General features: G+C 51.8%; 36 protein-coding genes and 1 tRNA gene (1 of these 37 only partly in view). 10 read left to right on the forward strand and 27 right to left on the reverse strand.

Annotated features, from left to right (window positions below; all coding sequences use genetic code 11):
- Positions 1-154: 154 nt before the first annotated feature.
- From JJD41_RS06770 to psaA, 4 genes are all read right to left on the reverse strand, one after another.
- Positions 155-1,114 carry a GDSL-type esterase/lipase family protein gene (locus JJD41_RS06770; RefSeq protein WP_200665257.1) on the reverse strand — a complete coding sequence of 320 codons (960 nt, stop codon included), beginning with the start codon at positions 1,112-1,114 and terminating at the stop codon, positions 155-157.
- 72 nt (positions 1,115-1,186) lie between these two features.
- The gene (locus tag JJD41_RS06775) at positions 1,187-1,468 is read right to left on the reverse strand and encodes a hypothetical protein (protein WP_200665258.1); all 282 of its coding nucleotides are present in this window, start codon (positions 1,466-1,468) and stop codon (positions 1,187-1,189) included.
- Positions 1,469-1,883: 415 nt separating this feature from the next.
- Positions 1,884-4,112: a photosystem I core protein PsaB gene (psaB, locus tag JJD41_RS06780; RefSeq protein WP_200665259.1), complete on the reverse strand. Its 2,229-nt coding sequence runs from the start codon at positions 4,110-4,112 to the stop codon at positions 1,884-1,886.
- A 24-nt stretch (positions 4,113-4,136) separates the two neighbouring features.
- Positions 4,137-6,407, reverse strand: a complete 2,271-nt coding sequence (gene psaA, locus JJD41_RS06785; protein WP_200665260.1) for a photosystem I core protein PsaA — start codon at positions 6,405-6,407, stop codon at positions 4,137-4,139.
- 799 nt (positions 6,408-7,206) lie between these two features.
- Here psaA and JJD41_RS06790 point away from each other — a divergent pair.
- The 3 genes from JJD41_RS06790 (at position 7,207) to JJD41_RS06800 (ending at position 11,871) form a co-directional block, all read left to right on the forward strand.
- Positions 7,207-8,964, forward strand: a complete 1,758-nt coding sequence (locus JJD41_RS06790) for a hypothetical protein (protein WP_370583823.1) — start codon at positions 7,207-7,209, stop codon at positions 8,962-8,964.
- A 414-nt stretch (positions 8,965-9,378) separates the two neighbouring features.
- Complete coding sequence (locus tag JJD41_RS06795) at positions 9,379-10,785, forward strand: NupC/NupG family nucleoside CNT transporter (protein WP_200665262.1); 1,407 nt, start codon at positions 9,379-9,381, stop codon at positions 10,783-10,785.
- 99 nt (positions 10,786-10,884) lie between these two features.
- Positions 10,885-11,871: a hypothetical protein gene (locus JJD41_RS06800; protein ID WP_200665263.1), complete on the forward strand. Its 987-nt coding sequence runs from the start codon at positions 10,885-10,887 to the stop codon at positions 11,869-11,871.
- Positions 11,872-12,027: 156 nt separating this feature from the next.
- Here the strand turns inward: JJD41_RS06800 and JJD41_RS06805 are convergent, their stop codons facing one another.
- The 3 genes from JJD41_RS06805 to JJD41_RS06815 form a co-directional block, all read right to left on the reverse strand.
- A complete protein-coding gene (locus JJD41_RS06805) occupies positions 12,028-12,798 on the reverse strand; it encodes a circadian clock KaiB family protein (protein WP_200665264.1) in 771 nt (256 codons plus the stop codon).
- Positions 12,799-12,984: 186 nt separating this feature from the next.
- Positions 12,985-14,280 (reverse strand): type IV pilus twitching motility protein PilT, encoded by a 1,296-nt coding sequence (locus tag JJD41_RS06810; protein ID WP_168569348.1) that lies wholly within the window; start codon positions 14,278-14,280, stop codon positions 12,985-12,987.
- A gap of 450 nt (positions 14,281-14,730) precedes the next feature.
- On the reverse strand, positions 14,731-17,190 hold the full coding sequence (locus JJD41_RS06815) for a GH116 family glycosyl hydrolase (RefSeq protein WP_200665265.1): 2,460 nt from the start codon (positions 17,188-17,190) through the stop codon (positions 14,731-14,733).
- A 20-nt stretch (positions 17,191-17,210) separates the two neighbouring features.
- Between JJD41_RS06815 and JJD41_RS06820 the strand changes: the two genes are divergently transcribed.
- Positions 17,211-17,474, forward strand: coding sequence for a hypothetical protein (locus JJD41_RS06820; protein WP_200665266.1), 264 nt, complete (start codon positions 17,211-17,213; stop codon positions 17,472-17,474).
- 146 nt (positions 17,475-17,620) lie between these two features.
- Here JJD41_RS06820 and JJD41_RS06825 read toward each other — a convergent pair whose 3' ends face one another.
- From JJD41_RS06825 to JJD41_RS06835, 3 genes are all read right to left on the reverse strand, one after another.
- A complete protein-coding gene (locus tag JJD41_RS06825; protein WP_200665267.1) occupies positions 17,621-18,454 on the reverse strand; it encodes a hypothetical protein in 834 nt (277 codons plus the stop codon).
- A 267-nt stretch (positions 18,455-18,721) separates the two neighbouring features.
- Entirely contained in the window at positions 18,722-19,939 is a 1,218-nt protein-coding gene (locus JJD41_RS06830; RefSeq protein ID WP_200665268.1) for a DUF3747 domain-containing protein, read from the reverse strand.
- 710 nt (positions 19,940-20,649) lie between these two features.
- A complete protein-coding gene (locus tag JJD41_RS06835; protein WP_200665269.1) occupies positions 20,650-20,808 on the reverse strand; it encodes a hypothetical protein in 159 nt (52 codons plus the stop codon).
- A gap of 186 nt (positions 20,809-20,994) precedes the next feature.
- Here JJD41_RS06835 and infC point away from each other — a divergent pair, with 186 nt between their 5' ends.
- The 3 genes from infC to JJD41_RS06850 all read left to right on the forward strand — a co-directional run bounded on the left by infC (position 20,995) and on the right by JJD41_RS06850 (position 25,793).
- Positions 20,995-21,525, forward strand: a complete 531-nt coding sequence (gene infC, locus JJD41_RS06840; protein ID WP_168569352.1) for a translation initiation factor IF-3 — start codon at positions 20,995-20,997, stop codon at positions 21,523-21,525.
- Positions 21,526-22,176: 651 nt separating this feature from the next.
- On the forward strand, positions 22,177-25,218 hold the full coding sequence (locus tag JJD41_RS06845; protein ID WP_200665270.1) for a HEAT repeat domain-containing protein: 3,042 nt from the start codon (positions 22,177-22,179) through the stop codon (positions 25,216-25,218).
- 74 nt (positions 25,219-25,292) lie between these two features.
- On the forward strand, positions 25,293-25,793 hold the full coding sequence (locus JJD41_RS06850) for a Crp/Fnr family transcriptional regulator (RefSeq protein WP_200665271.1): 501 nt from the start codon (positions 25,293-25,295) through the stop codon (positions 25,791-25,793).
- Between the two features lie 296 nt (positions 25,794-26,089).
- On the opposite strand, the gene JJD41_RS06855 is transcribed toward JJD41_RS06850, so the two are convergent.
- The 3 genes from JJD41_RS06855 to hemW all read right to left on the reverse strand — a co-directional run bounded on the left by JJD41_RS06855 (position 26,090) and on the right by hemW (position 32,845).
- The gene (locus JJD41_RS06855) at positions 26,090-26,821 is read right to left on the reverse strand and encodes a rhomboid family intramembrane serine protease (RefSeq protein ID WP_200665272.1); all 732 of its coding nucleotides are present in this window, start codon (positions 26,819-26,821) and stop codon (positions 26,090-26,092) included.
- Between the two features lie 301 nt (positions 26,822-27,122).
- Positions 27,123-31,022, reverse strand: coding sequence for an FG-GAP-like repeat-containing protein (locus JJD41_RS25540; RefSeq protein WP_200665273.1), 3,900 nt, complete (start codon positions 31,020-31,022; stop codon positions 27,123-27,125).
- Between the two features lie 590 nt (positions 31,023-31,612).
- Positions 31,613-32,845, reverse strand: a complete 1,233-nt coding sequence (gene hemW, locus JJD41_RS06865; protein ID WP_200665274.1) for a radical SAM family heme chaperone HemW — start codon at positions 32,843-32,845, stop codon at positions 31,613-31,615.
- 168 nt (positions 32,846-33,013) lie between these two features.
- Here hemW and JJD41_RS06870 point away from each other — a divergent pair, with 168 nt between their 5' ends.
- The gene (locus JJD41_RS06870) at positions 33,014-34,093 is read left to right on the forward strand and encodes a PIN/TRAM domain-containing protein (protein WP_200665275.1); all 1,080 of its coding nucleotides are present in this window, start codon (positions 33,014-33,016) and stop codon (positions 34,091-34,093) included.
- A gap of 381 nt (positions 34,094-34,474) precedes the next feature.
- On the opposite strand, the gene JJD41_RS06875 is transcribed toward JJD41_RS06870, so the two are convergent.
- The 10 genes from JJD41_RS06875 to JJD41_RS06920 form a co-directional block, all read right to left on the reverse strand.
- Positions 34,475-35,713, reverse strand: coding sequence for a vWA domain-containing protein (locus JJD41_RS06875; RefSeq protein WP_200665276.1), 1,239 nt, complete (start codon positions 35,711-35,713; stop codon positions 34,475-34,477).
- A 145-nt stretch (positions 35,714-35,858) separates the two neighbouring features.
- Positions 35,859-36,680, reverse strand: coding sequence for a tetratricopeptide repeat protein (locus JJD41_RS06880; RefSeq protein WP_200665277.1), 822 nt, complete (start codon positions 36,678-36,680; stop codon positions 35,859-35,861).
- Between the two features lie 210 nt (positions 36,681-36,890).
- A tRNA-Gly gene (locus JJD41_RS06885) sits at positions 36,891-36,962 on the reverse strand.
- Between the two features lie 147 nt (positions 36,963-37,109).
- Positions 37,110-38,633, reverse strand: a complete 1,524-nt coding sequence (locus JJD41_RS06890; protein ID WP_200665278.1) for a pre-peptidase C-terminal domain-containing protein — start codon at positions 38,631-38,633, stop codon at positions 37,110-37,112.
- Positions 38,634-39,299: 666 nt separating this feature from the next.
- On the reverse strand, positions 39,300-45,470 hold the full coding sequence (locus JJD41_RS06895; RefSeq protein WP_200665279.1) for a hypothetical protein: 6,171 nt from the start codon (positions 45,468-45,470) through the stop codon (positions 39,300-39,302).
- 1,358 nt (positions 45,471-46,828) lie between these two features.
- Entirely contained in the window at positions 46,829-47,713 is an 885-nt protein-coding gene (locus JJD41_RS06900; protein WP_200665280.1) for an SDR family oxidoreductase, read from the reverse strand.
- Positions 47,714-48,314: 601 nt separating this feature from the next.
- Entirely contained in the window at positions 48,315-49,097 is a 783-nt protein-coding gene (gene xth, locus JJD41_RS06905) for an exodeoxyribonuclease III (RefSeq protein ID WP_200665281.1), read from the reverse strand.
- 127 nt (positions 49,098-49,224) lie between these two features.
- Complete coding sequence (locus tag JJD41_RS06910) at positions 49,225-50,862, reverse strand: acetolactate synthase large subunit (protein WP_200667124.1); 1,638 nt, start codon at positions 50,860-50,862, stop codon at positions 49,225-49,227.
- A 100-nt stretch (positions 50,863-50,962) separates the two neighbouring features.
- A complete protein-coding gene (locus JJD41_RS06915; RefSeq protein ID WP_200665282.1) occupies positions 50,963-52,327 on the reverse strand; it encodes an NAD-dependent succinate-semialdehyde dehydrogenase in 1,365 nt (454 codons plus the stop codon).
- A gap of 244 nt (positions 52,328-52,571) precedes the next feature.
- A complete protein-coding gene (locus JJD41_RS06920; protein WP_200665283.1) occupies positions 52,572-52,787 on the reverse strand; it encodes a hypothetical protein in 216 nt (71 codons plus the stop codon).
- On the opposite strand from JJD41_RS06920, the gene JJD41_RS06925 reads away from it, so the two are divergent.
- Complete coding sequence (locus JJD41_RS06925) at positions 52,786-54,945, forward strand: Tex family protein (protein ID WP_200665284.1); 2,160 nt, start codon at positions 52,786-52,788, stop codon at positions 54,943-54,945. The genes JJD41_RS06920 and JJD41_RS06925 overlap by 2 nt on opposite strands.
- A gap of 72 nt (positions 54,946-55,017) precedes the next feature.
- Here JJD41_RS06925 and JJD41_RS06930 read toward each other — a convergent pair whose 3' ends face one another.
- From JJD41_RS06930 to JJD41_RS06945, 4 genes are all read right to left on the reverse strand, one after another.
- Entirely contained in the window at positions 55,018-55,362 is a 345-nt protein-coding gene (locus JJD41_RS06930; RefSeq protein WP_200665285.1) for a carbon dioxide-concentrating mechanism protein CcmK, read from the reverse strand.
- Between the two features lie 152 nt (positions 55,363-55,514).
- Positions 55,515-55,829 (reverse strand): carbon dioxide-concentrating mechanism protein CcmK, encoded by a 315-nt coding sequence (locus JJD41_RS06935; RefSeq protein ID WP_200665286.1) that lies wholly within the window; start codon positions 55,827-55,829, stop codon positions 55,515-55,517.
- Between the two features lie 355 nt (positions 55,830-56,184).
- On the reverse strand, positions 56,185-56,376 hold the full coding sequence (locus tag JJD41_RS06940; RefSeq protein ID WP_200665287.1) for a hypothetical protein: 192 nt from the start codon (positions 56,374-56,376) through the stop codon (positions 56,185-56,187).
- Between the two features lie 102 nt (positions 56,377-56,478).
- Complete coding sequence (locus tag JJD41_RS06945) at positions 56,479-56,643, reverse strand: hypothetical protein (protein ID WP_200665288.1); 165 nt, start codon at positions 56,641-56,643, stop codon at positions 56,479-56,481.
- A gap of 916 nt (positions 56,644-57,559) precedes the next feature.
- On the opposite strand from JJD41_RS06945, the gene adhE reads away from it, so the two are divergent.
- Positions 57,560-57,671, forward strand: the 5' portion of a protein-coding gene (gene adhE / locus JJD41_RS06950; protein ID WP_200667126.1) for a bifunctional acetaldehyde-CoA/alcohol dehydrogenase. Its footprint extends 2,597 nt past the window's final position; 112 of the gene's 2,709 nt are visible here — the first part of the coding sequence; the start codon lies at positions 57,560-57,562; its stop codon lies beyond the right edge, outside the window.

Consider the following 57,671-nt stretch of genomic DNA (forward strand, 5'->3'; position numbering starts at 1 on the left):
CCGGAATCGATACTTTGTACGATCTAAAGCATTAAATTCGGCGAAGGTCAGTCCCGATCGCCACGTCCGCGATCGCCTCCTGGGAGGGAGAGGTAGGGAAAACCGCCCAAAAAGAGTTAGGTTCTTGCGAATTTCGGGGGGAAGCACCCCCATTTCAGGCAGAAATCACTTGTGGGATGTAAATGGTGCGATCGACTTCGAGGGCGTCGGGATAGATATCGTTCTTAATCGCGATCGTGTCGTAATAGTCCACATCTGCCGATCCCAGGGTTTTTTCGGCGATCTCTTCGAGGGTGTCGCCGGGTTGGATGCGATAGGGTACCCAGTTATAGCGCCGTCCGTGTAGGGTAAACTGTTCGGAGTTTTTGAGCCATTGTTGATAGCGATCGCTGCGATTTAACACGAGGCGAGATTCCGCTTGGGCGATCGCCTTTTGCCACACCAGATAGCCGTTGCGACTCAAATGGACGCCGTCGGTCGTCAGCGATCGTCGTAAAATATCCCCGGGTTCGGTAAAGCGGGAATTGAGTTCTAAATACATGGCGCCTTGCTTGCGGGCGATCGTCTCTAACTCCGCATTAATTTTGCGAATGCGCGTATTCGGGAGTGCCCCCAACCGCGTCGGTAAAATCGACTGCAACACCACTCGCGCCTCGGGATGAGCTTGACGAATTTCATCGACAATATATTCGAGATTTTTAAGAATGACCCAGTCCGGTTTTCCCTGTCTCAGGTCGTTGATCCCGCCCAATACGTAAATGGCATCCGGTCGCGTTGCCGAAAACGCCCACAAGCGTTTGAGCATTCCTGCCGTATTATCCCCAGAAATCCCTTGATTGAGCCACAAGCGCCCAGAAATGAGCAATTCTGGCGGAAACCACAGGGTCAGCGAATCCCCCAGCAGGACAACTAAGCGATTGGCCCCTTGTCCGTAGGCGATCGCCTTAGCTTCTCGATATAGGAGATCTTTCCAATCTTGATAGGTCGGTTGTCCCGTCGCCCCTTCCCAGACTTCCCGAAAACTATCCGGCGGAAGTAGGGTGTAAGTTCGTCCGGCGTTGAGTCCTTCGAGTCGTTGTTTGTAAAGTTGGATGCCAGAAGTCGGTCTGTACATAGATCGGCAAAACCCAGCGATCTGGAGATTGAGGAGCTTTCCATTGTGGGCGATCGGATCGCCAACACTGATTTAAAACTGAGAAAAATCGACGCTCACCGTCCCCTGGTGTCGGGTCACGGCGATCGCACCCCCATTTTCAATCAAATAGTGCCATTTCAAACCCCCATCGGGCAAATCGTAGCTACATTTTGGCGATCCGAGTTGCGTTTCGACTTCAGCCAACGAAGTCAACACTCCTCCATCTTTAAGCCGTTGTTTGAATTGATTCGCTACAGTTGCCGACAATTCCTCAATTCCTAAATAAATCGACCCTTCCGGACAAGAGGACAAGCGACGATCTAAAACCAGCATGGGTCGAGACGGATTTTCGCGAGCAACTTGGGAACCCTTCGATCGCGAATATTGAATGAATTGCGGTTGGGACAAGCCTAAAATTTTGGCGCTTTGAGAAACTCCAGACCCAAAACAAAAGGAACGATTGCACTCACTGCGTCTCCCAAGGGACAGAGGGAGGAAAGTTCCAAAGAGAACGAACCCTAATAGTCCATAAAATAACACCCGAGTCAGTCCCATGATGGCGATCCCAACAACACCTATCGATCCAATTTTAACTTCACTTCCCAATCCTATCTGAGTTGTGAAATGAATCGATAACGAGCATTCCCTGTGAATTCGATGGTCTCAATCCACTCATTATCTAAAATCGAAAAACCCCCCACCCAAACGGGCAGGGGGTTTTCAACAATTCAGTTAAAACCCGAAGGGTTTAACCGAACTTCCCGGAGGTCGAAGCAATCAAGAACGCCGCGTAAGTAAGGACGTAACCCACAGTGAAGTGAGCCAGACCCACCAAGCGCCCTTGAACGATGCTCATCGCCACGGGTTTGTCTTTCCAGCGCACCAAGTTCGCCAACGGCGTCCGTTCGTGCGCCCAGACCAAGGTTTCGATCAGTTCTTGCCAGTAACCGCGCCAGCTAATCAGGAACATGAAGCCCGTCGCCCAGACTAAGTGTCCGAACAGGAACATCCACGCCCATACCGACAGGTTATTGACTCCAAACGGGTTGTAACCGTTGATCAACTGCGACGAGTTCAGCCACAGATAATCGCGGAACCAGCCCATCAAATAGGTCGAAGACTGGTTGAATTGCGCCACGTTGCCTTGCCAGATGCACAGGTGTTTCCAGTGCCAGTAGAAGGTCAACCAGCCCAGGGTGTTGAGCATCCAGAACATCGCCAGATAGAACGCATCCCAGGCGCTGATGTCGCAGGTGCCTCCCCGTCCGGGGCCGTCGCAAGGGAAGCTGTAGCCGAAGTCTTTTTTATCCGGCATCAGCTTGGACCCTCGGGCGTCGAGGGCGCCTTTGACCAAGATCAGGGTCGTGGTGTGCAGACCCAAGGCGATCGCGTGGTGTACCAGGAAGTCTCCCGGTCCGATGGTCAGGAACAGCGAGTTGCTGTTGGAGTTGATCGCTTCCAACCAGCCCGGTAACCAGACGTTGCCGTAGTTCGGCCAGGCGGTACTCGCGATGCTGTCGGGGTTCGACAGCAGGGTATCGAAGCCGTAGAGTGCTTTCCCGTGGACTGCTTGAATCCATTGGGCAAATACGGGCTCGATCAGGATTTGTTTTTCCGGGGTGCCGAAGGCCACGACGACGTCGTTGTGGACGTACAAGCCGAGGGTGTGGAACCCGAGGAACAGGGATACCCAGCTCAGGTGCGAGATAATCGCTTCTTTGTGTTCTAAAACCCGGTACAAGACGTTGTTCTTGTTGGCTTCCGGGTCGTAGTCGCGCACGAGGAAGATTGCCCCGTGGGCAAAGGCTCCCACCATCAAGAATCCGGCGATGTACTGGTGATGGGTGTACAGGGCGGCTTGGGTGGTGAAGTCTTTGGCGATGAAGGCGTAGCTGGGCAGGGAGTACATGTGTTGCGCCACCAGGGAGGTGACCACCCCGAGACAGGCGAGGTGCCATCCGAGTTGGAAGTGCAACGAGTTGTTGTACGTGTCGTACATCCCTTTATGTCCGGCGCCGAGCAGTCCGCCGAAGGGGGTGCCTTCTGGGGGATTGTGGGCGTCCACGATCTCTTTCATGCTGTGACCGATGCCGAAGTTCGTCCGGTACATGTGTCCGGCGATGATGAACAAGACGGCGATCGCCAGATGGTGATGGGCGATGTCGGTCAGCCACAGGGCTTCGGTTTGGGGATGGAAGCCCCCGAGGAAGGTCAGGATCGCACTTCCGGCGCCTTGGCTGGTGCCGAACACGTGCTCGGCGGTGTCCGGGTTTTGGGCGTACACGCCCCAGTTTCCGGTGAAGAAGGGGGCCAATCCGGCGGGGTGCGGTTTGACGGAGAGGAAGTTATCCCACCCGACGTGTTGCCCGCGCGCTTCGGGGATGGCGACGTGGATCAGGTGTCCGGCCCAGGCGAGGGAGGAGACGCCGAATAGTCCCGCCAGGTGGTGGTTCAGCCGCGATTCGGCGTTTTTGAACCACGACAGGGAGGGGCGATATTTCGGCTGTAGGTGCAACCACCCGGCGAACAGCATGACGGCGGCGAGGACCATCAGGAAGATGGCACCTTGGTACAGGTCGCCGTTGCTTCTCATGCCGATCGTGTACCACCAGTGGTAAACGCCGGAGTAGGCGATGTCTACTGGGTTGCTCGCTCCCGCTTGGGTGAAGGCGTCTACGGCGGGCTGCCCGAATTGCGGATCCCAGATCGCGTGGGCGATCGGTCGCACGTTGAGCGGGTCTTTGACCCACTGCTCGAAGTTTCCTTGCCAGGCGACGTGGAAGAGGTTGCCACTGGTCCACAGGAAGATGATTGCCAGGTGGCCGAAGTGACTGGCGAAAATCTTTTGGTAAAGATTTTCTTCGGTCATGCCATCGTGGCTTTCAAAGTCGTGGGCGGTGGCGATTCCGTACCAAAGCCGACGGGTTGTCGGATCGGCTGCGAGGTCCTGGCTAAATTTTGGAAATTTAGTTGCCATAAGTCGTTATCTATCCTCCTCGCTCTATCCCGACACTGAAATGATCCGAGCCAGGAAGAATGCCCAGGTCGTCACGATCCCTCCGAGGAGGTAGTGAGCGACACCAACAGCACGTCCTTGGATGATGCTCAGAGCGCGAGGCTGAATGGCAGGAGCCACTTTAAGCTTGTTGTGCGCCCAGACAATAGACTCGATCAGTTCTTGCCAGTAGCCACGGCCACTGAACAGGAACATGAGGCTGAAGGCCCAGACAAAGTGCGCGGCCAAGAACATCAGACCGTAAGCAGACAGTGCCGAACCGTAGGATTGGATGACCTGAGAGGCTTGCGCCCACAGGAAGTCACGCAACCAGCCGTTAATGGTGATCGCACTTTGGGCGAAGTTTCCACCCGTAATGTGAGAAACAGTGCCGTCCGGAGCAACGGTACCCCATACGTCGGATTGCATCTTCCAGCTAAAGTGGAAAATCACGATCGACAGGGAGTTGTACATCCAGAACAGACCTAAGAACACGTGATCCCAACCGGAAACTTGGCAGGTGCCGCCGCGTCCGGGGCCGTCGCAAGGGAAGCGGAAGCCCAGTTCGCTCTTGTCGGGAATCAGACGAGAGTTGCGGGCAAACAGCACACCCTTGAGCAGGATGAGAACGGTAACGTGAATGGTGAAGGCATGAATGTGGTGGACCAAGAAATCTGCCGTCCCGAGGGTAATCGGCATCATGGCCACTTTGCCGCCAACGGCGACGACGTCGCCACCAAAGGCATAGCTGGCAGCTTCTACCGCGTTAGGAGCGGTGTTGCCCGGCGCTAAGGCGTGCAGGTTTTGCACCCATTGCGCGAAGATGGGCTGCAGTTGAATTCCGGTGTCCGAGAACATGTCTTGAGGACGACCGAAAGCGCGCATGGTGTCGTTATGGACGTACAAGCCGAAGCTGTGGAAGCCCAAGAACAGACAGACCCAGTTCAGGTGAGAGATGATGGCATCCCGGTGACGGATAACCCGGTCGAGCAGGTTATCGACGTTTTTAGCCGGATCGTAATCGCGAACCATGAAGATGGCAGCGTGGGCACCCGCCCCGACGATCAGGAAACCGCCAATCCACACGTGGTGCGTGAACAGAGACAGTTGAGTGGGATAGTCGGTGGCAATGTACGGATACGGAGGCATCGAGTACATGTGGTGAGCCACGATGATGCTCAAGGAACCCATCAAGGCTAAGTTGATGGCGAGCTGAGCGTGCCAGGAGGTGGTCAGGATTTCGTAGAGACCTTTGTGGCCTTGTCCGGTGAACGGACCTTTGTGGGCTTCGAGCATCTCTTTCATGCTGTGGCCGATGCCCCAGTTGGTCCGGTACATGTGTCCGGCAATGATGAACAGAACGGCGATCGCCACGTGATGGTGCGCCGTATCCGACAGCCAGAGACCGCCCGTGACCGGGTTCAATCCACCTTTGAAGGTCAGGAAGTCCGAGTAGGCTCCCCAGTTCAAGGTGAAGAAGGGCATGACACCTTTAAAGAATCCCCATTCCACACTGGGATACAAATCGGTCATCAAGCTCGGATTGAGGATGAATTCGTGCGGTAAGGGAATGTCCTTCGCCGCGACGCCTCGATCCAAGAGATTGTTGATCGGCAGGGAAACGTGGATTTGGTGTCCGGCCCAACCCAGGGACCCGAGCCCCAACAGTCCGGCGAGGTGGTGGTTCATCATCGACTCCACGTTCTGGAACCATTCCAGTTTGGGAGCGCGTTTGTGATAGTGGAACCACCCGGCGAACAGCATCAAACCCGCCATGACCAACGCACCGATGGCGGTGCAGTAGAGTTGGAACTCGTTGGTAATGCCGGAAGCCCGCCAGAGCTGGAACAGCCCGGAAGTTATTTGAATACCGTGAAATCCACCGCCAACATCGGCGTTTAAAATTTCTTGACCGAAAATCGGCCAGACAACCTGGGCGCTCGGCTTGATCCCGGTGGGATCGCCAAGCCATGCTTCATAGTTGGAGAACTTGGCACCGTGGAAATAGGCGCCGCTCAACCAAATGAAGATGACGGCCAGGTGACCGAAGTGCGCGCTAAAGATCTTGCGCGATACGTCTTCTAAATCGCTGGTATGGCTATCAAAATCGTGAGCGTTGGCGTGCAGGTTCCAAATCCAAGTGGTGGTTTTGGGACCGCGAGACAAGGAACGGTCGAAATGCCCGGGTTTGGACCACTTCTCGAAGGAAGTCGGTACGGGATCGTTTTCGACTGTCACTTTGACTTTTGCCTCTCGCTCGGGAGGACTGATCGTCATCGAGACTCTCCTCTCTCTAGACAAGTCAAGTAACTGTAGTTTACGAATTCACCCGAAGGCGGGTGAGTGAGGTGCAAAGATTTGCTTGCCTCCCGGCTGGGGGTCGTGCGATTCGATCGCCGTAGCACCCACTCTGGAGCGGCCAATCTCGGAGATTGACTCCGTTCGTGGACTTGGTGCGATCTCGCGCACAACATCGCTCGGGATCTCAGCCAGCTCTTTCTTTACCTTTTGTTGCAGATCTTAGAGACCTACAGGCTTTGTATCCTCTTTGAGACTGATGTTCTCTCCGTAGGATTACGTAAATTTGGCGGTTTGTTAAGCCGCCTCCAAGCTGGCTGTCAAGACAGAACCTTTGCTGGAATGCCCACCAATCCGCAGTATTCACAGGGGAAGTGCTTCTTCGGTGGGCTTCTGTTGGTGCATTATAGGGCTACCTTCCACTAAATTTCAGGTGCACTTAACAATAATTCAAATTCTTAAACCTTTGATATTCCGTTACCTTTAACCTTCAAATTCCTTGTCAAAAGTCAAGGGTTAGATCCATAACTTAATACATCTTAATCATTAGTCCGACTAATACTCGAACGCAACTCAGGGGGCTGTGAGAGGTAGCCCCTCTAGCTTAGAGTCGCTTGTATTTTTCTAAAAACCCAAGACCTGGGAATATAGTTGTGCAACGGCACGCGATCGCCGAGAGCGCGCCGTCGTGCCGTCAGCCGTGCATAGACTTTTCTTATGGAATCTGCTTGGAGATTTTAATCGTTAGATCACTTAGGAGTATTACTCAGTGTTTGGTATGAATTGGCGATCGCTCCGGTTGAGAGCGCTGCTCAAGTGCGGATTGGTCTTCGTATTAATCTTGGGTCTGTTCGGGTGCGGCGATCGCCTCGAAACCCCGACCCTTCCTGACGAAGCGCAAACCGTCACCCTCTCGTCAACCCCGAGGGTCAGCGAAGTTTCGCCCCCCACAGAAATCCAAAAACTGCGACAAGTTCTCGACCGCTACCAACCCCAAGTCGAGATCTTGTCCCCCCAACCGGAACAAATCCTCGAAACGACCACCGTTCCGGTCAAATTGCAGGTACGCGATTTACCCCTGTTCAAAAATGCCGACCTCGATCTCGGTCCCCACTTAAACGTCATTCTCGACAACCAAACCTACACCCAGGTCTACAACCCCGACGAACCCCTCATCTTAGAAGACCTCACCCCGGGAACCCACACCTTGCGCGTCTTTGCGGTGCGACCCTGGGAAGAAAGCTTTAAAAACGAAGGCGCCTACGCACAAACCACCTTCCACCTGTTCGCCAAAACCCAAGAACATTCCCCCAAACCCGACTTACCCCTACTCACCTACAACGCCCCCCGAGGCAGCTACGGCGCCGAACCGATTCTCGTAGACTTTTACCTGACTAATGCTCCCTTACATTGGGTCGCCCGCGAACAGCCCGACGACGAGATCGCCGATTGGCGGATTCGGGTGACCGTCAACGGGGAAAGTTTCACCGTCGATCGCTGGGATCCCCTGTATCTCAAAGGATTTAAACCGGGACAAAACTGGGTGCAACTCGAATTTCTCGACGAAACAGGCAATCCAGTCGAGAATCCCTTCAATAACACCGTAAGGGCGATCGCCTACCAACCGCGCGGTAAAGACCCCCTCTCGCGCCTGATACGCGGCGATCTGTCCGCACAAGAGGCGATCGCGATCGTCGATCCGACTTACAACCCGCCCGAACCCAAAGCGACCCCCATTCCCCAACCCCAATCCAAGAAAAAAGAACCTCTTCTACCCCTTCCCAAACCGGAAGAAATGCCCGTAGAAGTCGTTCCTGAAAGCGAACCGATCCCCATTCCCGAAGCCGTCGAACCCAGTCCCGCCAGCGAACCGACGGCGGAACCGACATTAGTTCCAGAAACTCCCGAAGCCGTCGAACCCGCCGAATCCGCCGAATCCAGTACGGAACCAGAACCCGAGATCGGTGAAACGGAAACCGAAGCTGTAGAAGCCCAAACGGAAACCACAGAAACCCCCGATACCCCGATCGCGCCCGAAGACCAAACCGAATCCGAAATCGAGCCGGAAGTGACGTCCTCGGACAGTAAAGAGTCCATTACTTCACGCTTTCAACACTTTTTCGATCGCTTCCGTCGTCCTGCGACTCCCGTTCCGTCCGTAGAACCGAGTTCTCCGCCAACGGTAGAATCGGCGCCCGCAGTTTCAGAACCGGACATCCCAGAAACGACGACCATTCCCCCGGTAGAACAGGAGACGGAAACACCGATCCAGGTCGAAAGCGAAACCCCTCAAGAAGCGGCAACAGAGAACACCTCCGAACCCGACACGAGTGAGGCGGAAACAGCCGAAACCGAGCCAAGCGAGCCGAGTGCGCCCGATGTCGAGCCTGTGGAATCCGGAACGGTTGACGCACAAGTAGCACAACCCGAATCGCAAGGGGTCGAATCGAGTCAAACGGCTGAACCCGAAACGGCGACCGCCGAGGAAGAAAGTGTCGAGACGGCGAAGGAGGTTGAAGCGAGGGATCCGTCTTAACTCGTGAGGGGTTGAATCTATAGTATTTTCCTCTGCTATGCAAGACATTTAGATCCCCCTAAATCTCCCTCGCCAGGTAGGGGTTTGGTAACCAAACCCCTACTTTCCTCGTTCCCCCCTTGGTAAGGGGGGATAGGGGGATCTGGCACTGTACCTCATCAGACGCCCGAGTGCTGTATCCCTACAAGAGGAGTGAACTTAAAGGCGATCGCCTCCCCTCCAAAATCTTTGGGCTGGAAAACGGCAGCGAGGGCGAGAATTCACTCGATTTTCACCGATCGCCTCAATTTTCTATAAGTTTAAAGTTTAGATTGCGATCGCCGTGCCAGAAACGCGATCGATTATCGGTTACTGTTTTGATTGAATCCGCGTATTTGAGACGATTCGACTTAAATTGAGGGAAATAGCCATCCCATGAACCTTACTTTAAATTTAATTTCTTTTTTAGGAATATTCGGCCTGTGCTTTATTGCCTGGTTGGGTTCGGAAGATCGCCGCACCGTGCCTTGGAAAGTCATTTTTTGGGGAGTCGGACTGCAACTGGCGATCGGATTATTTGTCTTCACCCTTCCCCAAGGACGAGATTTTATTGCCACCCTCAACGACGCCCTCAACGCCCTGATCGACGCTAGCGAAGCCGGGGCGCGATTTCTGTTCGGTCCGTTGATGGTTCCCGATCGCCTGTTGACCCCCGGACCGGGGGATGCGGGCCGTTGGATCGTGCGCGCCGTCGGTCAACCTTACGTTCCCGTTCCCGGCGATCGCCTCGGGGTCAACTTCCTCGACGTGGGCTATATTTTCGCCTTTAGAGCCTTACCTCAAGTCATCTTCTTTTCGGCGATCGTCGCCCTACTCTATCGCCTCAATATTATTCAACCGATCGTTAAAGTCTTTGCGATTGTCTTTCGCCGGATCTTGGGAATTAGCGGCGCCGAAGCCCTTTCCGGATCGGCGAATATTTTCGTCGGGATCGAATCGGCGATCGCCGTCAAACCCTTTCTCGCCGAAATGACCCGCAGCGAACTGTGCGCCATTCTCGCCAGTTGTTTCGGTTCGATCGCCTCTACCGTTCTCGGACTGTATGCGGGATTGCTACGCCCCACCTTTCCGACGATTACAGGTCACCTGATGTCCGCGTCCTTGCTGACGATTCCCGCCTGTTTCGTGATTGCTAAAATCTTAGTCCCGGAAAAAGAAGAACCCGTCACCCTCGGTCACATTCCCGAGGCCCCCACAGACGAAAACGAGAAAAAACCGGGAGTCATGGATAGTTTGATTGTCGGGGCTTTGGATGGGGTCAATATGGCGGTGGGGATTGCGGCGGTCATTATTGCCATTATCGGTTTAGTCGCCCTGCTCGATTCTTTATTTCAAGGCTTGAGTGGTTTACCCGGTCCGTTCGGCGCGGTCTTTAGTGTCGTCACCCTCGACAATATTTTTGGCGTGCTGTTCGTTCCCTTGACGTTTTTAACCGGAGTTTCTTTAGAGTGGAACGAATTGTGGCAGTCTTCCGTATTGATCGGACAACGGGTTTTACAGACCTCGATTCCGCCGTATTTGAAACTGGCGACTTTATCGGCGAATGAGGCGATCGACGATCGCGCCATGCTCATTGTCAGTTATGTCTTATGTGGTTTTGCCCATATTCCGTCTTACGGCATCTTTGTCGGAGGATTGGCAAGTTTGGTCCCCGAACGACGCAGCGATATTAGTTCCTTGGGATGGAAATCTCTATGGGCCGCGACCTTAGCCACGTTGATGACGGGCTGCATCGCAGGTGTGTATTATTTTGGCGACAGTGCCGCCGTTTTAGGAAAATAGCGCTTTTCGACCCGGGCGATCGCCCGCTTCTCTTACTTTTTTCGATCGCCCAATCCACCGTAGTATCGATCGATCGCACTTCCGAGGAGGTTAATATTGATGACGTTTAAACGGCTATGGCCGCTCGCCCTCGCCACGATCGCCGCAGGGGTCGTGGTCGTGTTCGGTTCCCATCGTTCCGACGCTCAGTTCGTTGCAGCGCAAGCGGTACACCCCCCCCATCTCGGCGCGATCGCGACCCGCATCGCTCAAGAAAATGGCCAGGAGGTTATCCCATCCCCCGAAACAGTTGAGGAGGCGTCACCGACTCCCGAACCTTCCCCGGAAACTCCAGAGGAAGACAACCCCGAAGCTTCCCCGACTCCGAACCCATCTCCCGCATCGGAGGAATCGCCGACGGTAGAGGATTCTCCCTCGCCAACAGCTTCTCCCACCGAGGAACCGGAAACTGAGAGTTCGCCAACTCCGACTGCTTCCCCGAGTCCAACCGCTTCCCCTACTCCCACTGAAGAGCCCGAACCTGAGAGTTCGCCGAGTCCGACGAGTTCGCCAACTCCGACTGCTTCCCCGAGTCCGACCGCTTCGCCAACTCCGACCGCTTCGCCAACGCCGCAAAGCACGCCGGAAAATCCAGTATTAATGCTCCCGTTGAACGAGCAAGCGTATCGCGATCGCGAGGAACGCTTTGAACTCGGGACGATCGCGGGTTACAAGATCGGCAGCGTCAACGGTTATCCCCTGGTCGAGTCCCCCGATGGCAACCTCGCTTATACGGTCGTCGTCCAGGAGAAACCTACAGCAGAACCGTTCGATCGCGCCCAATTGGCGGCGATCGCCGTTGACATGTTCGAGAATGGAGAAGGATTTAAACTCGGAGTACTGCTCGATTCTGCTCCCGAGGAACTGCTCGCCAATTGGACCGGACAATTAACCTTTAACAATCAAACCCAACCGATGCGCGGTTTTATTTTCGCCCGACAAAATTCGCAAGCAGTTTTCGTAGCTTTGATTTCGGCGACGGAAGGCGGGATGCCCGATCTCGATAGTGTTTTGGCGACGGTGATTCAAACCCTCAAACCCCTTTGACAGTTGGCAGGCGATCGCCCCGAAAATATCGAGCGTTTATTGTACAAAATAAGGAAAAATATCTTCAGGATCGGGGCAGACTCGATCCTTTTTCATTGGAAATTTTCAATGTCGGTGCAACCGGGTTAAACACCGGGTTAAACCTATTTTAATGTTTCAATAATAACCAAGTACGCGGGCGATCGTGTTGGGATCTTCTAAATTTCCCACGATCCGGCGTACCGGAAGCGGCCATAATTTAATTAAGGTCGGCGTCGCCGAAATTTGCGAAAACTCTGCCTGTTCTGGATGTTTGTGAATGTCGATCACTTTGAGGGTATAGGGAACGCCGAGGGATTCTTCTAAAACTTGATAGAGGGTTTGCAAGCTTTTTTCCGTGGCGGTGGTACGACCGGACACGAACAAGCGCAATACGTAACCCTCGCTTCCTTCGGGACGGGTCGGATCGGTTCTGGCGATCGCCGATAGATCGCTTTCGGGGAATTCCGGCGCCCGGGCGATCGGCGAATCGACCTGCAAGACTAAATCGTGATTTTCCCAGAGTTGGGGAAATCGTTCCCGATAACTCGCCACCACGATCGGATCGCAGAGTTCTTCCGGACAAGATCCTTGAGACCAAACCACCTCGTGGGTTTCAAAAATCAGATTCAACAGCGATCGATACCGCCAAACGGGAGAATAGGCGATCGCAGAACATTTGACCGCTTGAGTATTGGGATCGAGCCATCGGTCGAAAGTTGCGGTATAACAGGGAACTAAAAAATGAGGGGGTTCGACCAAACCCAACCATTCTTGTAGGGTGGCACATAAATTAACGTGCCACTGAGTTTTTTTACTCGGATCGATGCAGTAAACGAGATCTCCTCCTGGAGTAAATAATGCAATTCCTTTAAACAACGGAGGAGTGGGAGAAGTTTGGTAATTCAACAATTCCAAATGGGGATAAACACTAACGGCGATCGCGCGATCTCGATCGATAAATCAAATCGCATTCAAGCAATCAAATTTAAAAACAGGCAAAAGTTAGCCAAAAACCCGCTCGGTTTCTCCTCGAACTTGCGCCAATCCTTCAGAAACCTTGCTCGAACTTTTGCCTGTTTCGTGCACGCGGTTTTAAATTCGACCGCGTAGCATTTGAGCCATCTCATTCGGGGTCGGCGATTGTTCGAGGGCGATTTCTTCAGTAATCCGACCTTCTTGATAGAGTTCGTACAGAGAACGGTTCATCGTAATCATGCCTTCATACGTATCTTTCAACATGATTTGATGCATATCCTCATACTGCTCTTTCATGATATATTCTTTAATGACATCAGTATTGATCAGAATGTCATGGAAAGCCGCCCGTTTACCATCGGTGGTTTTACATAACAACTGAGCAATAATCGCGACGAGAATTTCCGAAATTGACGTGCGGATTGCAGGTTGTTCTTCGGCGGAAAACATATCGAGAATCCGGGTCAGGGTTTTAATAGCACTGTTCGTGTGCAAAGTTCCCATCACCAAGTGACCCGTAGAAGCCGCTTTAATAGCAATCCCGACCGTTTCTTTATCCCGAATTTCGCCGACGAGGATCATGTCCGGGTCTTGTCGTAGAGCGCCTTTAAGAGCGTTAAAGAATTTCAAAGTATGACGACCGACTTCGCGGTGCTTGATCAAAGAAACTCGACTTTTATGAACAAATTCCACCGGATCTTCAATGGTGATGATGTGATACGGGAAATTTTTGTTCATGTAGTCGATCATGGCCGCCATCGTGGTAGATTTCCCGGATCCGGTCGGCCCCGTGACTAAGATGAGCCCTTTGTGGTAGTGGCAAATCTTTTTAAAAACTTCGGGAAGTTTCAACTGTTCCATCGTCAGGATCTCCGCCGCAATCAAGCGCAAAACCATCGCCGGGCCGGCGAGGGAGTCGAAGGCGCTAATCCGGACGCGGACGAAGCCGAAGTCGAAGGCACCGTCAAAGTCGAGATTTTGTTGAAATTGTTGAATTTCTTCGTTGGACATGCACTCGCGCAGCCAACTCATGAAGGTAGGTAGATCGGTTTTCGGATATCCGGCTTCGGCAATGTCGCCACGTTTGCGGAACCGAGGCAGTTCGTTGACGCCGACGTGGATGTCGGAAATTCCTTCTTCGTGAGCTTGTTTGACCAAGTCGAGCAGTTTGGGGTGTCCCGGACTCGGACCGCCAGAACTTTTAGGCGCCGAGGAGGCGGGAGGGGCGCTCGGTTGTGGGGCGGGGGGTGCGGGAGGGGCGCTTTGGCGAGCTGCCGGGGGTGGCGGAATGTTTCCCGGCGCTGGGGGTTTGGGAGGGGGTGGAACCGCAGGACGACCCCCGGAATTTCCGGCGTTGGGACGTCCCGGTGGGGGTGGCGGGGGTGGAATGGACGGACGTTTGGATTGTGACATTTGACTTTCTTATGCGATCGGATAGCTATCAGATGCAACCAAATTTTTAGGGTTGGTTTTTGGGACACGGCGATTTGTGCGATCGCCTGTCGTGCGTTTTTGTGTTTAGACTCTTCCGAGAACCGAACCCGGCATAGCTCTCACGTTTTGCAGCGCCTCAAGCCAAAGGGGATCGACCCGCACGAGGATAAGGATTCTCTGATTTGAGTGTTGATGCTAGTTCGAAAAAGAGCGGTTGAAATTGGTTCGCTCTTTTTCGATCTCCCACGCTAAATCGTTGAGAGGGGCAAGCCGTCGAGCAGACTGGCTCGATTTGGCTTCTGCGAACATTTTACCCACCTATATCAAGACTCTAACTTTTGTCTTGAATTCGATCGCGATCGCCTTCGCCAAACGACGATCGCCCCTAAAGGCGGTTGAGAGCGGCCAGAACTTGTATTCCCTTCTCGTTTAACGGCGATCGAACTCGGTTAAAACGCCATAAATCGCCCAAATCGCCATCGCCCGCAAGTAATGGCTGGCACGGAAGGTTCCCACGGCGGTAATCGCTTCTGGGGTGCGAAATTGCAAGCCGTTCTCGTAAATTTGACCGATAACGGTTTCGCTCAACCGAAAGGCTTCTTCTTTCATCCCCATTTGTAACAGAAAGGCGGCCAGACCAAAATTAATCCCGGTCCAGACTTCCAGGGGATGGGTATCTTGGGGATTGACTGCGGACCCGTCCGGTCTGACCCCGTTCGCCGCGCCAAATTGGCCGTCGTGGAAGTTGAGAAAGCAAGAGCGATAGATGGTTTCTAAAGTGGTCCGAATCGATTCGACGGGAACGAGATCGTCAAGTCCGAGCAAGCGGGCGTAAAATTGACCGCACAGTTGGTCTGCCATGACCACATCGGAACCGCTTTCGCTGTCGAGGCGATAATATTCGCCGTTCCAGAGTGTTTCGCGATAGAGGGGACGGGCTTGCTCTAACCATTCCCGGTAGGTGGCGATCGCCGCCTGGATCCCGTCCGGTTCGCTCAGGGGCGATCGCCGCTCTTCGTAAATCGTGCCGCTAAAAATCCCATTATCGTAGGGATGCTTCAATAACAGTTCCCCGATCGCGATCGCCGCTTCCAACGCCGCCAACCACAACCCGCCACAATACGCACTAATCCCGCGCAAGCGCCAATCGTCAAAGGTCTGATCCGGGGCGCCGCTATTTTCCGGGATGCCGTCGCCGTCGCGGTCGAACTGTTTCAAATACCGCAAAGCGCGCACGACCGACGGCCAGCAATCCCATAAAAACTCGAAATCATCCGCTCCAGTTAACTGAAAATCGCGATAGACCTGCAAGACAAAATCGCAGGCTAAATCCTTCCACAAATTACAGTCTTGATAACTGGTGTAATTAGTTTTCACCCAGGGATGCTCGTTCGGGGCGCCGAGATCGTGAGGCGTCGCGTCGGCAATTTTGCGAACGGCGTCGGCTTGGTTGTAGCCAATTTTGCGCGGGGTCTCGTCTGCGGTGGGAATGGCCCGGGCAAATGCCAAGAGGATCGATTTTTCTAACTCCGGCCACAACATCAACAATCCGAACGAACCGTACAGCCGCACGTCCAAACTTTCGTACCAGCGATAATCGATACATTCGAGAACGGCAAATTGTCCGCGCGGGTTTTGTTCGTCTTGGGCGGTCCAGAGGGTGCCACCGTCGGCGAGGAGGTACAACTCGTTAAATAAGGCCATTTTAAAGGCCGGGGACAAGTCGGGGCGATCGCCGATCGCCTCTTGCCAAGCAACGATGTTTTCCCGCCACATGTCGTAATGCTTGAGGGCGGTGCGAACCATACTCCACGAGCCGCGACCGTGACGCCCGAAAAAATCGGTATAGCGGCGATAGTAGCAAATATCGGGAGAAAATTCGGTGATTGGCAAATCCCAGGCCAAGATAAACGGAATTTTCCTGGTTTTTCCCGGTCTGACCGTGAAGCGCACCGCGATCGCCACCCCGATCTGTTCGTCGGAACGGGCGGGCCGTTCGTCGGCGAAATCGTCGAGGGATCCGTCCCGAGAAAAATGTTCCCAGATCTCGCTACCGTCGCCAACGGGGTTCCAGCGTCCGTGATGGAAGATTTCGACTACGGGACTGGTCACGGTGGCGATCGCCCATTCTCCCTCGCCTTCTTGGGGTTCGTCTCCCACCATCGGCCCGCCCATCACGTAACCGACGCGGTGAAAATCTTCGATGTAGCGATTGAAATTTCCTTGACTTTCTCCCCAGCGCGATCGATAGTCGTAAACCGGACTGCCATCATCTCGCACTTTAATTTGGGGCGATTTAATCGCATTGGTGAACCAACCGACCGTATTTTGCCAGGTCAAGAGGATGCTGAGGGTAATCGGTTCGTCGGTCGGATTGTGGGCGGTCCATTCAAAAACGGAGATCGGATAGCTGCATTCTTGATATTTTCCCGGCCAAATCGGCGAAAACTGCTCGCAAGTTAACTGGCTGTCAAATACGCCCTCATAAACGAACCAACTGCGCGGATAGAGGGCGTGATAGGTTCCAGTCGATCGCTCCGGGGTACTTTGGGGATACCACTGCCATGCGGATAAGGTGCCATCTTCCGGCGGCGCGGTCGCTAAGGCGTAAGCTTGACGGCGATGGGCGCTTTCTTCGTAAACGGAAAATTGACAGGCGGGAAGGCACTGAAACAGGTGCTCGCCGCCGTCGAGATGCCAGAGGTTGAAGTCGCCACGAGGCGATCGCCCGATACATCCGGCGCCAAAGCCGCCGAGGGGCATTCCATGCCACGGGCCATCGTCGAGATTGCTGGCATAGCGAACGGTGTACGGTTTGTCCCATCCCAAGCCGAGGGGACGAGTCCAGGTATAAGACGGGATTGGGGGGCGATTGTCTCGATTGCTCATTTGGGGATTGTATCGCGATCTTGGCGTGCGATCGCGATCGCGCGCCGAGACTTTTTGCCGTTCAGGTTTCGAGGCGTTTTCGCAGCGATCGCCTCGTAGAACGATCGGAGTTGAAGGGCGGCGATCGATGGGACTCGATTGGGGTTGTAGGGTTTCCCACTTGGGGCTATTTTATGGCAATTAAAAACATGAAACGCGGCGATCGAGGAATTATTTTTGCGAGAGTTTTTCGCTTTCGCGATCGCCCACCCGACGATGTTTTTTTATTTTATTTTAAAAAGTAAATTTAAAGGTAAATTAATGAAGAAACTAGCAATCCATAAACTGCAGGACTCATACCGATTAGGTTTGGCCAAGTTCGCGTGAAACCTTCGCCAAAACCGACTCAGTTCTGGGATAATCCATTGCCGATCGAGCGACGAAGACGCAATTAATGCCGATCGCCAGTATGAGAGCGGCGATCGGCATCAATTTGTTTGACTGCGCGAATTAAATGTTTCAATAAAGGTTTAATTTTTTCTTGATTGTCCGATTCGAGTCGTTCGACTTTTCGATCTAAAGTTTGGAGGCGATCGTCGGTGAGGGGAGAAGCGAAGGCGTCGGCAGGAGTTTCTAAAGAATTCACGCGATCGCGCAAATCGTCTAAACCGTTGGCGAGGGTAGCCAGATCTCCTTGTAGCCGTTCGACTCCCAGGGTTTCTGGATGCGTGGGGTGGGATAAAACTTGTTCTCGGACGGCTTTAATTTCGCGATCGAAATTCGCTTGCATTTGGCTGAAATTCGCATCGGTTTGGTCGCGCAAGCGGACGATCGCCCGTCTGAGAATTGCCAATTCTTCCCGTAAACTTTCCGCTTTTAACGGATCGGTTTTGGCAATGCGAGCTTCTAATTCTGCTTGCATTTTAACGAGGGCTTCGCTAATGCGAACGGTCGTCCCTTCTAAATCGGCGACGCGCTCTTCTGGCGGTAATTTTTCCAAAGAAGTGTGCAGGGATTCGACGACGCGATGAATGTCGGCGATCGCGGCGCGATGCTGCTCGTTCATGTAATCTTCAAGACGATTGCGTTTGAGCATATTAACACCGATCGCCAACGTCAGAGGAGTTGCCGCAAACAACACCTGACCGGACAATCCCGCGACGATCGAACCGAGGGCGGAGCCGATTAGGGTGGCGTATTCTGCTAACTCGATGCGATCGCGCCCGTTGAGTTGTTCGATCCAAGGATTAGATCGATGGTGGCGGTCAATTTTTTGAATAGTCATGGGAAGCACAATCAAACAATTGGTCTCGAATCGATCGTAAGCGATCGCGTCGGGCGATCGCTACTGTTTTCATTTTTAGGCCATCGGAAAAATTCCGCAAAAATCCAGTCTTCTGCGACCCGATGCTCGCTCAAGTTCCCCTGAAAATCGCTGCTCTTTCATTAAAAGACTGGCCAACCGCATCGTTCGTTTCCGAATCGTCCCGGTTGACCAGTCGCAGAGGAGGAAATAAAGGCTCAAATTGTAAAAGGCTTTGCAAAAATCTCCCTAACGTTTGACACAATTAATCATGCGTAAGGTGGCTGCTGCCGCATAGTTACGTAACGCAGGATTGTTCGGATAAAAGCGACTGCCGCTTTCGTTATACGCCGAGGCGACGTTGCAATAAGACGACATTTGACTGACGAGGGAATCGGCCCAGTGACCGGACGTATCCGAAAACTGCATGGTGGAAGTGGTCGATTCGAGAGTAGAACTCTGACCGCGCAGACCCTTGCCATATTCCGCCGCGCGACGTAAAACCGCCATCATTTCCGCGCGAGTGACGGGTTCGGAGGGGCGGAAACTGCCATCGCGGTAGCCACTGACGATATTGTTGTTCTTCGCCCATTGAATTTTGGCCGCACTCCAGCGCGAGGCTTCCACATCGTAGAAGGGGCGAGTCGTCATGCTGCTGGGGATCGAGATATTGGCGCCCTCAATATTTTGCAGCGCTTCGAGGACGAGGGAGACGAGTTGTTCGCGGGTGACGGAATTGAGAGGACGGAAGGTATTGTCTTCGCGGAACCCGGCGACGAAGCCCATATTGACCGCTTCCTCGATTTCTCGGGCGTAGATATCGCCGCGAACGTCGGGGAAGGTGTATGTCGGCGTCGGCGTCGGCGTCGGCGTCGGCGTCGGTCTGCTTCCGGAGGATCCGATCGGTTGGGCGAGGGCAGTTAAGGATTGGTCGTTGGCGAAATAGACGTGACCGAGGGTTTGACCTTGATAGGTACGTTTGGCAAAGCGCCATCCAGGATACAGTTGGATTTTGGCAAAGCCAGTAGTGGTGCCATTGGTGCGTCCGATGACCATTTCTTTGCGATCGAAATCGTCCACGGCGACGAGGAGCATGTCACCGCCGCGTTGGACGACGCGCAGGGTGTAGCGAATACCTACGTCTTGACCGCCGACCCGGACGGAATAGCCGTTGGCGTCGGTGCCGCGACCGCAAATTCCGGTAAAGTCGAAGTTGATTAGGAGGGGATTGACGATCGTGGGGTTGCTGCCGCTTTCACTCCAGCACGAGCGCGCGTCGGAGATTTGCTCGATCACTAAGAGTTTGTGCGCTCTACCGCTCATAAAGGGTTGGGCGACGGCGATAAAGCGGTCTTGTTGGACTTCTCTTTGTCCGAACGTTGCCGCTACGGAGGGGGCAATGGGGGCGATCGCGGAAAGGGTGGCAGTCGCTAAAGCAGCAATTTTAAGACGAAGTGAAGTTTTCATAATCTTGGGTAGACCTGCTGTAGTGGATAAATGCTTCCTGGCATGTTTTTATTTTGGGGAACGATTGGCAGAAAACCCGAGAACGTTGTTAGGGTTTGACAACTGTCCTGTAGGGGACTTTACCAGGAGAAAAGCGAGAAAATCTAGCTTGATGGGTCACAAAGCTATTAAAAATCTATAAAAATCTATAAAGAGTATCGACTTTGGGGAAGACGGCGCGGGGGAGTGACACGCACTCGCACGGGTTTCGTACTCGTCCAGTTGTGCAACTGTCTGTTATGGCCAGAGGGGGCACGGGAGGATCGCGCGCGATCGCTTCCCTAGAAGATCCCTAGGGCGGGAAGCTGTAGATCGTTGCGAGTTTTTAATGAAGTTTCAATAAATGAAGTTTCAATAATTGTTGTCGATCGCCGCCCGCTTGCCAATAGGGGTGCAGCCGATCGCGATTCGCCCGAGGGAAAGTTTCTACTGGAGATAGCGTGTCACCGATAATGGCGTTGCGGTAAACTTGGGGTAAACTTAAAATCCTTCCGTTATGCGTTCGTCACTCTTTCGGCAACAATGCTAAAAATTTCAATAGCAGAAATAAACGAAGGTACCCGGTTTTTGACTTGTGGCCCTCAATCTGGCAAAGCGGGAGGGAAGGCTTGACTGTGACGAGTGACGTGAGTGCGCTCGGATCGAGTCATTCGGATATTGAGATTTAAGGATTAGAATTGTAGGGGAATGCGGGACGACCACCTGCACGGCAGGGGCGCTCGTTCCCCGAGGGCGATCGCGCGGTTCTGATTTTCAACAATGGCGTGCTGCGTTCCAATTCTCCCAAATCCTTTACGAACCGAACTTCCTAAACGGCTATTGGCACTCAAACATCGGTGCTTAAAACCATGAATCTATAAATCTACTGCCAGTCGGTGACGCCTCCTAAAGGCGTTGAGATTTTTTCCGTTACAAATTTTGACCGTTAATTGTGCAAAGGCGATCGACTCGACCTATGTACAATCAGTACAGACCCTAACCTGTTAACGAACAGCTTTCATAATCACTAAACGCCTGTGATTGACAAAAGACACTACAATCGGGACGTCCCCCAAATTAACGAAAGAATTCGGTTTCCCAAGATTCGCGCGATCGATACCGACGGAAGCCAAATGGGGATTATAACGCCGCAAGAGGCGCTACGAATTGCCCAAGAGAAAGAATTGGACTTGGTGTTGGTCAGCGATAAAGCCGATCCCCCCGTTTGCCGAATCATGGATTATGGCAAATACAAGTTCGAGCAAGAGAAAAAGAGGAAAGAGGCTAAGAGAAAGCAGCACGCGGCTGAAGTTAAAGAAGTGAAGATGCGCTACAAGATTGAGGAACACGATTACAACGTGCGCCTTTCTCAAGCGCAGCGCTTCCTCAAATCTGGGGATAAGGTGAAAGCCACGGTGATGTTCCGAGGTCGGGAGATTCAACATAGCGACTTGGCAGAAACGTTGCTCAATCGCATGGCGACTGACTTAAAAGAATTGGCCGAGGTTCAGCAAGGCCCCAAACGAGAGGGTCGCAGTATGATGATGTTGCTGTCTCCGAAGAAGTAAAGCCGTCTAAAGCCGGGTAACGCCGGAAGCGAAGGCGGACGATCGCGGTCGGGACTGGCGCCAGGAGCCGATCGCGATCGCCGCCGTTTCCGAGAATCGAGATTTCAGGGGTCGAGGGTTCGCGGCGATCTCCAACTTTTGTTGTGGGTGTCACTTTTCCGATGGCGATCTCCCGGTGGCGAGGGGCGGCTGGAGTCGCGATCTGCATCGGCGGGATCGGTCGTGAATATGCATTTGCCAACGGATAAGGTTATGGTGGAGTCAAGTGACCGGAGCCAGGAGGCGATCGGAAACGTAGAACTGAACTGGCAAAGCTTGTGGGAATCGCAGAACAAGAAAAAGTGTTAAGAACGGCTCGAACACGGCCAACGACTTATTAAACTCTTTAAAAGTCATCCGCTTACTCGGGTGTTGAATTTACCGCCAGATGCAGGTTACTCGAAATGGTGACCTCAAAAAGATCGGTAGTTGATCGGAACCAGGGAGATTGAGGGAGCGATAAAACCCCATCCTCAACAACGAGCGAGTCGTCCAGAGGAGCAATGTTTGAGGGCGGGGGATCCACGAACTCAGTGGGTGAGGGGGTCAATGTGATGAGCCTGATTTCGCATTCGATCGGGGACAATCTACACGAGGATAAACCATCGCTGCATGGAACTTAAAGATCGGCAGTCAACCAAGAGTCGAGTCGCTCAAGGCTTGCTCCAATGGGTCAATCTCCGCCCGGAAGAAGGAGAGCGAACGTGGCTGATGTTTGCGTTTTATACCTTAACTTCAGTCGGACTGCTCTGGTTGGAAGCGAGTACGGTCGGTTTGTTCCTCGACGAATACGGGGCCAGTTCCCTGCCGTGGATTTATATTGCCGGGGCGGCGATCGGCAGTAGTTTGGGTTTTTTGTACTCTTGGTTACAGAAAATTTTGCCGTTACGGCGGGCGATCGTGGCGATCGCCTGTTTGATGGCCGCCCCGTTACTCTTATTTCGCGTCGGATTAGCCGTGGCGGCGGTCGCCAGCATCACCGTTTTTCTGATGCGTTTGTGGATGGATGCGTCTTACGTCCTCAACGACCTCAATACCTCGATTACCGCCAACCAACTCTTTAACATCCGCGAAATCAAGCGTACTTACCCGATTATCAGTAGCGGGATTTTACTGGCCGACGTGATCAGTGGTTTTTCACTCCCCGCGCTGATCGAATTTGTCGGCTTAAAAAACGTCACCTTGATGTCCTGTGCGATGATGGGACTGGGGGCGTTTATTCTGTTTTATCTGAGTCAGTCTTACCAACAAGCTTTTCCGGACGCTCCCCGGCGACGCCTACAGGAAAACCAACAAGATTACACCAACAGGCGCTTGGCCGGACCGTTAAAACAATATGCGATTCCTTTATTTGCCTTTTTTATTCTGGCCGAAGCTTTATATTTATTAGTTGATTTTCAATTTTTAAGCGAACTGGAACAACAAGCCCCAGAAGGTCAAAGCTTGGCGATCGGAATTGCCAGCTTTCTCGGATTATTTAACGGGGTTTTGGGAATTTTTGAATTGGCGATGCAGTGGTTTGTCTCCAGTCGGTTGATCGAACGGGTGGGGGTGTTTGTGGCGGCGATGATTTTGCCCGGATGCCTGTGCGCGATCGGTCTGGTTTCGTTAACTCAACTGCTCCCCTTCTTCTGGGGTCTCGTCGCCCTCAAATTTATCGAAGAACTGCTGCAATATACCCTGATCGAAGGGACCGGTCCGGTATTGTTTCAACCCTTGCCCGACAGCATTCGCAGTAACATCCAGGCGATGGTCAACGGTATTGCCGAACCGATTTCGACCGGGGTAGCGGGTCTGATGATTTTAACCACGATCGCGGTGTGTAACTTTTTCTTACCCGACGCCAGCGCCCAAGAACAGACCGACATTCAAGGATTGTTTTTCGTGCTGGCGATCGTGTTGTTGGGTTTGGGCTGGTTGTTCGTGGTTTGGATTTTGCGATCGCGCTACTTGGGTTTGCTCGTCTCCAGTGCCGAACGCGGACGCTTTGGGGTCTCTGACGTCGATATGCGCGCCTTCAAACGCACGATCGTCGAAACCCTCGAACAAAGCGGTCGGGAAGAAGACAAGCGATCGTGTATCGAACTGCTCACCCAAATCGACCCGGAAAACGTCGGCGACGTTCTCGCGCCCCTGCTGGTCAATCTCACCCCCGCCTTACAACGGCAAAGCCTGGAAGAAATGCTCAGGCGACCGAATCCGACGTATAAAAATTACGTCGAACAGCTCGTCGAACGTCCCTCCTCCACAGAAGTGCTGGCTCTGGCGTTGCGCTATATCTGGCTGACCGAAGCGGACCTCGATATCGAAACCTTGCGCCCCTATCTCGATTCGGCAGTGGATCCGGTCGTGCGCGGGACGGCGGCTTCGCTGATCATGCGCCGGGGCAACCGCGAGCAAAAAGCCGAAGCGACGAATACCTTGCGGCGAATGCTCACGAATAAAGAGGAGCAGGAACGGATTATGGGGTGTCGCGCCCTCGGAGAAGCGGATTACTTGCAGGGATTGCGGCTGTACATTCCTAATTTGCTTCAGGACGAATCGTTGCGAGTACGCTGCGCCCTGTTAGAAGTGATTGCGGCGACCCGGTTTGAGGAATATTACCCGTCGTTGCTGCGCGGTTTGTATTATAAGTCCACGCGAGATTCGGCGATGCGGGCGTTGGTGCGTTTGGATAACGAGATTATCGATCGCCTCGTGGCCTTGGCGGAGGACATTCACAAGCCCGATTTAGTGCGGATGCACGCTTGGATGGCCCTGGGACAGATCGGGACGATCGAAGCTCTCGATTCGCTGATCGGTCATTTGATCGCCAGTTGGGGGACGACGCGACGCAATATTTTGCGAATTTTATTGAAAATGCCCAGAGAATCGGGAATTGAGGGGGTTCTCGATCGCCTCGGACGCAGTGGGGTCGAGATGCTGATCGACCAAGAACTGATGTTTATGGGTCAAATTTATGCGACCCTCAACGATTTGACCAAAGACCGGGTGCGCGGACGGGAAGCGAAGTTGTTACGCAGTGCCTTGCACGATTTGATTGCCGACGCGATCGATCGCCTGTTTTTATTGATGAAGTTTCTTTATCCTTTCGGTTCGATTCAGGCGGCAGCGTTCAATCTGAAATCTGGCGTGCGATCGAATATGGCCAGAGGGCTGGAAATCTTGGATAATACCCTGGATATCCCCAGCAAACGCATTGTCCTGTCGGTTTTAGACCGCCATTCGGATCTGGAGAAATTGCAAACACTTTCCGATTTGTTTGCTTATGAAACGATGTCACCGAGCGATCGCCTGCGTCGTTTGGTGGAATATCGTTATTTCTTGTCGGATTGGCCGTTAGCCTGTTGTTTCCACCTCGCCCGTGCCTCTCGTTGGAGTTTGACCGCCGAACAAACCCTCGCCTGTTTGCGCCATCCGAAAGGTTTTGTTCGCGAAGCGGTACTGGCTTATCTGCGAGTCGCTTCGCCCCGTGCTTTAGCCGAATTGTTGCCGATGATGATCGACGATCCCGATCGCCTGGTCGCCGCACAAGTGAAGCAGATGATGGCAGAATTGGGTCTGAGCGATACTCATTCCCGTCCTCGAACGGCTCCCAGTCGCCAGCCGAATTTGCCGAACTATCGCGGAATCGCGGGATTTGAGGCCACGTGACACCCTCCCGACACCGAGCTGGCGGGTACTGGAGTGTTGCTTAGTTTTTACTTTTTTTACGTTTTGTTGTCGTAATGCTCACCAGTGTTGACCGTTTATTATTTGTCAGGGCCGTTCCGATTTTTAAGGAACTACGGGATGATTTTCTCGTCCGGCTGGCTTCGGTCATGGACGAACTTTCTTTTCCGGCAAAACATACGATTTTTACTGAAGGTCAGGAGGGGCGATCGCTCTATATTGTGGTTAAAGGACGGGTGCGGGTTCACATCGGCAACCGCGATTTAGCGCAATTGGAAAAAGGGGCTTGTTTCGGCGAAATGTCGTTGTTTGATGCGGAACCGCGTTCGGCTTCGGTGTCCACCCTCGATGCGTGCGATTGTTTGGTGCTGACCCAACAGCAACTCTACGACGCGATCGATGAAACGCCGGGGATTGCTATTAATATTATTCGGTTGCTCTCCCGCCGCATTCGCGAACTTAATCGCGCTAATTCCGCACAACAATCGTCTTCTGCTCAAGGATCTGCCAGTCAAAGTACCGCCCGAAATCTCGATAGTAATGCCGTTGGGAGTTAAAGAAATTATCGATGGTTTTGATGATTTTTATAGCCTATTTTGAAAAATAATTTTAGGTTAAAATTTTAGGGGAGATCTAAGAGACTGTTTATCAAGAAAATACAAAAAAATCTAGTAGGGGTTGGGTTTCCAAACTCTAGAGAAGTAGGGGTAACTAAATGACAGCCATCTGTTATTGGATGTTCTGGAGATTGCCTCCTCTCAACCCGGGCTGTTAATGTTGATTTTACAAAAAGTCTCTAAGGGCGATCGTCTCCACCCAATCTCATCGACGCGATCGCGGATAATTAATAGTTTTAATAAATCGCAGTTTTTGGCTTAAACCTGACGAAAAAGGGTATCGATCCCGCACCGATCGCCATTCCCAGTCCGTGTAACCAATATCCCGTACTACTCGGATTGATATTCGCGTAAAGTCCTCCGAGTTCTCCTATTCCGTAAAACATCTGCTGGACGAACCACCATAAACTATAGAAAAAGGCGGGAACTTCGACGGGAATAAAAATAATAATTAACGGTAAAAGACTGTCAATTTTTGCTTTGGGAAAATTGAGTAAATAAGCGCCTAAAATAGCGGCGATCGCCCCATTAGCGCCAATCAGAAAAGCAGACAAACTCGGTTCGGCGATCGCCTGTCCGATCCCGGACAAAACGCCACAAAGTAAATAAAAACCAAAATAAGTAAAATGGCCTAAAATATCTTCGACTTTGCGGCCAAATACCCATAAAAATAATAAGTTTCCCAAAATTTGACTAAAACTTCCGTGCAGAAACATCGCCGATAAGAGCGAACCGCCTCCCATAGCGAATAAGGCGACCCAAGCGGCGGGATTTTGGCTCGCGATCGCATCGTTGGCAATGGAAGTCAAGCGTGCGGGAACGAGCGCCCAAGTGTTGAGAAATTCGGTAAGTTCTCCACGAGCATCTAAGTGCAGTTCGATAATAAAAATGGCAATATTTAAAGCAATTAAAATAGTCGTCGCGATCGGAGGCGATCGTTGGGGTAAATTATCGTCAATGGGAATCATGGGATTTTAGATTTTAGATTGTAAATTTTACAATTATAGCGATTCTATTTGAGTGATGACATGTATGGAACTCTGACAGTTCCGTTGTTATGCTCTTGGATCTCGCCCGCGTTGTTTGACCTGTTTTTTTAAAGGTTGCACCCTTAAAAAAGTCGTCAGGGAAGAGCGCTCAAAAAAAGACAAAGGTAAAGACGCGATCGCTCGCGCCGTTACCTTTCAATATAAGATAGGACATCTGCAACGGAATTGAAGAAAGTCGAATCGTCATCCGGGCGATCGCCCCTCTTCAAAAAGGGGAAACTTAAAACGAGTCAGAAGTTTCGATAAGGGTGAAATCAGCCGCCGACAAATTGACGACGTCGATTAAGGTCGCCAAGAATTCATCTTGGAATTGAATCCGGGTTACAGTTCCTGTTTCGCTCAGATCGAGTTGCTCGAAGGTCAAGCCTCCCGCGAGGGCGATCGCATCCGTACCCGAAACAAAATCGGCGATCGTGTCCGTACCCGCCCCCGCCTGCAAGACAAAGCGATCGCTCCCTTCACCCCCAATCAAGGTGTCGTCACCCAAATCGCCCCAGAGGAGATCGTCGCCATCGCCGCCACCGACGACATCGTTATCTTTGCCACCGTGCAGGGTATCATTACCATCCCCGCCACAGAGCCGATCTTCCCCTTCATTACCGTTGAGGAAATCGTCCCCCGCGCCACCGCCGAGGACATCTTGCTCCCCTACAGAACCAATCGGACGGTCACTTCCGAGTCCGCCAAAGATCGTATCGTTGCCATCCGAACCGCACAGGCGATCGTTTCCTTCGTCCCCCATTAGCAAGTCATCTCCGCCATTGCTTTGGATGAGATCGTCATTTTCAGCACCGCGTAGGGTATCGTTACCTTCACCGCCGGATAGGGAGTCATTCCCCCCATCACCGTTAAGGAAATCGTCCCCCTCACCACCAAACAGTAAGTCTTCTCCGGAGACATCTCGAACATCTGGGTTGCTGGTGCCACCCCATAAACTATCGTTGCCCAAATCTCCCATTAAAGTATCGCTGCCGAGATCGCCCCAGATGCAGTCATCATCTTTACCGCCGTGGGCGATATCGTTATCTTTGCCGCCGCAAAGGGTATCGTTGCCCTCGCATCCTTGAAGGATGTCATTCCCTCGGTTGGCGTGGATGAGGTCGCGATCGCCTAGGGATCCTACAGGAATGGGGCTGCCATTACCAGCGAGAAGCGTATCGGAACTTTCCAACCCTTGGAGGAAATCATTACCGCGACCGCCAAGCAGGTAATTGTTACTTTCCGTGCCAATTAAGGTGTCGTCGCCAGCATTATTACTAGGAACTTGAGGGTTACCAAAGCAGACTGCTGGAATTTCGGGAAGGGGAGGACAACTACAGTCTAAATGAAACCCTTGCAAGGGAAGTTGTACTGCTTCCGGGGTACTGTTCATGTCTAGAGAACGTTGTTCTAGAGGAACACTCGGACAGTAAGGTACTTGAGGGGCGATCGCCTCCCATCCTCCGCCACCCGTGTTCGTCGTGTCGCCACCCGTGGTCGTCGTGTCGCCACCCGTGTTCGTCGTGTCGCCACCCGTGTTCGTCGTATCTCCACCCGGGGTCGTCGTATCTCCACCCGTGTTTGTCGTGTCGCCACCCGTGGTCGTCGTGTCGCCACCCGTGGTCGTCGTGTCTCCACCCGTGGTCGTCGTGTCGCCACCCGGGGTCGTCGTATCTCCACCCGTGTTTGTCGTGTCGCCACCCGTGGTCGTCGTGTCTCCACCCGTGGTCGTCGTGTCTCCACCCGTGGTCGTCGTGTCTCCAGACTCTCCCGATTCAGTCACTTGAGCACCGATCGCAAAATCAAACAGATCTTCGTCGCTGTCGTTGCTTTCAAACGAAAGCGTACCGTCAAAACGGCCTACAGTAATGGCATCTAATTGAATTTGTAAGCTGCCCGAAGTTCCCGGTGCAATTGTAGATGGCAAGGTTCCAACGATACTAAATCCCTCTGGGAGGTTGAGCTCGCCGAGATTGAGGTCGGCATTGCCCGTATTGGCGATCGTCAAGGTGTTCCTGAGAGCCGTACCCAGGGGAGTGCTGCCCCAGTCCAAAATCGTTGTCGTGCCGTCCTCGATCTCCGTCGTGCCGTCTTTAACTTCGATTTCTGGTTCTTTAACCTCGATTTCTGAGGAGTCGTTGTCTGCGATCGCGATCTCAGCCGTATTATCCGTGGTGCTTACGGTATAGTTACTGCCTGCCTCTAGCTGGATTTCGACCGTTTCCCCGTCGGTTTCGACCTCGTTATCGTCAATCGGAACTACGGTTAACGTGGCGTTAGTGGCTCCGGCGGCGATCGTGAAACTCGTAGCCGTCACCTCGGTGATATTGTTTCCCGCACTCAAGTTGTAGTCGTCGGCTTTCGTTGCGGTACCCGCGACATTGAAGTTGACGGTCAAGCCTCCAGTGGGTGCCGCTCGGTCTAAAGTAATCTCGAACGTGCCGTCCGTTGACTCAGTTTCGTCTGCATTGGTATCTGGAGCGATCGAAATAACCGGAGTGCTAGGAGTTGGACTCACAGGAGTCGTATTTAAAAAAACCCCAACGTAAAATGAGTAAACCTCAGGCGCATTCCCATCATATACAGCGTTCACTGCCGCTAAATCTGGCTGACCATCACCGTTAAAATCACCCACCGCAAGAGAGCGTGGAGACTTGAGTGCTTGATACGTGTTGGGAGAACCGAATACACCATTGGCGCTTTGCAAAAGTAGCGAAATTTTGTAGTCCCAAGAAGATCCAACTGCTAAATCAAGCTTGCCATCTCCATCGAAATCTGCGATCGCTACACTCGTAGGGGAACTAATCCCTATCTCATCAATCGTCTGAGGGTTAAAGTTACCCGTGCCGTCTCCTAACAGTACCGAAACGCCATTATTGCTTGTAGTCGTTACGGCTAAATCACTGTTCCCGTCTTCGTTTAAATCGGCTACTGCAACGCAACTTGCCCCATCTGCTACCCCATACGCGATCGGAGAATCGAAGCTACCAGTGCCGTTTCCCAAGAGTACGGCAACTTTGCCATCCCGATAGTTGGCCACAGCTAAATCAGCGTTGCTATCACCGTTGAAGTCTCCCACGGCTAAAGAGGCATCAGACCCATTGCCCACCTGATAGGTCGTCTCAAGGCTGAAACTGCCCGCCCCGTTTCCCAACAAGATCGCAACTTGGTCATCGGTAGAACTTCCCATAGGCCAAGAAGAATTGGCCACAGCCAAATCGACTTTGCCATCGCCGTTGAAGTCTCCCACGGCTACGGAGCGAGGAGGTTTACTGCCTACCTCATAAGTCATTTGAGAGTTGAAACTGCCATTCCCATCGCCCAAAAGGACTGAAACTTTGGTATCGGAAGAATTAGCGACAACCACATCAGCTTTTCCATCCCCGTTGAAATCTTCCACTGCTAACGAGTGTGGGGCATCTCCTACCGAAAATTTTGTCTGAGGGCTAAAGCTGCCGTTGTCATTGGCTAACAGGATCGAAATTGTGTCGTCTCCGGAGTTGGCTACGGCCAAGTCCAGATGGTTGTCGCCGTTGAAGTCTCCGAACGCTACAAAATAGGGCGTATTTCCCACTTTATAAAGGCTTGGACTGTCAAAGGTGACTTCGAGAAGGGCGGGGTAGGCGGCCATTGCGGGAGTACAGAAGGCTTTTTGCGCTCCTATTTTTCCGGCAATGGCGTCTAAGTCCCAGTGTCCGCCTAGTTTGCGATTCCCGACTGGGGAGCTAGATGCAGCGATATTGGCGCTTGTTAAATGGTGCAATTTCTCGATGAAGGTTCGCCCGATTTCTCCGGCAGCGATATTGCAGCCGTAGAGAAGGACGGAAAATTGAGGGTCGTTAAGGGAGAATTGATAAAAGGTGTTGAATAAGCTGGCGTAGCGGTCGAAATGATTACCGTTAATACTGATATTGCCCAAATGTAGGGTGCCGGGGGAACCGTGGCTGATGAGGTGAACGGCTTTGGTCTGGGGGCGATCGCGCAGCGCTGCCGCGATTTGTTCTAGGGGATCCCCAACGGGGTCGAGGATAATGAGTTCTATTCCTTTTTTGATCCCTGCCGCGAGGAGTTCCCAGGCGGGAAGGTTCGGGTCGATTAAGGCAATTTCATTTTGAGGATGTCGAGCTTCGATGACTTTCATTTTTCAAGCCCTCCGCACAATCCGAGCCAACTTTAGTGGCTCTCCCGGATTGGCGGCGACCGTCGAAAGGCATCAAAACGAATGTTCGAGGGTTTGGTGCTTTCTCTGTTCGGAACTTTAGAAGCGGTTACGTCGGTCGAGGAGGCTGGACGTGCGAGCCAGAGGCTAACTCTATCGGGTTGCAGTTGTTTGAGATCTCCTGATTTAAGTCACCGATCGCCCCTGACGAAACCGCTTTACCTTCGCTCCTGGGGAGCCATTTTGACTCGGCTTTATCGGCCTACCGATCGCATCGAGTCGGTAGCGCAATTCTCTGTAAGAGAAAAATCCCGCTAATAGCAAGGGAAAACCCATCGTTCCGCTTCAGAACCGATCTCTGTTGAAAACTCTTCAATTTGCTAAAGGGTTTTGCGATCGCTAGGGTGGGCCTCTTCCACGAGATTTTCTTGTTTGAGAATTTGTTCCCCGATCCTATCATTTCGAGAAATAAAAATTTTTTATTATAACACTTTTTTAAAAATTTATAAATCAGGAATAATACGGAGTTTACTGCGAGAACATCTTTGTTAACTGTACTCCGGTGAGGCTGACTACCGCAATTCTACGGTCAATGACTCGAATAAGCTGGCCAAAATCGTATTGGAAAATAAAAAGCCTTCGGGGTCGGTGAGTCGCACTCTGGCGGGAAGCGATCGCCTCTCCCCGATCGCCCCCGAACGGTCGAGTCCTTCAATCCAGTTATTTTTATCGTAAACTTGCAAAGTTTCGACGATCGCCGCCACCGCTTCAGCCCCGAAACTTTCTCGAATTTCGAGTAAATTCACCCCGTCGGACAACCGAAAACCGAGCATTAAGGTTTCTAAAAGCCGATCTTCCGTGGACGTGGGCGGTTCGTCGATCGCCCCGCCGGAGGCTTTATACCTTGCAACCCATTCGTAATACTCCTTGCGGGTGCGCGGTCGGGAGCAACGGCGATCGCCGACGTAGCTGGTGGCGCCCATGCCAAAGCCGTAGTAAGGCTGATTTTCCCAGTACAGACGATTGTGGCGACATTGAAAGCCCTTTTTGGCGTAGTTCGAGACCTCGTAATGCTCGTATCCCGCGCGCGAGAGCATTTCGGCGGCGAGGCGGTACATTTGCGCGGTGAGGTCGTCGTCGGGTAAGGGGCGATCGCCCGGTTTGTAGAAACGACCGAAGGGGGTAACGGGTTCGACGACGAGATCGTAACAAGAGAGGTGATTGGGGGAAATGGCGATCGCGCGATCGAGCGCACGGCGCCACTGCTCTAAACTTTGGTGGGGTAAACCAGAAATCAGATCGAGGCTGAAGTTGGGTATCCCGACGTGGCGGATATTCTCCACGGCTGTAAAAATATCCTCAGCATCGTGCGATCGCCCGCAAAGCTTTAACAAGTCGTCCTCAAACGCCTGGACGCCCAAGCTAACGCGATTGACTCCCGATCGAGCATATCCACTCAATTTGGCGCGATCGAACGTTCCCGGGTCCATTTCGGCGGAAATTTCCGCATCCGAGGCGATCCCGAACTGGCGGTCGAGAACCGTCAGGAGGCGATCGATCTGAGCGGCGGTCAGTAACGAGGGGGTTCCGCCGCCGAAAAACACCGTCTCCAAGGGGTGGGGCGATCGCGGAGTCGCTTCGATTTCCTCGATTAACACTTCGACATATTCGGCGATCGTCCCCGAATTTTCTCCCGACTTGCGATCGCCGACCACGGAAACCGGAAAATCGCAATAAAAACAGCGACGGCGACAAAAGGGAATGTGAACGTAAGCCCCTCGGGGACGGACCCGATGCAACTTCATAGGTGTTTCAAGCGTAACCAACCGAGGCAAAACGCCACAAAACTTAACAGTATAATGGGGGAGTAGCGTGTAAATCAATTATCAGAGCTGGCGCGCGATCGCATCCGCTATTGCAGCCAGAGCCTCAATCTGAAGCACGAACAGTTTTACCCTAATAGGCTTGCACTCATGCTTGATGCAATCATTATCCTTACCTTCATCCTAGCAGGAGCGGGGATCGGCTTCTACGGCATCGATATGCTTCCGGCTTCTGCCATCGATCGCGTGACCAATGTCGAAGGGTTGCGCTCCGTCACCGCCGGATTCGGCGCCTTAATTGGCGGCGCGATCGGCTTGTCAGTGCAGACCACTTACCGCCGGGTCGAAACCCAAGTGCGCCAAATGCCGATCGACGTGCTGATCACGCGATCGATCGGTTTAGTCATGGGACTGTTGGTCGCCAATTTAATGCTCGCCCCGGTCTTTTTACTGCCGATTCCCTCTGAATTTGCCTTTATCAAGCCCCTAGCGGCGATTCTCGGCAGTGTCATGTTTGCCTTTTTGGGCGTCGCCCTCGCAGACACCCACGGACGCGCTTTTTTGCGGCTGATCAACCCCCACAGCCTCGAAGCGATGCTCGTCGCCGAAGGCACCCTCAAACCCGCCGCCACCAAAGTGATCGATACCAGTTGCATCATCGACGGTCGCCTCGAATCCTTGCTCGAAACGGGCTTTCTCGAAGGACAACTGCTCATCCCCCAGTTCGTCTTGCAAGAATTGCAAATGGTCGCCGATGCGTCTAACGATCAAAAACGGGTACGCGGACGACGGGGCCTCGACATCCTCAACCGCATCGAGGAACATTATCCCGATCGCGTGGTCATTCACTCGGCAGATTACGACGATTTACAAACCGTCGATGCCAAATTGGTGCGTTTGGCTCAAGAAATTAACGCCACCTTGCTCACCAACGACTACAACTTAAGTAAAGTCGCCAGCGTTCAGAAAGTTCCAGTTCTCAACGTCAACGACCTCACCCAAGCCGTCCGTCCCGTCTACCTTCCGGGAGACAGTCTCGATTTGAAAATCCTCAAAGAAGGGAAAGAAGCGGCCCAAGGCGTCGGTTATCTCGAAGATGGCACGATGGTGGTCGTCGAAGAAGGAGGAACTCATATCGGCGACGAAATCCGAGTGGTCGTCACTTCCGCCTTGCAAACTTCTGCCGGACGCATGATTTTCGCCCGTCCTCATACCTCTGTCGTTGCGTGAACGAGCGATCGACAATAAGCGGTATGACCAAAAAGTTAATCATTTCGCGCAACCGGCCCCGATTTTTATCGAAATTGGGGCCGTTCGATTTTCAAAAGTCCCCCTTATTCAGGGGGATTTAGGGGGATCGATCCCTGCTGAGCTTAGATCGATCGAATGCAAGTGCAATTTATGGTTGCAGATCCCCCATAGCCCCCCTTATGAAGGGGGGAACGGAGAGGCGATCGCCTGATTTTGTTGCAGATTGTTGTTGCAGATCCCCCCTAGCCCCCCTTATGAAGGGGGGGAACGGAGAGGCGATCGCCTTATTTTGTTGCAGATTATGGTTGCAGATCCCCCCTAGCCCCCCTTATGAAGGGGGGGAACGGAGAGGCGATCGCCTTATTGCAAAATCGTCTTGGAAACGATGCGGGTTTTCTTACGATCGCCTTCCGAAAGGTCTTTCCCCGCTTGCAGTTGCGTCGCACTGGTTTGCAGTACGGTCGCGGCCCCTTTATCCCCCATTTGTAACGCCGTTTTTGCTGCGGTTTGTAACATCGTCGCGGCCCCAGTGCGATCGCCTTGCTGCATTTTCTGTTCGGCGATCTGGGTTTGGCGGTATTTTGCCAACGCTAAAATATGTTGCTGTACTTCTGGATTCGGCGAGGGTCGGTAAGCGGTTAAGACTTGCGCGTCTACCGCAACCGGATCGGATAAAATTCCGCTTTGACCTGTGGCGGGGTCGTCATAACGGACTTGCACTCGGGCGATCGTTTGCTGTCCTTGGGGGAATTGTCCGATGTAAAGATTGGCTAACACCACACGCTGCACGTCGGTCATCACGTCGCCGAGACGGACTTCGTATTTCCCCTGCTTGGGTTGCACGGGTAATTCGATCGTATCGGGGGCAACTTGGGCGATCGGTTTGAGTTCGGCGAGGCGCACTTTTGGCGTTAAATCGAAGATTAAATAAGCGTTCGTTAACGCGACCGATTGAATGCGCTCGAAAATCCGCCCGAATTCTTCTACCGCTCGATCCGGACGTTCGATAAAACTGAGGGTTCCCCCCGCCGCATCGGCAATTTTTTCGAGTACGTCTTGATTCCAATGTTCGCCAAACCCCAAAGTGTTGAGGGTGATGTTACTTTCGGCGGCTTGACTGGCAAATTTCAAACAGGCGTCATTACTCCCGTGTTCGTTTTCGCCGTCGGTGAGAATAAAGGCTTGTGAAACGGTGTCTTTCGATCCTTTTTTGAGTTCTTCGAGTCCGCGTTTCATACCTTCGTCGATCGCCGTTCCGCCGTCGGCACTGAGGCGATCGATTTTCTTTTTAATACTGTTAATATCTTCGATAACTTGATTGGGAACGATGATTTTCGCGCGATGGTCGAAGGCGACAATACTGAGGCGATCGCCGGGTTTGAGGCGCTCGATGAGGCGAAAAGCCGCTTCTTTGACGGTTTCTAAAGGGGAACCGTGCATGGAGCCGCTATGGTCGAGAATTAAGCATAAATTTAAGGGAATACTCGCATCGGTGGCTTCGGCGATCGCCGCAATCGATAGGGATAGTTGACGCTGGCTACTCGCTTGTCCGGCGTCGATATTGTTATCATTTAAGGCCGGGTACAAACCGACTTTCATAACAGAATTCTCCTAAGTTGATGGAAGTTTAGGGTTTAGATTTGTTTGGGGTTGAGATTGTAGCTGAAGTTGATAGCAGTCAAGATGCCTGCCCCAGGGGTCTGTTAACTTCTGAAAACTACTCAGAAGAAGTGAATCAGAAGATTCAATACAAGGCTAACATTAATTTTTTGCGATATTCTTTGGTTAAGGGATGGTCGTTTCCTAAAAGATCGAAGATGGCGATCGCCCCTTTTCGGGCGCCGTCATCTTTGTAGGTGCGATCGGTTTCGACGATATCGATAAACAGCTTTAAAGCTTGTTCGTACTGTCCTTCTAAGGTTAAGGCTGCGGCTTGGGAAAATTGACGGTCAATTTCGCGATCGCCGCTCGGATGAATGGCTTCTTTCCTAAAATAAATTAAGGAACGAATGGCTTTCAGTTGGGCTTCGTAATTTTTATCGAATTCGTCAAGTTTGGAGATAACGGCTTCGGCGTCTTCGAGGCGATCGATACCAATGAAAAATTTAGCCGCCGCGATCGCTAATTTGGGATTTTCGGGATAGTCTTGAAGCAGCGATCGCCATTGTTGTTCGGCTTGCTCTAATTCCCCGGCGGCAATATTTGTTTTAATCGCCGCTACTCGTTCGTCAATTCGTGAGGAAATATTGCATTTTGCCAAAAATTCCGCTAACTGGTCGTTAGGAAGTACGCCGACAAAACTATCGATGACTTTACCTTCTTTGATGACTTTAACGTCGGGAATACCTTCGATTTTAAAGGCTTGCGCTAAATATTGGTTTTCTTCGACATTGACTTTGGCGACGATGCAATCGTATTCTTTCGCCACGTTCTCTAGGATCGGTTTGAGCATTTGACACGGACCGCACCACGTGGCAAAAAAGTCTACAATAATCGGTGTTTCGTAAGATTTGGCTAGAACTTCTTCCTCGAAGTTATGGTCGTAAACCTCTATGGAATATCCCATGTCCGGCTATTTTCCGATAAATAGATGATTCGGGAAATGCGATTTTAACCCATACTTAACCAAGATGGGGCGAATGCGCTTCCCCATCCGTATTTTAATGGGAGATTGCCGGAAGGCGATCGGCGGTTTTCCCTCTGGATTTGTCCGATTTCCGTACAGACTACCGGGGGATACGGGCGATCGCCTCTTCAAGTCGAATTTTTGGAAAAAAGCGGGCGATCGGACTCGAACCGACGACATTCAGCTTGGGAAGCTGACGTTCTACCACTGAACTACGCCCGCGTCAAGCAATTGTTACAACTTTTAACGAGTTTCTTGCAGGTTGCAACAACAGGCTAGAAGCTAATTATATAGCGATCGCCCCCGGTTTTGTCTAGAGGGGGGCGAGGATTTTAACGGGGGCGATCGCTCAAACCGACTTACACTGAATTAGACATCGACATAATAACCGACCCCCTCATAGCGGTAGAAAGGTAGGGTATTGCTGACGACGTCACGTTCGACGGCGGACGGCGTGTAGAAGTGCGCCCCAGTAAACGTATTGAAGAAACGATATAACGGATCGCTACCGGGGGCAGGTTGCACGTAGGCGTTGTAGGCGATGCCTTCATCGCGGAACGCCATCAAGTTAGTTCGCACGAAATTGGCCTCGTTCGGATCGATCGTATAGAAGTGGGTTCCCACTTGGGTGTTGAAGAAGCGGAAGACGGGGGCTGTATTCGGCGTTCCCGCAGGTGCCGCTTCAAAGGAAGGGCCTTCGTAGTTGTAGCTAATTAAATTATCTCGAACGAAGTTCCGCTCGTTTTCGTCGGCAGTATAAAAGTGAGTTCCGGTGACGGTGTTGTAAAAACGGTACACTCTCAATCCCGTGACCGGATCGGTTCCGCCACCGTCGTTATCGGCGATCGTCAAACTGGCGCTATTCGGCGTTCCTACGTTATACCCCGTCCCTGGATTCAAAGAGACGGCGATCGTTTCGTTGGGATCGTTGAGGGCGTCATCCACCGGGCTGACCGTGAAATTGACTACACTTTGACCGTTGGGGATCGTCACCGTTCCCGTTCCCGTCGGGGCGAAGTTGGCACCGATGACGCCGTAGTCACTGGTGGCACCGCCAAAGGTTGCCGTACCGCCAAAGGTAAGATTTACTGTGAGATCGCCCGTGGTTTGGCTTCCGCGAGAGAGGGTAAAGGTTCCCAGCCCGCCTCCGGCTTCGCTGGGCGTTCCACTGGCGCTTAAGGTGACCGTGGTTCCCGGAACTGCTCCCCCGGGAATCAGGTTTAATGTATAAGGAGTGGACGCCCGCCCGCCGTCGGGTAAGTTGGCGGTGGTATCGTTAGCACTTACTTTAACTAAGTAGTTGCCCGTCGCCAGATTGACATTTTCAAGGGCTTCGTCGCTGGTTCCGCCATTTTGCGATCGCAAAATCAACGTGGTGCCGTTGGCTTCGTATAATTCTAAATCGGCATTATCTTGCAATCCCGACAGTCTCAGGCTCACTGTTCCCGCACTCGGCAAGCGGAAGTTATACCAATCGTTGATATCGCTGCGACCGACAAAGCCGTTAATGCTTTGGGGGGTTAAATTACCCAATTGCGGTGCAGTTGCAGCGACGTTATTCGCTGCATTTTCCGAGTTAATTTCGAGGAGAAATGGCCCGGTTGTCGCTGTCGCCGGGACGGGTACGGCGGCAGTTTGTACGACGGCCCGATAGCTGACGCCGGGTTGGACGCCATTGGTCGTAGTTTCCGGCGTACCTCCGATAGCAGTGTTAATCGGACCGCCGACAAGAGAAGCACCATTACCTAATAAATCGAGTTGAACGTCGAGATTGGCATTCGGATATAAGGTGACGATTAGGGGACGTTGCAAGTCGATCGCCGTTCCGGGAATATCGAAGAGAAAGGGGATAACGGGATCTTGAATGTTTCCTGTAAATCGGGTGCCTGTCATGGCTGTTTCTCCTAATTGAAGAATAAGGACGATGACCGGAATCAAATTAGAACATTGGACAGACAAATCGGAGCTTCAAGAAAGGTGAACTCTAGGAGTTTTAATGGCTAAGTTTAAATGCTGAAAATCCTTCAAGGTTTATAGCAATTCTCCATTGGGTGAAGCTTCCGAAGAAATCGGGTCTTCTGGAACGATCGTGAAATTTGTCGGCTCGAATCCCAAAGTTGGATAGGCGCGAATGGCCGTTCGCCCCTACTGTCGCTGGTTGTGGCCGATCGTTAAATTAGATATTTACCTCAAATCCAGAAGACCTAAAAATACCCGTTTGAATCTTGATAGATCGCGGATTTTGGAAAAGCTATCGTTGTAATTTCACGAACTTTTAAGGTTTTAACCGCATCCTTGAATTTAACCCAACCTTTTTTTCAAGTTTGTTAAGAGGATTTTGATTGAACTACCTTGTAATGACTCTCGGTGGCGTTTTTTAGAAAAAACCGAGAGCTTGATAGATTTTGCTTCTATTTTACAAACGAGTTGAGAAAAGATCCGACGGGCGATCGCAAAAGTTAAATCAACTCAATAATTATTTATAACTGGACAAAAAGAAAGGAGGACACCCGTCGGTACGCCCTCCTTTTTTTAACTTGAGCTAGTTAGTCGATCGAGTTACAGAATCGTGAATACAGAAGCATCGATCGCGCTGGCGTCAACACCGTTGAGAACGGCCAATAGTTCGTCCGTTTCCGCGATCCGAATTGCCGTATTTTCGCCAATTTGGGCGATCGCCAGGGCTTCGTAAGTGAGTCCCTCCGTCAAGACCAAAGTATCGCGGGTACCACCGTTGACGGTGAAATCGACGATCGCATCGGTTCCCATGTCGGGAGAAAGCACGAACCAGTCTTTCCCTTGACCGCCAATCAGGGTGTCGTCGCCCCACCCGCCAGTGAGGGTATCGTTATTGGCGCCGCCATCGAGGAAGTCACGACCTGCATCTCCGTCGAGGAGATCGTTGTTATTGCCTCCGGTCAGGGTATCGTCGCCATCGCCTCCCGCGATCGTGTCATCTCCCGTATCCCCTACGAGTAGGTCATTTCCGGCTTCACCGGAGAGGCGATCGCTCCCCGAATTACCGCTTAAACTATCATCGCCACTACCGCCTGTGAAGTCGTCCTCGCCAGAACCGCCCGTCAGGTTGACCGGGGGATCCGGTTCTGGTTGCGGTTCCGGTTGCGGTTCTGGTTGCGGTTCCGGTTGCGGTTCTGGTTGCGGTTCCGGTTGCGGTTCCGGTTGCGGTTCCGGTTGCGGTTCTTCGACTGGGGGTTCCGGTTGCGGTTCCGGTTGCGGTTCCGGTTGCGGTTCTTCGACTGCGGGTTCTACGGGAGTTTCGGCGATCGGTTCGCTTCCCTCTTGTGGAGAACTCGGACGTTCGGCGGGAGGCGGTGTAACCGGGGTGAGATCTTCCAAAGGGAGAATGACCGTTTCGCCGGGAGTTTCGGTGACGGGTTCCGGGGTTTGGGTCGATGGCATCCCCGGGGAACTTTCGGGTTGTGAGATGGTCGGAGTTTCGGCGATCGCCTCCCCGCTAGGAGTAGAGGGGTTTTCCTCAACAGCAGGTTGAGACGGCGATGGGGATGGCGTTTCTACCGCTTCACTCTCGGCGATATTTGCCTCCGGTTCCGGGTCGGGCATCTCGGCGACTGGGGTCGGCGTCGGTTCCGCCGGGGTGCTAGGTTGGGCAGTCGGTTCGACGGTCGGCGTGGACGCCGGATCGGTCGGAGTGACCGTAGGACTGACGGTTTCGGAGAGGTCTTCCGTCTCGGGAGAGGCGATCGCGATCGGAATTTCGATCTCCGGAAGGTTAGTTAGTGAGTTAGTGTCTGTTTGCGGGTTGGGTCGGTTCGAGTTGCCGTTGGCGTTACCGTTATTCGGGCGATCGGTTTGCGGCGTCGAAACTGGGAGGTTGATTTGGGGAATGGGCGGAATTTGAGGAAGATCGGGTTGGAAGAAACTCGGACTTCCTTTGAGAACGGCGAGGAGTTCTCCGCTTAGGGCATAGTGAATCAGGGTATCGCTGACGAATTCGTTTTCACCGGGGCTGAAAGTGAGTTGATCGAAGCGTAAGTCGCCGATAAAGCCGAAATTGTCTTTGGCGAAGTCAAAGTTATAGATATATTCAACCCCAAAGCCAACGCCGAGCATGAATGTATCGCTTCCAGTACCACTGTATAGGTAATCGTCATCGCGTCCGCCGAAGAGGACGTTATTATCTTTATCGGCGTAGAGGGTATCTTGTCCTTGACCGCCGTGGAGGAGGTCGTTTCCAGTGTGGGCGACAAGCAAATCGTTTTGTTGACCGCCGAGGAGAGTGTCGTCACCGGAGTGACCGTAGAGGGTGTCATTTTCCGTACCCCCTTCGATATAGTCGTTGCCCGCCCCTGCATCGATGAGGTCGTTTCCAGCTTCTCCCCAGACGCGATCGTTGTGAGAACCCGCACTAATGCGATCGTTGCCTCCACCACCGAGAATCGAGTCATCCCCGGAACTGCCATCGAGGATATCTTCGCCGTCCCCGCCGTCGAGGGTGTCGTCCCCAGACCGTCCCTGGATGCTGTCGTTGCCTTCGTCACCGAGGAGTAAGTCATTATCTTGGCGTCCGTCGAGATAGTCGTTGCCGAAGCCACCGAGGAGGGAGTCTTCTCCGGCTTTGCCATCGAGGGTATCGTCGCCCCCTAAGCCACTGAGGACGTTGGCGCCATTGTCGCCGATGAGGGTGTCGTTATGTTCGGAACCTTCGACGTTTTCGACGTTGCGAACTACGTCGCCTTCCGCATCACCGCCGAGTCCCCGTCCTGGTTGCAGGTGCATATAGATGGCTTCGGGGGAGTTGTAGTAGGAGATGGTGTCGTCTCCGGCGCCGCCATCTTGGAAGTCGGCCCCGGCGCCACCCACGAGGGAGTCGTTGCCATCATCGCCGTAGAGTTCGTCGTCTCCGGCGTGTCCGTAGAGGGTGTCGTCGTCACTGCCACCCCGCATGGAGTCGTTGTCGCCTTCGCCATAGAGGAAGTCGCGACCTTGACCGCCGTCTTGGGAGTCGTTTCCGGCGCCGCCATAGAGGAGGTCTTCGCCATCGTCTCCGGTCATTTGGTCGTCGCCGTTTTCGCCATAGAGGAGGTCGTTGTCGTTGCCGCCACTCATTTGGTCGTTGCCGTTGCCGCCATAGAGGAGGTCTTCGCCGTTGTCTCCGGCCATGATGTCGTGTCCGTCTTGGCCATAGAGTTGGTCGTTGTCGTTGCCGCCACTCATTTGGTCGTTGCCGTCGCCACCATAGAGGAGGTCTTCGCCGTTGTCCCCGGACATGGTGTCATCGTCGCCATCGCCATAGAGTCGGTCTTGGCCTTCGTTGCCGTTCATTAGGTCGTCTCCGGCGCCTCCTTCTAGGAGGTCTTGACCGTCATCACCGGCCATTGCATCGTTCCCATCTTCCCCATAGAGGGTGTCGTTGTCGCCGTTGCCGTTCATTTGGTCGTTTCCGGCGCCGCCGTGGAGGGTGTCTTCTCCGGCATCTCCGGCCATGATGTCGTTGTCTTCGTCACCATAGAGGAGGTCTTGACCTTCGTTACCGTTGATGAGGTCGTCTCCGGCGCCGCCGCGAACGGTGTCTAGGCCGTCGTTGCCTTGGATTTGGTCGTTGCCGTCGTTGCCTTGGATGCTGTCGTTGCCAAGGTTGCCATAAATTTTGTCGTTGTCGGCGCCACCAGAGATGATGTCATCGCCGTTGTCGCCAGTGATGCTGTCGTCTCCTGAGTCTCCATAGATATAGTCGATGTCGTTGCCACCGGAGATGATGTCGTTTTCGCTGCCACCGGAGATGGTGTCTAGGCCGTCGTTGCCTTGGATGATGTCGTTGTCTTCGTTGCCTTGGATGCTGTCGTTGCCGTTGTCGCCAGTAATGTTGTCGTCCCCTGAGTCTCCTTGGATGTAGTCGTTGTGGTCGCCACCGGAGATGGTGTCGTTTTCGCTGCCACCGGAAATGGTGTCTAGGCCGTCGTTGCCATAGATTTTGTCGTTGCCTTGGTTGCCTTGGATGATGTCTTGGTCGGCATTTCCGGTGATGCTGTCGTCTCCGCTATCTCCTTGGATATGGTCGTTGCCGTCGTTGCCTTCGATGATGTCGTTGTCGTTGCCACCAGAGATGGTGTCTTGGTCTTCGTTGCCTTGGATGTAGTCTTGACCGTTGTCTCCTTGGATGCTGTCGTTGCCAAGGTTGCCATAGATGCGATCATTGTTGTCGCCACCAGAGATGTAGTCGTTGCCAGAGTCGCCGGTGATGCTGTCGTCTCCTGCGTCGCCAAAGATTTGGTCTTCGTGGTTGCCACCGGAGATGGTGTCTTGGTGGTTGCCGCCAGAAATGGTGTCTAGGCCGTCGTTTCCTTGGATGGAGTCGTCGCCGTCGTTGCCTTCGATGTAGTCTTGGTCGGCGTTTCCGGTGATGTTGTCGTTTCCGGCGTTGCCTTGGATGTTGTCGTTGCCGTTGTCGCCGGAGATGATGTCATTTCCTTCGTTGCCTTGGATGGTGTCGTGGTCATCGCCACCGGAAATGTTGTCTTGTCCGAGGTTGCCTTGGATGCTGTCGTTACCTGCATCACCTTGGATACTGTCGTTATCTTCGTTGCCAAAGATTACGTCGTTGCCGTTGCCACCGGAAATTTGGTCATCGCCTGTGTTGCCTGAGATGAGGTCATGGCCATTGTCACCGGAGATGATGTCGTTACTTTCGTTTCCTTGGATGGTGTCTTCGTTGTCGCCACCGGAGATGATGTCTTGTCCGAGGTTGCCTTGGATGTTGTCGTTGCCCGCATCACCTTGGATATTGTCGTTATCCTCGTTGCCGAATATTACGTCGTTGCCGTTGCCACCGGAAATTTGGTCATCGCCTGTGTTGCCAAAGATTAAGTCTTCGCCATTATCCCCGGAAATATTGTCATTTCCTTCGTTTCCTTGGATGGTGTCTTCGTTGTCGCCACCGGAAATGTTGTCTTGTCCGAGGTTTCCTTGGATGCTGTCATCTCCTGCATCACCTTGGATACTGTCGTTATCTTCGTTGCCAAAGATTACATCGTTGTCGTTGCCACCGGAAATTTGGTCGTTACCAGTTCCACCTAAAATTAAATCGTTGTCATTACCACCATAAATTTCATCATTGCCCTCATCTCCGGCAATGCTATCGTCACCGGCTTCACCATAAATTAAGTCGTCACCATCTTCTTCTTGTAATGTAGTGGTATTGGCTTCAGCAACAATTGTTTTGGTACTATTGCTCGTGATGTCAACTGGAAATGTAGTACTTGCTTCTGCATTTAAACTAATACCAGCTATGCTAAAACTGGCTTCTCCTGAATTAGGACCATTCTCCTCAATGGGACCATCAAACCAATCTGAATCTTTGCGATAACCACCTCCAACGTTATCATTACCACTGCCACCGTAGATAGTATCTCGTCCGTTTTCACCTCGGATAAAATCGTCATCTCCACCACCATAAGCGATATCATTTCCATCAGCAGCATAGAAAGTGTCATTACCTGAACCACCTTCAAAGTAATCATCCCCTGACCACAGAATACCATTCCCACCATCATCGTCAGCAAAATCATTACCTTCGCCACCATAATAAGTGTCGTTACCTGAACCTCCTTCTAGGTAATCATCATTTTCTCCTCCTACTAAACTATCATTACCTCCCCAACCTTTTAAATTATCATTCCCCGATCCACCTGATAAAGTATCATTACCAGTATGCCCCCAAATTATATCTGCTACATTTGTTCCCGATAAACTCCTGTTAAAGGCAAGGCGGTTTTCAATGCCAGGAAATTTAGAAACATTCAACGTTGGTAGATTGGCAAGGTTATCAAGTCCTACCGAATGTAAAACAGAAGAAATCACTGAGTTGCTATTTTGGTAATCACCTATAATTCTATTATGATAATTAAGATTTGCTGAATCGATTAATTCTGCTTGTTGTTTCATTATTTCCCATACTGAGGAAGCATTTCTACCATTAAGATTAATTTCTTTAGTTCCTTTTACATCATTAGTCCTCTCTACGGAGCTTTCCATCGGCTTACCAGATTCAGTCTTAATCGTTCCAAAACCAGAATCTATAAAAACAAATTGATCAGTCAAAATATTACCTTGACTCTCTGGTCCACCACGAATTACATATTCTTTTCCATTACTATCTTTAAATACTAAGTAAAGATGACCGTTCCCCAGAAATAAATCAATGTATTTAATGGATATTGATGCTTCTGACTTGTCTACTTGAACAAGGCTATCACTCAAATTCAAAACAACTGAATCATCCTCACTCTGCAAAGCCTGAACCTGAGACGGACTCAACTCAAACCCTTGCACCAAATTAGAAAAATATTCCCCTTCATCCCCTGGGGTATCCTCATCATTAATCTGCCAATCGACATAATGCCCGATTTCTTCCAAGAACACACTATTAACTGCCCCCAGATTCTCCATATACTGACTGAGAAAATCTTGAGAAAAATAAATCGTATTATTTGACCCGGCATAAGCAGCATTGGCGCCACCGAGTTGGCTGCCGGTGAGGATTTCGATTTGGGGAAGTGAGGCAAAATCCCCGTTACTCCACTGCTGCTGGATTCCCGCTAATTGATTGGCATCATAGGCATTGCCAAAAGCGGTTGAAATCTTTTGCAGAAATTCTTCACTTTTGGCGAATTCAGTTAAGATGCTTTGGACGTTTTCCAGGGATTCGTCTAGTACGGTTGCGTAAGGTTGGTTGGTGATGTTGTTCGACATGGTTTGGTCCTCTTGGTTTTATCCCCCCTAGCCCCCCAAATATGGGGGGGACCGGAAGGGGTTTGTGGTCGATGTGGTTTGGATCCCCCCTAGCCCCCCTTCAAAAGGGGGGAACTGGAAGGGCTTTGCAAGTCCCCCTTATTAAGGGGAATTTAGGGGGATCTTTTCGATATTGAGTTGGTTGGATCCCCCCTAGCCCCCCTTCAAAAGGGGGGAACTGGAAGGGCTTTGCAAGTCCCCCTTATTAAGGGGAATTTAGGGGGATCTTTTCGATATTGAGTTGGTTGGATCCCCCCTAGCCCCCCTTCAAAAGGGGGGAACCGGAAGGGCTTTTTAAGTCCCCCTTATTAAGGGGGATTTAGGGGGATCTGTCCGAGAATTTGCTTGGTTGGATCCCCCCTAGCCCCCCTTGGGAAGGGGGGAACCGGAGTGGCTTTTTAAGTCCCCCTTATTAAGGGGGATTTAGGGGGATCGTTTCGATCGCAGGTTATGGGCGATTCTCGTGGGTTGGGTTCCTCCCTTGAGGGTCTTTATGGATTTATTGGTAAAGCGTCGTCTGTTTTATGCACTTCGGTCTTGCAATCCCAAAAATTAATCGATCTTAATGGGTCTGAACTTCGATCGCCCTTAGCACAATCTAGGGATCCTCTCCATAAAAATCCCCTGCTCAATGTCATAAAACAGTGAGTTCCGGTCAGGCTTCCTAAAGTTTGAGTCGATCTCAAACTCCACAAGTAACCTTATTCAATGTCTTCAATTTTTAGACGGTAAGAGTGCAACTCTCCTCTTTGATTCGGCTGGCTGGGACTTGTGGCACCCACGAAGCGTGTCCGACAAGCAATTTGAGTTGACTGGCTCTGGCTCCGTAATTCTACGGTGAGAATTAATATACCACTGTTTTTACTTTCCCAGAAATTTTTTATTTAAAGTTCTTGTAAAGTTGGTAGCGCTTCTGGGGATTTTACTGATTCTAAATGAGAGTAAAACTCTAACTTTAATGAAGTTTTGGAGTAAAATGCTCGAAAATGTCTCCAGAAACAGGGATTTTACGGAAATTTATTCTAAATTTTGGGTAAAAATTGTTAAATTACGTGAAATAATCGATCGCTCTGGAAGTTAGGAATCTTTACTCTACTCCGTGGGATACTTACCGAAACTCTCTCTTGTTACTCCGGCGCCCCCGTACAATTGACGATGAAACCTCAACTTTTTTGTTATATCGGTGGCGCCACTGGGTTCGTTCGGGACGGGCACCCTCACGGTTTTCGCATTGATGTTTACTGAGGTCTTGCGGAAAGTAGCTCCCCCTAGGGTGGGTATTTGACCCACCCTACATAGATAGATTGAAACCAGATCGCCTATGCACCCAGATAGCGGCGGACGAAACTTTCCAGGGTCTCCAACTTGAAATCGAACGTGCTTTCTAACCGTTCGATTTCCTCTGGGGTGCAGAAAAACTCATTCGCCAATAACACGCGCAAAGTTCCGAGGGACTTTTGTAAATCGGGATTGACAAATCCTAAAATACCGCGAACGCCGTCGAACACCGTTAACGGCGGATTGATTACGAAGGGTTCGCGATTGAAAATGCGGCCAAAAATGCGCGGGAGTTCGCCGCGAGATAGCACTTCGGGACCGCCGACGGCAAAGATTCGATCGCTCGCCGCTTGTAGGGTGACTGAATCGACGGCTATTTTGGCTAAATCGTCCGTACTGACGGGAGACGTGCGATTTTTCATGTCTCCCACACTCAAGTAAATCCCGGTTTCTTTCACTCGTTCGGCGAGGGGTAACAAGTTGGAGGCAAAACCGGAGGGACGCAAAATGGTATAATTCAAACCACTATTTTGCAGGTATTTCTCGACTTCTCGCTTGGCTTTGAAGACGGGGGAATCTTCGTAGCCGCGATCGCACCCCAAGACGGAAATAAACACGAAATGCTTGACTCCACAGGCTTTCGCGCAATCGATCAACTCGATATTCGCCCGATAATCCAAGGCTTGGGCGCCGCCACTGGCTTCGTTCGACCCGTGGGCGCTGATGATATAATCGACGCCTTGGGTGGCTTTGTGGATATCCCGTTCTTCGGTTAAATCGCCGATGAATATATCTGCGCCTCGGTTCTCTAGTTCGCCGTAACGGGAAGTTAAACGCACGAATGTTCTCACGTTTTGGTCTCGTTCTCTCAGCACTCGCACGATACGCCGTCCCAGTCCGCCTGTGGCACCTGTCACTAAGTACATTCGTTAAACTCCTTTTGCAGTTGTTGTTTGTCAAAGGGGCAGGGGATGCCCGATTTTCAACTACAATTTAGCAAAAGCCTTGGGAATTGACCGATCGCCCCTCCGGATATTGGCGCGAGGGTCGGTGAATTGAGGGTTGCGATCGCCATCCGAACGAAGTCTGAGTTAATCTTTCAAGACTTAGGCTAAAATTGCCTAAAATCATTGGAAATTGGAATAGGAAAGAAGAGCAAATTTCTGGTTTGAATTTACTGAGGCGATCGCAAATTAGTAGGAAGATCGATCTACTTACTTACCAATGGAAAAATGGTTTAAATTGACTCAGGAAGGGTTTGGTAACCAAACCCCTACAGGATTTTTTGATGTTTTCTCGATCGACAGTCTCTAAATTATACCATTTTTCAGAAATAATGAGAGAGAGCGAGGTTTTACAAAAATGGTATAAAGCCCTCTAATTTTTCAATTTTCCACGGCTGATACCAGTCTGCAAGCAGTGCGAGCGAAATTACCAAATGTTCCTCGATTTTGTTCGGAATTAAGATGGAATTCAACTCAACCGATCGCGCCGCCCCGGTCTACAATTTTCATCTAGAATGCTCATCTACAATTCTAAAACAACTGGCGTATGATCGCTCGGTCTTTCCAGTCGGCGCGGGGCAATATCGATCTCGCAACGGCGGGCGCGATCGCTCAGAGCAGGTGTGAGATAATGATGGTCGATCCGCCAGCCGCGATTGTTAGCGAAACCGCCTCGGCGATAGTCCCACCAGCTATAATGACCGCCGTCCTCGTGGAATTTACGGAAAATATCGATAAATCCTAAATCGAGGATCTGGGTTTGGAGGGCTTCGCGTTCCGCCGGAGACGCCATAATATCCGTATCTTTCGTATCGCGGTAGACATCGCGATCGTCGGGAGCGATGTTAAAATCGCCGCAGATACAAATTTTATCGGTCCGATCGCCCGTGGCCTTCAGATAGTCGTGGAGGACTTGCAACCACTGCAATTTATACTCATACTTGTCGCTACCGACGGCAGACCCGTTAGGAACGTAGAGATTGACGATGCGGACATCTTCTAAGGTCGCGGCGATCGCCCGTTTTTGGAGATCGAACTCGGCAACGGCATCGCCTAAAAGTGAGGAAAACCCGATCGCCACGTCGGACATCGGCGTTTGACTGAATAAAGCGACCCCATTATAAGACTTTTGGCCGGAAATATATAAATGATAGCCCAAGTCCTCGAAAGGCGATCGGGGAAAATCTCGATCGACGACCTTCGTTTCTTGCAAGCAAAGAACATCCACGGGGTTCGCTTGCAACCAGTTCGTCACCTGTTCGGCGCGAGTGCGAATAGAATTGACATTCCAAGTGGCGATTTTCATCGAAATTCAGGATAGATAGAGATTTCGCATCTTACCAGAAAGCCTGTGGGGCGGGCATCCGGCCCGCCATCCACTGAAGCCACCGAAGCTATCTAGAAACAGGAAATCCCATCTCCTCGGGCAGTTCCTAAATAGGACAAGTCAAACCGCCTGCTTTTTGGGTGAACTTGATGTTTTCGCGATAATCTACCGGACAATCGATCACGGCGGGGACGTCTTGTTCGAGGGCTTCTTTCAACGTCGGAACGAGATCGGCGGTCGATTCGACGCGATAGCCTTTCAACCCCATACTTTCGGCTAATTTGACAAAATCGGGATTGCCAAATTTAACAAAAGCCGACTCGCCATAGTGATTGTGTTGCTTCCACTCGATCAAACCGTAACCGCAATCGTTGAAGATCACCGTCACGAAGGCCGTTCCGACGCGCAAAGCGGTTTCGAGTTCTTGGCAGTTCATCATAAAACCGCCGTCTCCCGTGGCCGCAATTACCTTGCGATCGGGATAGACTAATTTAGCGGCGATCGCCCCGGGAATCGCAATCCCCATCGCCGCAAACCCGTTAGAAATCAAACAGGTATTCGGACGTTCGCAGTGGTAATGACGGGCGATCCACATTTTATGCGCCCCGACATCGGAAATCAAAATATCTTCCGGCGCCATCACTTGGCGCAAGTCGTAAATCAACTTCTGCGGTTTGATCGGATATTCGTTATCGTCGGCGTACTGTTCGTAATCCGCCCGGATATCGTTACGCAGTTCGCAGGCTTGGGGTTGGGGCTTGCCGTGGCGATCGCACCGATGCAAAATTTCCATGAGAGAATCGGAAATATCGCCGACCACTTCCACAATCGGAATATAACTGCTGTCAATTTCCGCCTGGGCGGCGCCGATGTGAATAATCGGAATTTTCCCTTCCGGATTCCATTTTTTCGGCGAATACTCGATCAAGTCGTAACCGACGGCAATCACCAAATCCGTATGGTCGAAAGCACAACTAATATAATCCCGTTGTTGCAGTCCGGCGGTCCACAGGGACAGGGGATGGGTATACGGAATCACCCCTTTCCCCATAAACGTGTTGGCGACGGGAATTTGCAGGCGCGTCGCAAATTCAGTTAAGGCGGCGGCGGCGTGGGCGCGAATCGCCCCATTGCCGACTAAAATCAAAGGATTCGTCGCCCGGGAAATAGCGGCGGCGGCTTCGTTCAAGCCTTGATAGGACGCATAACTTTTCTCTTGTTTGTCAATCGTGAGAGGATGTCCCACGGCGGGCATGGCGGCAATATTTTCGGGAACGTCGATATGTACCGCCCCCGGTTTCTCGGTTTGCGACCGTTTGAAGGCTTTGCGGACGATTTCCGGGGTAATGCTGGGACGCACGATTTGGGCGTTCCATTTGGTAACGGGGGAGAACATCGCCACCAAGTCTAAATATTGGTGAGATTCGATATGCATCCGGTCGGTACCGACTTGTCCCGTAATCGCGACCAAGGGCGCGCCGTCGAGATTGGCATCGGCGACCCCAGTCATCAAGTTGGTCGCCCCGGGCCCGAGGGTCGAGAGGCAGACTCCGGCTTTCCCGGTCAGGCGTCCGTAAACGTCGGCCATGAAGGCGGCGCCTTGTTCGTGACGGGTGGTGATAAATTGAATCGAAGAGTTGCTTAAGGCGCGCAACACTTCTAGATTTTCTTCACCGGGAAGTCCGAACACGTAGCGGACGCCTTCGTTTTCCAAACAACTGACCAAGAGTTCGGCTGTATTCATTTCACCCATAGTGGCTTACCTTGTAGTATCGATCGTGACTTGTTAGGAGAAGATCGCCTTTTCTCACGTTTGTTCCGCAGGCGAGACGGGCGATCGCGCGTTATTTGACCCAAACTGTTTTTATATTGACAAATTCGCGAATTCCTTCGACGCTGAGTTCTCGTCCGTAACCGGAACGTTTGATCCCGCCAAAGGGGAGGCGGGGGTCGGATTTGACCAATCCGTTGATAAAGACGCATCCGGCTTGCAATTCCTCGATCAGGCGATCGCGTTCGGCGTCGTCGGCGGTCCAGGCGCTGGCCCCCAAGCCAAAGGGCGTACTGTTGGCCAGTTTAATCGCTTCGTCGATTCCTGCCACCCGGAATAACAGGGCGACCGGACCGAAAAATTCCTCTTCGTAAGCGGGAGTCCCGATGGGAATGTCGCTCAAAATCGTCGGGGGATAGAAGTTGCCCGGACGGTCTAAGGGGGCGCCGCCGACGAGGGCGCGGGCGCCTTTTTGGACACTTTGTTGCACCTGATGGTCGAGTTCGGCGAGGATGTCGGGGGTGGCCAGGGGGCCGACGTCGGTGGTGGCGTCCATCGGATCGCCAATTTTTAAGGATTGGAATTTTTCAATTAAGCCTTGCTCGAAGCGATCGGCGATCGCCTCGGCGAGGATGAAGCGTTTGGCGGCAATGCACGATTGTCCGTTGTTGAGCATCCGCGCAGTCACTGCCGTAGCGATCGCACTTTCCACGTCGGCACTGTCGAGAACGATAAACGGATCGCTGCCTCCCAATTCTAAAACCGTTTTTTTGATCGCTTTGCCCGCCGTGGCGGCCAAACTGGCCCCGGCAAACTCGCTACCCGTCAGTGTCGCCGCTTTGATGCGATCGTCGGCGACAATTTGGGCGACTTTATCGGAACCGACCAATAAGGTTTGAAAGGCGCCGTCGGGAAATCCGGCGTCTCGGAAAATATCGGCGATCGCTAAAGCACACTGTGGCACGTTAGAGGCGTGTTTGAGTAAGCCGACATTCCCCGCCATCAACGCCGGGGCCGCAAAGCGGAACACTTGCCAAAAGGGGAAATTCCACGGCATCACCGCCAGAATTGCCCCTAACGGTTGGTAGCGGACAAAACTGCGACTGGCATCGGTTTCGACGGCAACATCGGCGAGAAAATGCGGCGCCTGTTCGGCGTAGTAGCGGCAGACCCAGGCGCATTTTTTGGCTTCCGCGATCGCCCCTTGAATCGGTTTGCCCATTTCCAGGGTCATCAACTTGGCCCAGTCGGCGGCTTGTCCCTCCAATAAATCCGCTGCCGCATTCAGCCACTGCGCTTTTTGCGCGAACGGAATGCGACGATAAGATTCAAACGTCTGTTGAGCTTTGGCTAATTTAGCCTCAATTTCCGCATCGGCGATCGCCTCAAACCTTTTGACCGTTTCTCCCGTTGCCGGATTAATCGTTGCAATAGTCACGATCGAATTCTCCTAAAACACAAAACCGAGGTCTTTCCCACGTCGCGATCGCCTGCTTTGTCGATCCAAAGCGCCCCTTTTCCATCCCCCAAACTGCATAAAATCTCCTAATTTACCTCAATGTTCTCCTCAAACAAACAAGGACGGTCTCAATGATGGCGATCGCTCGTGCAATCCACAATCCCCCTTGTTGTCATTTTGTCAAATTTGCAACAGTTTAAAGGTTAAATTTCGAGATTTTTTGTCATGAAATGTTGAGTCGGCAATGGGGAGAGTGGAGAGTCGGGAGTGGGGAATCGGGACTCGCAACGATCGCCTCTAAATGCTCATTCCGAGATCCTTTACCAACGCCCGGATCTTTCTCCTGCCGCTTGTCCGGGGCGATCGGTTCCCCTCGGCGAACCGACAAAACGATAAAATAGGCGATCGTTGCCAACTTAGCCCCCATCAACGATCTCATGCTCGATCTCGCCCGTATTATTGCCGACGAACTCGCCGTCAAACCCACTCAAGTCGAAAACGCTTTAACCCTATTCGCCGAAGGGGCCACCATTCCCTTTGTCGCCCGTTATCGTAAAGAACGAACCGGATCCTTAGACGAAACACAACTGCGCCATATTAGCGAACGTTACGACTATCTCACCGAACTCGAAGACCGCAAACAAGCGATCTTAGAAACGATCGCCCAAGCGGGAAAACTCACCGAAGAACTGCAAGCCAAAATTGAAGCCTGTCAGCAAAAAAACGAACTCGAAGACCTCTACCTTCCCTACAAACCCAAGCGCCGGACTCGCGCCACGATCGCCCGGGAACGCGGTTTAGAACCCCTCGCCGACTGGATTAAACAACTCAATCTCAGTAAAGCCACCGCCGCTTTAGCCCCCGAAGCCGCCCGCTATCTCGATCCGGAAAAAGGCGTCGAAACCGTCGAAGATGCCTTAAAAGGAGCCGCCGATATTTTAGCCGAAGAAATCGCCGAACGAGCCGAATCGCGCGCCTACCTGCGGGATTATTTTTTAAAACAAGGCGTCTTCGCGTCGCGGATTAAAGACGACCATCCCGAAGGAACGACAAAATATGAAATGTATCGCCAATTTTCGGCGCCCGTTCGCGAGATTGCCCCTCATAATTTACTAGCTTTATTCCGAGGGGAAAAAGAAGGAATTATTAATTTAACCCTGGACTTCGACGAAGCCGAAGTTTTAAATTATTTAGAATCGCGAGAAATTCGCACGAAAGTTCCCGAAATTCGCAATTTTTATCGCGAATTGATTCAAGATGGGTTCAAGCGTTTGATGCAAAATTCCCTGACCTCCGAGGTGCGATCGCTCAAAAAAGAATGGGCCGATATCGAATCGATCGAAACCTTTGAAGCCAACTTGCGCGAACTGTTGCTGTCCGCCCCGGCGGGAATGAAACCGACTCTGGCGATCGATCCGGGGTTTAGAACCGGGTGCAAGGTCTCGGTTTTGGACGAAACCGGACAATTCCTCGAATATCAGACGATTTTTCCCCATACGGGCGATCGCCAAAAAATCGAAGCGGCGAAAACGATTTCTCGTTTAATTGCCCAGTATAAAATCGAGTTGATCGCGATCGGTAACGGCACCGCCGGACGGGAAACCGACAGTTTTGTCGGCGACGTTCTCAAAACTTGTAACCATCCACCGATTAAAGTCATGGTCAACGAATCCGGCGCGTCGATCTACTCCGCCAGCGAGGTCGCCCGCGACGAATTCCCCGATTTAGACCTCACCGTTCGCGGGGCGATTAGCATCGGTCGCCGCTTGCAAGACCCCCTCGCGGAATTGGTGAAAATCGATCCGAAATCGATCGGCGTCGGACAATATCAGCACGACGTAGACCAAAAGTTACTCAAGAAAAAGTTAGACGACACCGTAGAAAGTTGCGTCAACTATGTCGGGGTGGATTTGAATACGGCGTCGAAGGAATTGCTCGGCTTCGTGTCCGGTTTGACGCCGACGATCGCCAAAAATATTATCGCCTATCGCAATGAAAATGGAGCGTTTAAACGGCGCAAGCAGTTATTAAAAGTGGCGAAACTCGGTCCGAAAACCTTCGAGCAAGCGGCGGGGTTTTTGCGAATTCGTGGCGGGGACAATCCGTTAGATAATACGGCGGTTCACCCGGAAAGTTATGCGGTGGTCGAGGCGATCGCGGGGGATTTAGGCATCCCTTTAACCGAAATTGCCAAAGCGGGCGATCGCCTCAAATCAGTGCAGTTGCAAAAATATACGAGCGATCGGGTCGGCTTACCCACCTTGCGCGACATTCTCAAAGAATTAGAAAAACCCGGACGCGACCCCCGCGCCGAGTTCAAGTATGCCACCTTTAAAGAAGGCATTAACGAGATTTCCGACCTGCGTCCGGGAATGGAACTCGAAGGAATTGTCACGAACGTGACCAATTTCGGCGCTTTTGTCGATATCGGCGTTCATCAAGATGGGTTAGTCCACATTTCCCAACTGGCGGATCGTTTTGTCAACGATCCGAAGGAGATTGTCAAGGTCGGACAAGTGGTCAAGGTGCGGGTGTTGGATGTCAACGAACAGTTAAAGCGGATTGGTTTGTCGATGCGATCGCGCGATCGCGCATAAATCAACTCCCCTCCTTCCAGGCGGGCAAAATGCCCGCACCACAGGAGTTTTGGGTTCCTTGCGAACCCTTCGTTACGATGACGGCAATCTCAAGCCATCGACGGCCTGACGGAACTCTTCCACTGCCGGGGAATAATCGATCGGTAACACGGCGACGACGTTCTCGTGAGGACGGGGAATGATCACCCAAGATTCTAAAGTCGCCCCATAAGCAGTTTCCACCGCCGCGATTCCCGCTTCCATCGCGGTTTTCACTTCCGAGACATCCCCCCGAATATTAATGTTAAATCGCGCGCTACCGACCCGGATATAACCCACCAAGGTGACTCTGCCAGCTTTGACCATAGCGTCGGCGGCGGCTAAAATCCCTGGAAAACCTTTTGTTTCAATCGATCCAACTGCTTGTTGTGCTGGCATTCTCAAACTCTCCTGCCTTACTCAATCAAACGATAAAAATTCCAAACCCAATTTTACGCAGCTTTTCTACGCTTTGGACGAGAAGAAGCGATCGTTTCTGCTGCCGATCTTCGATCCTGAATCGTTCCACCCTCGCCGTTGCGTCCGACTCGTCACCACACCGATCGCCATTCTTCTACGGCTTCGGTATACTCGATGGGTAAGACGCTGACGATATTCTGCGGTGGATTCGGGACGATGTAATAGGACATGACTTGACCACCGAAGGTCTTTTCTGCGGCTTCCAATCCCACCTCGACAGCAGGTTTAACTTCTGAAATCGGTCCGCGAATGGCAACGACAAAGTTACCTCTTTCTGCTTTGTCAAAATAGACGAGGGTCACTCGTCCTCCTTTGACCATCGCATCGGCTGCAGCTAGTACAGCCGGAAACCCTAAAGTTTCAATTACTCCAACCGCAGCAGGCATCCGTAACTCCTCAAGATTATCGATCGCAGTTTCGTTAATTGTACGAGGCTTTTAGACCATTTGAACTAATTTCGGTCATTTGATGGAAACATTACCGCATGGGGCGATCGTGAATCGGCGATCGTCGCCGCCCAAAGAGGACAATAGAGAAAATCGCTAACTCCAGGCTTTCCTGGGAATTTGACTGGAGCCTCAATTGGGGGAACTCTCTACAATCCCCCGCCGAGAAAACCACTAAAACCGAGCAAATTTTGAATGAATTTTAAGAAAAGTCAAGCCAGTTTCGAGGCGATTTAAACAAAAATCGCACCGCTTTGAAGTCGTTCGTCAAAGTCTGTAGGCGTTACGAACTCGATTACGAATTATCCGTGGGACGGTGTTGCATTTGGAGGCTGTCGGGATCGACGTAGTGACAAACTGCATCGTCTAGGCAAATCAAAGCCCAACCGGATTTGTCAATCTCGATCAGTTTGTAGGCGGCGTGCTGCACGAAAAACCCTTTATGATTTCGGGTTGAAGGTTTGACGTTAATGATTTCATCTGACATAGTATTTATACTCCAATGGCATCAATTTTTCGGTTCGAGACAAGAATAATGATAAGCCTTTCCAGGTTAACATTATTTTTGCTTGTCTTTCCGTAAAATTATCTAAATAATTATTACTTTTTTTGAAATTTTCCGGCACGACCCGAGGCGATCGCCCCGAGTTTCGCTGAGGTTTGCACGGTCGTGAGTTTCGGCGGCGATCGCGCTGTCGCCGGGGTCTAAATTGGCGATCGAAACGGGATGGACGAAGAGAAACAAGCTGTCCATTTTTTACAACTCTTCACTAAAAAAATAAGATTTTAAAAAACAAACCTTTTTTGATCGATCTATGAAAATCGACACGACAATCTTAAATAGATCTAAATTGCCTAAAAAATAGACTTTAAATGGCTTTTGTTGCCTGAATATATCACTCCATTAAACAGATTTAATTCAGACTTTATCTCCGGTCGAGTCAAACCGATAAAATTCGAAAAATAACTTTATTTTGTTAGGCGATCGCCTCGTCAGAATTGCTATTTAAAAAATGCCACAATTCTGTCAAAACAGTCCCGATCTTTGCAGCTCCACCCCGAACAGTCCGAGGGAGCGATCGGCAATCCGCCCCTTGACAGGAAGGTTCCCAGAGAACCCAACGAGGGGACTTCACCCAAACCCGATCGTCCGGGGCGATCGCCGAGGATTCACCCCTTTTCCCTGCGGATTCCCTGCGCAAGCGCCCCGGAAGCCGACCGATTTATTGTGATTTCTTAAGATTTTTGGAGACTCGACCGAGTAAAAAGTTGCTATAATAACAATCTGCAATCGATCGCCACAAAAACGACCAACGTTTAAAAAAGTAGCCATTTTTAAAAAATTTTGTATCCTGGAGATGAGCCGCCTCCGAAAAGCAGAGGATTGCTCGAAGGGAAAACAATTGCAAAGCGAGTTCTCGCACCTTGCTTTGCGATCCTGTTGGGGGGAAATTCAACCAAGTTAGCCATAAGTTAAGACTCGGTAAAGAGCGGGCTAACCTGGCAAAAAACCGAGATCTTTAAACAATGCTTTGCGGGGGTGCAAATCCGAAGGGGGCGATCGGCAAGCGTACCCGCTTGTCGGGGGGCGATCGCCTTCAACCGGAGCGATCGTAGCAACCGCGATCGCCTTGACGTCGTTCAAAAATCAGAAACAAAAATCAGGAAATATGACCATTCCAGTCACCAATACCCAAGAACTCGAAGACTTAATCGTGCGGGTGAAAAGCGCACAAGCCGAATATGCGACCTATCCCCAAGAACGAGTAGACGAAATCTTCA

The organism is Oxynema mangrovii CENA135, from assembly GCF_016632315.1.
Lineage (GTDB): Bacteria > Cyanobacteriota > Cyanobacteriia > Cyanobacteriales > Laspinemataceae > Oxynema > Oxynema aestuarii.

Excerpts from the sequence above, each read along its gene's own strand:
- JJD41_RS06770 (WP_200665257.1), bottom strand. The coding sequence starts at position 1,114 with ATGTACAGACCGACTTCTGGCATCCAACTTTACAAACAACGACTCGAA.
- JJD41_RS06775 (WP_200665258.1), bottom strand. The coding sequence starts at position 1,468 with ATGCTGGTTTTAGATCGTCGCTTGTCCTCTTGTCCGGAAGGGTCGATT.
- psaB (WP_200665259.1), bottom strand. The coding sequence starts at position 4,112 with ATGGCAACTAAATTTCCAAAATTTAGCCAGGACCTCGCAGCCGATCCG.
- psaA (WP_200665260.1), bottom strand. The coding sequence starts at position 6,407 with ATGACGATCAGTCCTCCCGAGCGAGAGGCAAAAGTCAAAGTGACAGTC.
- JJD41_RS06790 (WP_370583823.1), top strand. The coding sequence starts at position 7,207 with ATGAATTGGCGATCGCTCCGGTTGAGAGCGCTGCTCAAGTGCGGATTG.
- JJD41_RS06795 (WP_200665262.1), top strand. The coding sequence starts at position 9,379 with ATGAACCTTACTTTAAATTTAATTTCTTTTTTAGGAATATTCGGCCTG.
- JJD41_RS06800 (WP_200665263.1), top strand. The coding sequence starts at position 10,885 with ATGACGTTTAAACGGCTATGGCCGCTCGCCCTCGCCACGATCGCCGCA.
- JJD41_RS06810 (WP_168569348.1), bottom strand. The coding sequence starts at position 14,280 with ATGTCACAATCCAAACGTCCGTCCATTCCACCCCCGCCACCCCCACCG.
- JJD41_RS06815 (WP_200665265.1), bottom strand. The coding sequence starts at position 17,190 with ATGAGCAATCGAGACAATCGCCCCCCAATCCCGTCTTATACCTGGACT.
- JJD41_RS06825 (WP_200665267.1), bottom strand. The coding sequence starts at position 18,454 with ATGACTATTCAAAAAATTGACCGCCACCATCGATCTAATCCTTGGATC.
- JJD41_RS06830 (WP_200665268.1), bottom strand. The coding sequence starts at position 19,939 with ATGAAAACTTCACTTCGTCTTAAAATTGCTGCTTTAGCGACTGCCACC.
- JJD41_RS06845 (WP_200665270.1), top strand. The coding sequence starts at position 22,177 with ATGGAACTTAAAGATCGGCAGTCAACCAAGAGTCGAGTCGCTCAAGGC.
- JJD41_RS06850 (WP_200665271.1), top strand. The coding sequence starts at position 25,293 with ATGCTCACCAGTGTTGACCGTTTATTATTTGTCAGGGCCGTTCCGATT.
- JJD41_RS06855 (WP_200665272.1), bottom strand. The coding sequence starts at position 26,821 with ATGATTCCCATTGACGATAATTTACCCCAACGATCGCCTCCGATCGCG.
- JJD41_RS25540 (WP_200665273.1), bottom strand. The coding sequence starts at position 31,022 with ATGAAAGTCATCGAAGCTCGACATCCTCAAAATGAAATTGCCTTAATC.
- hemW (WP_200665274.1), bottom strand. The coding sequence starts at position 32,845 with ATGAAGTTGCATCGGGTCCGTCCCCGAGGGGCTTACGTTCACATTCCC.
- JJD41_RS06870 (WP_200665275.1), top strand. The coding sequence starts at position 33,014 with ATGCTTGATGCAATCATTATCCTTACCTTCATCCTAGCAGGAGCGGGG.
- JJD41_RS06875 (WP_200665276.1), bottom strand. The coding sequence starts at position 35,713 with ATGAAAGTCGGTTTGTACCCGGCCTTAAATGATAACAATATCGACGCC.
- JJD41_RS06880 (WP_200665277.1), bottom strand. The coding sequence starts at position 36,680 with ATGGGATATTCCATAGAGGTTTACGACCATAACTTCGAGGAAGAAGTT.
- JJD41_RS06890 (WP_200665278.1), bottom strand. The coding sequence starts at position 38,633 with ATGACAGGCACCCGATTTACAGGAAACATTCAAGATCCCGTTATCCCC.
- JJD41_RS06895 (WP_200665279.1), bottom strand. The coding sequence starts at position 45,470 with ATGTCGAACAACATCACCAACCAACCTTACGCAACCGTACTAGACGAA.
- JJD41_RS06900 (WP_200665280.1), bottom strand. The coding sequence starts at position 47,713 with ATGTACTTAGTGACAGGTGCCACAGGCGGACTGGGACGGCGTATCGTG.
- xth (WP_200665281.1), bottom strand. The coding sequence starts at position 49,097 with ATGAAAATCGCCACTTGGAATGTCAATTCTATTCGCACTCGCGCCGAA.
- JJD41_RS06910 (WP_200667124.1), bottom strand. The coding sequence starts at position 50,862 with ATGAATACAGCCGAACTCTTGGTCAGTTGTTTGGAAAACGAAGGCGTC.
- JJD41_RS06925 (WP_200665284.1), top strand. The coding sequence starts at position 52,786 with ATGCTCGATCTCGCCCGTATTATTGCCGACGAACTCGCCGTCAAACCC.
- JJD41_RS06920 (WP_200665283.1), bottom strand. The coding sequence starts at position 52,787 with ATGAGATCGTTGATGGGGGCTAAGTTGGCAACGATCGCCTATTTTATC.
- JJD41_RS06930 (WP_200665285.1), bottom strand. The coding sequence starts at position 55,362 with ATGCCAGCACAACAAGCAGTTGGATCGATTGAAACAAAAGGTTTTCCA.
- JJD41_RS06935 (WP_200665286.1), bottom strand. The coding sequence starts at position 55,829 with ATGCCTGCTGCGGTTGGAGTAATTGAAACTTTAGGGTTTCCGGCTGTA.
- JJD41_RS06940 (WP_200665287.1), bottom strand. The coding sequence starts at position 56,376 with ATGTCAGATGAAATCATTAACGTCAAACCTTCAACCCGAAATCATAAA.
- JJD41_RS06945 (WP_200665288.1), bottom strand. The coding sequence starts at position 56,643 with ATGGACAGCTTGTTTCTCTTCGTCCATCCCGTTTCGATCGCCAATTTA.